This is a genomic window from Hymenobacter sp. AT01-02 (genome assembly GCF_000961955.2).
Classification (GTDB): domain Bacteria; phylum Bacteroidota; class Bacteroidia; order Cytophagales; family Hymenobacteraceae; genus Hymenobacter; species Hymenobacter mucosus.
Map to the genome: position 1 here is coordinate 172,578 of NZ_JZIR02000014.1, position 57,671 is coordinate 230,248.

Here is a 57,671-nt window from a genome sequence, read left to right on the forward strand (position 1 = left end):
CGCCGGACTGACGCCTGAGCCCACTGCTACGCCTGGGTCTGCACCAGCAACCGACTCTAGCAGCCACAACCAAGAGAGAGATGATGCGTTTCAACGCCTCCACAATTTGCAGGATGAATTGCGCACGCTACGCCATGATATTCTAGGTCTCCTACCAGTGCGCAACGAGTGGGTGAAGGTAAACCTAGGGTACGGCCCTAGTCGAGCAGGGGCCTTTACCACCGATGATGCGCAGGCAGAGGATGAAATCCAGTTGCGGATTGTCATCTAGCTACCCTGCACTCCTGTTAGCAGGGCTTTTCTTCGCACCTAAGCGGAGGGCGCTTGCTTATATTTCGCAAGCTAACGGCTACTGAAATTAGCTGTTAAGTCATTCACTAGTACTGCTACTATCGACATGCTTTGATTGTACTGTGCCCCTAGTTAGGTGCCTAAACTCCAACGTAGCTAAACGACGCCGCGTGCCTTTATGGATAAACTGGCTAAGAAAAGTCCTTCTACAGAGAGAAGCGCATAAAAAAAGGGCGTCGAACCGACGCCCCCTTTTCCACAATCAAAAAGCATAATGAAAATAAAAGACCTTACTAGCCTCTAAACAAGGTTTTTGAATTAGAGTGGTACAGAGTAGACAACAATAGTGGTACAGAGTTACCTTTGTCTGTACCCTCTATCCTCCCCCTCTTAATGGCTACTACTACGGTCTTTCTGCGCAAGGTTAACACCCGCGTCCCGGAGCAACCCTTGAATGTGCGTTTCAGGCACGGAGCCGCTGGCAAGTGTGAACTGGTCATCAGTACCGGCTATCAGATTCTCCCCGCCGAATTGAAGAACGCGAGGGTAACCGGCGAGAAATCCAGAGAGATAAATGACTTACTCCACACGATTCAATCAGACCTGATGCAGGCCTATGAGTACCTGGAGCAAAGCCAAGAGCCAATTGTGAAGACCACCATGCAGGCCGAATACCAACGGGTTAAATCTGCGAGGGAGGCTAGAGAAAAAAGCCAACGTCAAGAGGTTCTACAGGCAGATAACCAAGCTGGAAAAGCGGCCATTGACTCTCGTTTGCGGGAAGGCCAGATTCAGCAAGAGATTCAGCAGCTACAAAGCCAACTGGAAAACCAACGGGCAGAAACGAAGGCTAAAGCTGCTGCTTGGAAGGAAACCAGTCGGAAGGCCAACATTCCTGACCTCGCCGAGGAGCTAACTCCCTTGATGGTTGAAACCGGCTTAATCCAGCCAGTTCCTACCGCCCAAGATTTGTTAGTCACGTATTTCGCTAAGTACATAGAGCGCAATAAGCATGACCTTAGCACTAGCTCAGAGCGGATATACAGGAGCATAGCCCGAGTAATTCACCGCTTCAATCCTGACCTCAAAATCCAGAATGTAGACGCTGAATGCCTCTACCAGCTCCAGAATTTCATGCTCAGTGAGGGCAAGGTTAACTCTAGCGTCAAGGCCTACATGGGCAAGGTGAAGACCGTGCTCAATACCTACGCTTTTGACCTGAACCTCTCGCACAGCTACAAGCAATTCAAGGATAGGCTAGTTGACGCGAAGGATAAGATTGTCTTTCTGCATCCAAGGCAGTTACATGACCTGATGACCTATCAGAAACCTAAGGTCTATAATCCTAACCAGCCTAACCGGACCACGCCCAAAGGCTATGACCGGGCCGTTGACATCCTGCTATTCCTAGTAAGCACTGGCCTACGCTGGTCCGACGCTTTCCGCAACTTCCGGGAGCTGATTCGCACCAAGCAAGAGAACGGACAGCAGCTTCAGTACATCGAAATAATGCCGAAGAAGACGGAAAAGAAGGGTATTGTCTGTGAGATTCCCGTTACCAAGCTGATGAAACAGATTCTGGAGCGGCACAACTACCAGTTCAAGCGCATGGAAGATGACCACTTTCACGCCCTGCTACGCGAGTTCTGCCAGGACATACCCTCTTTCCAGCAGACCTACTCCAAAACCACCAAAGTAGGCCGGGAAACCCAGAAAGAAGACCTGAAGCTTTGTGACACTATCAGCTCTCACATTGGCCGGAAAACCTTCATCAGTTATCAGTTTGCCCTAGGCCACGATATACCCACCATCATTGGCCGTAGTGGGCACACAGAGGTTAACACCCTGATGATCTACGCTCAGAAAACAGAAAACATTGCTGAGCAGGTCAAAGCCTTGGATTTCTACGCTAAGCCTGACCCTATCTAAGCGGTCCTGGTATCTTCGCGGTCCCAACGCCGATAACATGAGTTCCAAGAAACAGAGCACCCCAGACGAGTTGAACGCCTACGGCGTTTACAAGGCCTACATCCGGATTTTCAAGTACTCCCCTCTCAAACAGTTTGACCACCTGATTTGCGTACACGGGGACCGGGGGCAAGGAACTACGGGCGAAGTAGCCCACCTGACAGTAAGCGAAGAGGCCTATAACGCTATTGCCGAGCGGTACCCAGTTGATCTGCGGGAAGCTGGTCTTGCCCGTAGTGACTTCTTTCAGGTCTCAGACGTACTAGGCCTAGTCCAGCCTGAACCAGCCTAAAAGAAAAAAAGGCCTCGGTTAGCGAAGACGCCTAACATACCTGTTTGCTACCGCTTATACACCGTGTCATACACGTTGACAAACGCCCCAGATATGTATTCAAAATGAGCAACTAACCTATTGCTAGTTAGCTCCTTTATCTCCATCGTACGAGTTGTGCTTGGTTGTGACTCAAGCGTGACGAGTTTACCATCTCGTTTGTATTTGTATTCGTAGTAGGTGGGGCCATAAGGCGGTCTAGAATAAAATTTTATCGACTCCTTCTCAATACCCAAATCCCCACTAAGAGTATCAGCAGTCTGAAGAGAGCCATTGGGGGTGGTAAGTTGGTAAGTACCGGACTCAAATTGCCAATGGCCTTCGAGCTGGTTTGGCTTGATACCGTCTTTGTTGCACGATAACAGTCCAACACTGATGTAAAGGAGAGCAAATGAGTATAATCTATTCATATCCTATCTTATTAGTTTTGTGCAAATATAGAGAATTGATATAACCAGCGTAAAAGCAAAAAAGTCGGTATTCAAAGTGCCGCCTTTGCCATGCCATATGATTACTATCGGTTATACACAGTGTCATATCTTTCATCTATGACACCACCTTTATATTCCGTATGGGTAACTAACCTTTCGCTGGTTAGCTCTTGTATTTTTACTGTATGGGTCATCAAGGCAGGGGCTTCAAACGTGATAGTTTTACCATCAAGCTTGTAGGTTCTCTCCATAGGCAGGCCACCACTTTTAGAAAGGAAAGTGATGGTCTCCTTACTGATACTTAAGTCACTGTTATTATCACCTGTGCCCAGAGTGACCAGAGTGCCGAAGTTGTAGGCGTTAGTCAGATAAGTACGTGATTCAAATTTCCAATAGCCTTCTAGCTGGCTGGGCTTGAAATCATCCTTATTGCAAGATGACAGTCCAAAACTGATGCAAAAGAGAGCAATTGTGTAGAGTTTATTCATATCCTATTGTATTAGTTTTGTCCAAATATAGGCACATGTATAGCACAAAAAAAGCCCAGAGCATAACCCAAGGCTTTTCAAAATCACAAATGTTACTGCTAGGCAGCAACCATAGCGCGAAGGCACGAATTTTACAGCGTTTTGGCTAGGTCCTGGAGTCCCTGAGCCATCCGGACTAATAGTCCTTAATAAGCTGCTGCTCGTTATCTACAAGACTTCTTTCGCCTTTGAGTTATAAGTGTAGGAGCTGGCGGCTAATACCTAGTTCCTCTGCCATTACCGACAGGGAGATACCAAAGTATTCAAAGGTTTCGCGCAGCTTAACAAGGTCGGGCTTATTCATGTAGATGCCTTGCCTAGATAGTAGCGAAATGCTAGAAAACCAGCTCCATTTCGGCTAATTCCTTACCGACTTGTCGTATGCCTTCAAGTATCCGCTGGGTCTGCTTAGGTCCTGCTTTCTTCGCGCCACTTACATACTGTGAGAGCAACGATTGCGTCATACCTAGACGCTTGGCTAAGGCCGCAGCATTAATGACTTTATAAGCATCAAAGAAGCTTTCCAGGTCATAGGTAATCTTAATATCGGCAAGGGTAACTGTCCGTCCGGTTTCCTCCAAGGCTAAGTTCAGTGCCTCAACCATGTTCGTTTGCAACTCAGCGAACGTGTTGGCTGCGGTATAGGCACCCTCTGATTCGCAGTAAGCGGAGTAACCAGTACTGGTCTTCTCCACAATCATTTCGAAGGTGTTCATCGTGTTTGTAGGTTAAATGTTTGTACTGCAAAGGTAGTTAATTTACTACCCACCGACAAGAAATATTTATTCAGATTTTTTGTAAAGCAAACGGGGCTATTTAAGCCCCGCCTGTTTCTTGATTTTAGCTGCCAACCCTTTACCGACTTCATCGCTCCCATGCGAGGGAAATATGATGTATCCGCTAGTTGTAGGCGCTTTTTTGGTAGCATGAGCCAGCTTTATGTGGCTACCATTTTGGCTAATGTCATACCAACCATCGGCTTGCAGCTTGCGCAGTAGTTCAGAGCTTTTCATATGCCAAAGGTAGTTATTTAACTACCTCAAAACAACCGATACTCCTTGCACTTATTCTAACATCAGTAGTACAATTACACTACCCAATGCGGCTACTCTTATCACGGCTGAAATTGTGGTGGGTTCTACATGTAGTCCACCGGCTATTCGTCTAAGCAGCTTGTCAGTGGTGGCACTGTTACCAACGGCAAATACCGGATCCAATTTAGCCCAGTTGAATACTGGGTCAAATAAGCCCAGCCGAATCGGCAAGGCCATCGGTAACAGCAAGGCATCCTGTAGATAACTAGGTTATCGCTCATGCTTTCTACATCAGCACTCTGTATTAAATAAATATTTCAAACATTAACTAAAAAAGCGCACTCCATCATGGAAGTGCGCTTTTTTAGTTAATCTATGTAGACAGCTTAATGCAAGTCTGAGTCTATGATAGAAATCAACTGGCTTTTGAAGATTTGATATTGACTCCAGTTCCCTGGTAAGTCATTAATCATATCTAGCAGTAATCTGCTTGCCCGATAATCTCCCTCCTTTACATCAATGGTGCTCCCATTTAAAAGTTCGCTCAACTGTTCATTCAGGTGTTTATACCAATCTGTAAAATGAACATTTAACCCGATTTCGTTGAGAGCAAAGTACTCTTGACTAAAGATAGCAGCCTTAAGCTTCGAAGCTTTAAAATGAAGATTTTGAATTTCTGGCAATTTGTTTGCCTCCCAATTTTCTGGAAGTTTTGTTAATGGGCTTTTCATTGGCCGATTACTTTTAAGTGAGTGGATTATTAACACAAATGGCCATTTGCATACTAAGGTAAGCTTGAGAAGTGCCTATTGTTACCTAACGTTAATTTTTTAATAAAACGACATGAAAGCATACCGATAAACCGTTAACAATTACAAGCCAGTTATTAACTAAAATATCAATATATGCAATCAAATTTATACTTTCTTTAATTACAGTTTATTGTTCTTTTAATGCATAAATCAACCCAATATTAAGCTTAAAATCGACCTTAAATCCCTGGTTATACACTCTGTATCCTGCTTTTTTAGCAATTAGAACTATATAAATATAACTCCATGTAAGTCGACCTCTTTTAAAAGTGGTACAACTAGGGCTTTTCCTCCGTATCCTGTTCTTCCCCCTCTCCCCCCTCCCCCCCGTTATATTCAGGGGACCCCATCTAAAAAATTTAACCTAATTTTTTTGCTGTCATTTTCGTCAATACCAATAGCTAACTATACTTTTCTATACTAATCTATAACCGCGTAGCTAAGGATATCCTTTTGCTCTGACAGAAAGCACGTTTTCAATATGCTGACGCAATTCGCTCACATGTATCCCTACGGTCTAATTCGCTATTCCCAAACTACCTTCTTGGAGCTAATCACGGATAACGAAGTGCACAGAATTGACTTTGTTGGTAAACTTAGCTATCGGCTACAACGTGGCACACATGGCCCAGTATCGTTCCACGATGAGCATCCAATGTTAACTACTCTACATGTTCCCCTAACTTCTCTAATGGCTCTGGCAACCATTAAGACGCTATCCGATGCTCCAGCTCTACTGGAGGCCATTCGTAAGGAACTCTATCCCCGTCAGGAAAAGTGGTTCGATTTCCATTCTAACTCCTGGACAAAGAGTGGGCTACGGCTGAGTAGCTTCAATGTTAGACCCGATCTAACGCGGACTGGTGGTATTATTCTCGACATGGTTCCCGTCCCAGTGGCACAAGATATAGCTGCAATCTGTACTCGTTACGGAGTAGAAACCTATTACCTCCCACCACTCAGACAGCTTCCTTTAGCCCCACCGACCTCACCTTTCCGATTGCTGACTATCGGACAGAACTACGTCATCGCCCGTGATTTTTGCGTTAGTACTCTGTTTTAAATTAACGCCTTAGTTCTTACTGGCTAGCTGCAAATGAAATACCTCAACTGTTTCCAATTGAGGTATTCATCAACATGCGCCTAAATGGGTAGATTGAATGGGTGCCCGATTATTCAGGGTCTGAAATCGGCTCTGGCTCTGCGTATTGCGCGTCTGGCGTTTGTTCCTCAGGTACTACTACCGGTTCCAAGTCCGGTTCGGAGGAGGATTCTGAATCGGGCATTTCATCTACCACTTGGATTGGTGCTGAATACAGATTGCCAGTTCGCGTATCCAGTATATCGTTTCTTTAATACCTAAAGCGCCCGTTGAGGGAGTTTTTATAGCCAAAAAAGGCAAGTAAGACTAGAGCTAAAAAGCACCCCAATAGAAGCAACAAAATGCTTTGTCTAAACAATCTATCTTCTACTACACGCATGTTAATTCTGCGGCTTAAAACGGACTGCTTTCCACTCCCATCCATTTGGGCCACCGCTTTTGTAGATGGTCCCAGTAGATGTATCCAATAATATGCTACCCTGGGTTGTATGGGACACCTGGTAACGCCCGTTTTGAGTCATTTGGAACGCGATGAAAACGAGAGCAAGCAGGGCCAAGGTGGCTACGACCTTGAGAAAATCATTGAGCATGAGCAGCTAGAGACTATAATGGTCGTGCTCATATTCTGCCATCACATTGCAGATGCTCATCTTAAAGGCTTTGCCATCCAAGGTGTTATACATCCTGCCCACATAGCAGTTATCCTCCATTTTGAGGTCGCACCGAGCCGTTAACTTGTCCCCAGTATACTCCTTCAGATAGAGGTTAGCGTTCTTGTCCCTGGAACCTGTGATTTTGTACACGACACCTGGGCGCTTGAGGTAGCGATAGGTTCCTGTGATTTGATCTGCTGCATTAGCCTTAAGCGTGAATTCCGCTTGCATCTTACCCACTTTAGCAGGCAGGACATATGTTTCATTTGTGCGCTCCAATGGCACTAGGCCACCCTGGGTCATGTTGGTTGTTAACAACAACAAAGTGGCTGCGGCTGGCAACAGTAGAAATTTTACCATTTATATAGGGGTTCTTGTTGACTATGCAGACAAATTTAAAGATAAAATTATATTTATAGCATTTACGGTATCACAGACATTCCCTACTTTTTAAACTCGTTGAGTGTCAGCATCTGAACATGTCGTTTGAAAACGAGAGGCCTGAATTCTCTTACCTACTCAGTAACGGTGGAGGGTGCTGGAAAGCCAGTCTGTAGGCATACTTTCCGTAGGCTCTTACCCTGAGCTAACCCCTCACATATCTGTCCGGATTTCATCTTTGTAGTGTCTTGCTATGTTTGTCTTTTCTATAAATATTCCCTTCTAGGTTCAGACATGAAAAAACCCAGCCCTTCCGAGGCTGGGTTCGGTACAAGTTCACTATCTGTGCTACTAAGAATCTTTCTTCTCACCAGCAAGTGGAGCCTGAGGTTGTGGAGGATTTGGTCTTATGTACAGGATCTTAGGTGGGGGCACTGCGTTGTGCGATTTTCCCCTTTGACTAGATTTATCAACAGGCTTTTTTTCCATGTTATTTTGTAGGCTTAGGTTGTTGCGGCCTTTGTGGCATCTTCGGTAACACTGAAGGTGCAGGTATACCTCTCACCTCATCAGGCCGAGGTTGAGGGTGATGAGGGGTCGGTTGTTTAGCCATTAGTCTTTACTGTTTCGAAGTAGTAGCACCATTGTCAGTGTTGGGTGTAGGAGCCACATTTGGTGCCGCTGGCCGCTGTGGCATGGCACGAATTGCGGCTGGAGGAGGCATACCCTTAATTAGGTCCGGCTCTTGAGCCTTATTCAGTTGCTGCCCCTGCTGAGGCTGTTCTGGTTTCTGTTCTTGTGGCATGTTGTAGAAGGCTTTGTATGCAAAAGAAATTAGTAAAGCAATGCCGATACCAATGGCATAAAGACAAATTTGATTTAAACGCTTCACCCATTTTCCGGCGGCATTCATCTGGTCATCATGTTCCTTAACAGTATCCTTATCGGCATCCTGGTCATTTTCAAAACTATCTCTGTAGTGCCTGTGTAAGCTCATCGAGCTGTCATAGCTCTCTGTAGCTTTCTTGTGAGAAAACAGGTTGAGAAATAATGTTATCCCAAATGATACCCAAGACCAGAATAGCAAAGGCAAATACTCTTTAGGAGTAATAGCTATAATGTCTTTGAAGAAACCGATGGTGAGTGCCAAACCGCCACCGGCAATGTAAACTATCTGTTTGTCAAATTCTTGACTCGAAAGTTTGTAAGATTCTGTACTAAGAGCCATGCCCTCATCAAGTCTCTTAATAATGACCTCCATCTTCCTCTTATATTCTTCAGGAGTTAACAATGGTTGTTGAGTTACCACCGGTTCTTCAACAGGTTGTACAACCGGCTGAGTCTCCTTAGCAGTCGTTATTTGGCTCTTTCTTTTGGTATTTGCCATGCTCGAAACTATTGAAAACTTAGACCGGAAGCCTCATTTTGCTCAGCAGATTTGTTAGTTCTCTTCTCATGAGCAGTTATCAGTAGATAATCTTGTACCCACTGTAGGACATCAACCTTGTTATTGTCTAAAATGATAATGGCCCAGACTCTGCTGCTAGAATCTAGGCCATTAAGAACGTTTCAGCTTTTCCGTACACGCTCCTTTTCTGTGGTCTTAGGATGCTTTTTTGCGTACTCTTCAGTCGTGATACGACCAGTCTCAGAGTCACGGTAAATTGTTTTCTTTGCGGGAGCAGGTTTTTTTGCCATTGCTTTGAAAGTTAAGCAAATACACGTTTTACTAAAAGCTAAACAAGTTAGTTTCACCTTGCTATTAATATTAGAAAACAATTATACGCCTTATAAATATAGTCACATTTCTAGATTTGCAGTATTCCACTTGATGTGGGGAGTTATTCCCCATTTGGCGTATTCCTCATAGATGGTAGCTATTACCACGTCCCGGTATTCTTCTGTGCAGTAGATAGCGTCATGTATGGGAATGAATTCTGTGATTTTGGCCCCGTAAAGGCTATTAGCAACGCCTTGGAGCATTATCTGAGACTCCAGTAGGCTCAGCTTGCTTGTGAGTAAATAAGGGTCACCTGGGGTCTCGTAGGGTTTAGCCCCTTTGGCCTGTAGTATCGCTTCTGATACACAGGGAAAATACAGGTGGAAAAGGCACCTCCAGGGATGGAACTTGATTTCCTTGGAGTAGAAGACCTTGCCGAAGAATTCCGACTTGAATGTATCCTGGGTAAACTTGAGCCTGTAGTGTACCAGGAGTCCTTTGAGGTAGTCATAGAAGGTACCGGACTCAACGAGCTGGATGAAATGCTCCATATCTGGAGTTAGGGACGAGTAGTTTTCCTTGAGGTAGAGACCGAATAGCAGCGGCTGAGAGTTGCTGATGTCTATTTCCACCATCTTCTTACCTCCTAGCGTCATAAATTGCCGAAGTATTTTGGGGAAACAGGTCAGAATGTGGTAGGCCCTACCCTCTTGGGTATCGGGGAACTCAGGCCTAACCCGGAAACGAGAGGGAGCTTGATAGCGTCCTGGAGAGCATCTACCGCAGTGATCCAGCTAGAATGTATCTCTGTATTCACGCGCCGGTCCTGATTGAGCATCCAGCCCTCCATCTTGCTCTTTACCTTGAGCCTAATCTGAAGTGCTGTATCGCAGAAATCCAGTGCAGCCCCAGCGTCAAGCCTAAGGTGTTTGAGGCTTTTCTTTATCTGCTGGTAGACACCCTGGGTAGTGTTATCCTTTGCTGGAGCCGGTAGCTTAAAGTGCAGGTTAGGTACCCATTGTTTCCAACCCATGGCCAGGACTTCATCTTTGATTTTAGCCAGAGATTTTTTCCTGACTAGGCCCTCATGTGTGGTGATGGTGTACTTGTAAAGCAGGATTTTCCACTCGTACAGGTCTTCTCTGATTTTGTCCACGAACTGGAAGCTCTTGCCCTGGAGCTTACTGTTACCCAGGGCCTTTCTGAGCTTTTTCACGTTGAGCACGACCCAGCCCTTAGGCAAGGTGGTTTCTCTGCGTTTGTGTAGGATATTGGTCAGGAAGTAATGATACTTCCAAAGGTTCTTCTTAGTGAAAACTGGGGTGTATCTGGACTCCAGAAGAGCCTTGAGGCATATACCGTTGAGCTGGTATAGGCGAGGTACTGTCGATGACAAGGGTGAGCATGTTCATATTCTTTCGGTTAGGGTGTTACCTGAGTTTCAAATCAGGTGAGACATCGTTGCGGTTTGTAACGTCAGTAGAGCCATGCTCAAAACCTACCGACTCCGGCCAGCCGTTAATGTCTGCTGGCAGGACAATTCTACATAGTGGCCTAGCTGGTTTCTGAATCGGTTTCTAGGCCACCTGAACCAAACATACCAGCGATTTCTACCCTGAGAAAACAAATCGTAACGGGGTCACGCATTTTGCCCGCCGCACTCAACACAGTTCTAACGTTTAATATTCTCTATTTCTTCTTTGTATACTCTCCTATAGTAGTTCTGTAGTATCATTCTTATACGGACATACTTTCCTGTAGAACCATCACCCTCACGTCTGTACGCCCTTCCCATTCCAATATAGTATGCTTTTGAATATAAATGCATGATAACCAGTTTTTTATACAGAATAAGAATCATTGCACATAGGATAAGCACAGACATAAAAAACCCTGACCTCCGTAGGGAAGTCAGGGCGTGAATAAAGCTGGGCGGAGTTATTTACTCCGATTTTCTGAGGACAACAAATACGTAGGAGTTATGAAGTTGTCCCAAATCATTCTCACCAGAGGAAATGGAAACCTTAACTATATAGTTTTTGCCAGTGTAGTATTCTACCACGGAAGATTCACCGTCATCTGAGGTTTCGACATCCGAGTCCGTCTGCACCATACCATAGCGCGATATTGTCGCCATGATACCCTTATAGGTCTCCAGACGCGCAGTTTGGTATCCTATAGCATACTCACAATTCTTATCCTTGACAAGGTTTACAAATGCTACTGCTCTGTCGCTCTGATTAGACAGAGCGTAGGCCCAGGTCACCGATTGAAATTCGCACCGAGAGGTGATGTCTTCGTCATGTCCCTTAAACACCCATTCACGGGGCAACAATATTCTGTTGATGGCACCTGGGCCTCCTTGCTGCATTGCCAGCAGGTTATCCAGGGTTAGAGCCGCTTGAGCGTAAGATGTTACCGTAGCAAGCGTTAACAGCACGGCAGTAATAGAGAGTACTCGTTTAAGCATAGAAATGGATAGCGGTGAAGAAAAGGCTGTAAAGATATGCCATACAAGCAATTTTGGGACATGAAAAACCCTGACCTCTATCGTGAAGCCAGGGTTATCTATGGTCAACGATTTCTGTAGGCTATTGCCAGGGCTGCTTTCCGCGGCCCGGCAGAGCGTCTAACTCTGCTGCATAATCAGCGGCTGACTTAGGAGCTGGAGGTATAGTGACTCCAACAAGTGAAGCTAATGCTTCTGCTTGCTCCATCAAATCGCTGGTAACCCCTATAATGTAGGGTTCAGCGCCCTCTATTTTGATACTGGCTAACAGCTTATGGCTCATCCATTCGCCCTTCTGCCAGCTAAAGAAGACCGCTTCTAGTTTCGAGGTCTCCAAGGCTAGGTTCGGGAATATCACATCTAAGCCCCTGCCTAATTCGCCATGTAGAGTTGTGAATGTTTCATGGCGCTTTTCAACAGTGTCAAAGGGGACATTGACCTTTGTGCCATCCAAGAGATGTATGGTGAGATTAGCCACTGCATCCTTGCCATGTCGCTCATGCCAGTGCCCCAACAGCGTACTGTAGCCAAAAGTACCCTCCTGGGGCGCATCAGTGAATTCAGTGTACACAATCTGCGACAGGGCCAGCATATTCCCGTTGGGGAGAGTGATGTACCTTTTCATAGGTATCAGGACTAGAGTGAAAAACCAAGTTACCAAGGCCTAGGACTGAAGTAATCAACAAGCCTTTAGAAGTTTTCCACAGCCTGCACTACAGCCAGCGCATACCGGCGACCAGCACCCCTACTCCCAAGGCCAACATGATTGTCCTGGCCTTGAAACCAAACTCCAGCTTGGAGCTGCTGGTAGTGCTGGAATAGGTAAAATCTCATTCTTCACCGGCTACCAGAGCACGAGAATAGTAGTATGATTTGTTGTGGCAAAAGCTAAAGGCGAGCGCAAACGCCGCCACAGTTAGCTCTATTTGAGGGAAGGTTAACTCAACGGCTGTAAAGGCTACCAGGAGCACTGTAGCGAATTCCTCGACAAAGATTAGGTACTCATTCCAGTGGAAGGCATGAGTACCCGTGAGGGACCACCAGACGCCATCCTTGAAACCACTAGCTACTGCATAGAGACAGAGGGTAAGAAATAGTAAAACCACGCCTGTAAGTAAGCTCTGGTCAGAGTTAACTGTAATTAGGTACCAGCCTGACCCTACTACGTTTAGTAATTGACTGTATCCATAATTATGAAACGACCACTGCCTCCGAATTGGAGTTTGGATTATTGGTTGCACCCTGCTACTTTTTAGGACATCCCTCTTTTAACCAACCCAGGGCCTAAGTAACATGACCTCTCTCCCATCGTCAGAAACCTTCAGCGACGTTTGCCTACGTTATCAGGACCGAGTAGCTCAACTAGATGAGCAGGGCCACGCACTACTCCGAGAAGCCCGTGAACTACTCCCTTATTATGAAGGGATGCCTTCGCATTTAACGCAACGGCAAGCACATGATGCGGCCAATCTATTGCGGATGCGAATTATTCCAGCCCTAGAATCTTCGTTCGAAGATGTGTTTAAAAGTTTCACCGCCGACGTGCCGTCAGCATACGATGAAGGCATAGAAGATGAAGACATAGAAATTGAAGGAATGACACCTGCTCAAGCTGAATATAAGTTCGAGGATGGCATCCGCAGGGCCACGGATGTTATTGCCTATAACCGTGCTATGCTCGATTCGCTACAAGCCAAGAAATCAGGTTAGGTTTACGCTCTTCTCTAATCTCAGCCAACCCTACAGTGGCATCTACAGATTTCGACAAGCTCCAGGTCATCATTAACAACGCCGAAATTAATGATGCTATACTTCAGCAGGTCCGTAAGAACATGACACAGGTCACGTTCCTACTGTATGAAGTTTCCACTCTACTGGAGTCTGGTTATAAGCCTGATAAGAAAGAGCGTAAACCACGTGTCGAACGCCCAGAGGGTGGTAAGCGTCCTGGTCGCCCTCGCAAGAACCCCAATGCTTAACAGCCTTTAAAGTCAAACCCTATACATCATAAGGCCTTGTTTCATAATTGAACGAAGGCCTTATTTTATTCTCACAATCAATTTAAGCAAATTCAAAAACAATGAAATTAATTAATAAATTATTTTATCCAAAAATTATATTCATACTAATAACCATTATATTAGCTACAATATTTATCGATTTAATTAAAATTAATTTTGAAACAATCATAACAAATATTATAGTTATTCCGTTCTTGTCAAAGGCAAAATCAACACCATTAAACGACATTTTATTTATTTTATTATTTTTATTATTATGCTTATACATTCATAGGCTAAATGTTGTTAAAAAACCTGATTATTATTTAGCAACAATACCAAGTATAGCTTTTTTATTGACATATATATATTATAGAATTTATTCTGCAACATGGAACTTCACCCCATTTGCACTCTATAATAAAATAAGGTATTTTGATATACTGCCATCTATAGCAGCATTCTATTTTCTCGCAATTCTTATTAACATTTTTTTTAAAAACATCAATACTTCCACACAAAACACCCCTAGTACAAGACCTTTAATACTCAGCAACGACGAACCATTAGCCACTTCATCTGGTGACGAATTAGGATACGGAGAATACGCCAATGTATTATCATCAGCCATCAATCAAAATAAGTTCAAAACTTCATTTGCTATAGGAATAAATGGACCGTGGGGCACAGGAAAAACCTCGTTTATAAATTTAATATCGCATAATATAGATAAAACGAATAACATTATAATAAACTTTTCACCTTGGAACAGCACAACACCAAAGGATTTAATACGAGACTTCTTTGATACAGTTCAAGAATCGCTAACCCCTTATCACAGTTCTTTGCCGTATTTACTCAGCAAATATTCTAACAAACTTGTAAATCTTCATGAAAATTCATTTACAAAAATCGCAAATAACTTGATCAAAAATGCATCTAACAACGAATCAATTAATAGCATTCATAATAATATAAACAAGTCATTATCTACTATTAACAAGAAGTTAATAATCGTTATCGACGATATGGATAGACTCGATAAAGATGAAGTCATAGAGGTTATTAGATTAATTAGAAATACCGCTAATTTCAATAATACATATTTTATTGTTGCATATGATAGAACTTATATAACAAAGGCAATTGAAAAACATAATATACATAACAAGGATTTATTTTTAAATAAAATATTTCAAATAGAAGTCAACTTACCTTATTACAAAGGCGACGCACTAATAAACAAGTTAATCAATCTCTTAAATTTAGCTTTCCCAGGGGAGGAAACATATTTCCGAGATGGAATTTATGGAAAATCACTTGTCAGAGAACCTATATTGATTCAATCATGGCTAACAAACATGAGAGATGTTACCCGTTTAGCAAACTCATTAATCATTAACCTCAATCTACTTTTGAAAGAAGTAGATTTATACGAATTTATTCTATTAGAGATATTACGCTTAAATTTCCCTGACATTTATCAGTTACTTTACAAACAGAGATTTACATTTTTAACTACTAAAGGTTTTGACAACCAGAAATACACATTAGCAACAGTCAACAGGAATAATGATGAGTTTATATTGGAAAAATATTTATCCAACAACAGTGAGTTGTTATCCATAGACGCTCAATCAATAAGCAAAGCAATGGAATTAGTAAGAGCAATATTCTTAGATTCCAATTTTAGTTTTGACAAAAAAACTAGACTGTCAATAACACGCCCTAGTAAATTTGACCGTTACTTTGCTTACAGCTTACTCAATGGGAGTCTATCTGAAATAGAATTTGACAATGCTAGGGCAAAAACACAAAAAGAATTTAACACACAAATAGACACTTGGATAGAAAACAATCTAGTTGAAGAATTAAAAAATAGATTCTCAGAAATCAGCGACTTTGATAATAAGGAAGATTACGAAAAGACAATTAGAGGAATATTTCACATGGCATCCAAAGAAAAAATTTCAAAAGAATCAGATATTTTTAGAGATGTTAAAATAATAGATTTCAATAGAGACAAGCTGGTAAACTTATTAGATAATTATGAAAATTCCATCACTAATAAATTATATAAAAACAACACATTAAACATTGAGTACAATAAATTCATTTTCTCATTATTTGATAAAGCCAGTTTTCCGTACTTATTTGAATCATTTGTTTTACACACAATCAAAGAAAGAAAACCAACGCTACCAATTAGTCCAGATGATATTAATGAATTTCTAATTGGATATTTAGAAAAATATTGTTCTGAGCCAAGAGATTTAGAAACAGCAGGTTGGCTTTACAGAAATTGTATTAATTACAAAAATGGCAAGCAGACAGATTATCCATTAGAAGCTGTCAATATTTATAAAAATTATTGTATAAATATTGCCCTTGATGACTTTATAATAGACGTAGTCTATCATTGGAGCAGCGATTACAATAAATATTTAATAGGAACATATGCAGGGAGATTTTATGGAGCTTTGATAGCCTTATAACCAACATAAAAAACAGCAAAAGCACTAAGAGGAAATTCCTGCCAGAGTTTCTACAGTTTTACGACGCATTTGCTAAAAACGAATTCAAACCGGTTGAATTTCTTTTTAATACAATCCCAATTAAGAGTATTCCATACTCAACCAAAGACGAAAACTCTACAGACTAATCTTATCCTTAAACACTTCTGCCTGCTGACGCTTGCTTGTCTAGCTTATCTACAAATATGAAGTACCTGCTTGCTTAAGCTTAAAGTTTAATAATAACAAAGGCTGAGATAGTTTTTAGTCTTTTTCACAAGACTTAAAAAAACTGAAATCCATCGGGAAGCCAGGGTTATCTATGGGCACCGGTTTCTATAAGGTGTTTCTATTGTGAATAATCCTCAGGGTTAGGCCGAGTACCATATGCTTCTCTAGCCATTTCACCGGCTGTCTTAGGTTTCTCAGGTAGGGTCATCTTGAACCAAAAAGCCAAGTCTTCTGCTTGCTTCAGCGTTTCGCTGGTCACATCTATCAAGTAAGGTTCGGCACCGGCTACCTTGATGCTGGCGACTAGCTTATATCCACCCCAGTCGTCTTTCTGCCAGCTAAAATGCACCACCTGGATGTTATGAACATTCAGGGCAAGATTAGGAAACACGGGTATCGTCTCTGTGCTCAACATGTCTTCAAGCTCTCGGAAGTGGTCACCACGGTCCTTAACCGATGTGAAAACACAGTTGATCTTTGAACCATCTAAGAGAGTCAGAGCAATGATAGCCACGGTATCAGCTCCATGTAGTTCCTTCCAGTGCTTTAGCCTTACACCGGCATCGTAGGCATCATAGCTGTCCGCATCATTAGCCTCATCAGGCATGTTGCTTGTTTTAGCCTGTGCAAGCTGAGACAGGTTGAGCATGTTCCGGTGGAGAGCTTAATAAATCCAGGCATAAGTATCCTTGTTAAGATGGAGAACCAAGTTACCTAGGCCTATGGCGGAAGCAATTAACAAGGTTTCAGAAGTTTTCCACATTCTATTCGGACATAAAAAAACCCTGACTTCAGGTAGAAGCCAGAGTTAACATTCAAAAGCTGCTTACTGCTACTCGTCTTGCTTGTGCTCCAGAATCCTTGGTAGATACACCAGAAACATCAAGTAAGAGCAAAGTGCTGCATGTATGCCGCAGAGCAAGAATATTGGTGCTGTCGTTTCGTCCAGAGACTTTTCTAAGACTTTAATCACCTTATCATGAGCCTGGGAGTCAAGGTTCGCCTCACGTAAATTTAGTATCGTTACAGTGCTAGTCATAGACGATGACAAGTTAGCTATTGCCACTATCGTCAAGAGTATGGTGCCACTTATGCTAATCCATTTTGCGACTTTCCGGAACCCCCTAGGGTGTGTATAAGCCATCCAGCCCAAAGCTGACACAATTGCCAGCGCCAAGCCGACTAGAAGTTCTGTCATCTGGCTACCGCTTAATCGTTTTGTACCCTATCTGAGCACCTTGGTACCCCTTGGCAATTTCCTCTGCCACGGTAAAGCACTGCTTACCCCAGGTCAGGTTGCTCTTGGCCCAGAACATGTGCTCAGTCATGCGATTCACGTTGTTGTAGACGATTTCTGCATCACCAGTCAAGGTGAGCAAGGTACCAGCTACTGCAGGTGAAGCCACGGCCTTGAAAACGAACGCCGTGTTATTGGTTGTGATACCGCCACCGACAATATTATGCTCTATTACCATGTAGCCTAGGTCATTGTCCAGGCTCTTTACTGAGTACCCAGCCAGCACCATTGATCGGGCAATTTCCTTCAAGGCCACATTGGCGCTATCAGTGGTCTGAATCACGATAGTATTAGTGCCCTTCATAGGCTCTGCTGTAGCTCCTACAATGCTGGTAATTGATACCGAGGCTATAGTTTGAACGTAGTCAGTGGCCGCAGAACTAGCTAAAATCAGGGATAGGAATAGTGCTTTCATAATCACAGAAACTTTAGATTGCTAAACGTTGAGCCATATAGTCGAAGTTATGATCGTCATCCGTGAAGCGAATCTTGATTTCACCTTGTAACATATCTTGTTTAGTTACTGGGTCATGATAGAAGACAGTGATTTCCAAATAGGAATCTTTACCACTCCTACTTACACGCTGATTTTGTAAGGAACCCTGTTGAGTGATATGTGGAGTGTAAGTTTTCTTGAACTGATTCAACAAGTACAGCTTGTCTGCTGGGGAATCATCTGCTGGCACATTGTACACAAAATCACGTGGAGTCTTGTACCTATCGTCTGTGAGGTTGGGCATATATTGGGAGAGTTAGTAGAGAAGATTCTATTTCCACAGGCCTGGTTCAGCCTTGAGAATGCTAACGGTGGCCGCAGCAAGATTGTCCTGGGGAACCTATCCAAAGTTTTTAGTCAATGACCATGAATATGTTATCGCAGCCATAATAGATACGCTCTTGATGAATACCTCCCACCGTATGACTTTAGCAAGGTTAAGTTCAAAGAGCTTCCAGCGAACCACAATTAAGTTAATAGTATGACAAAACCCTGACCTCCATTAGGAAGCCAGGGTTATCAATAAGCCTTAGTTCATCTAGGCTTGCTGCCTTTGCGCCTCAAGGCAGCAAGCATCGAAACAAGGGTCTTCAGGTTGGAAGTATATTGTCATTTGTGCAATCTTATGCACGACATTGCCATTGTCATCTATCTCGTTCAAGGCGATTTCTACCTGAGGGGCACCACTCGGACTCGGATTTGAGCATATGGCAAGCAAAAATCTATTTTCAATTGCTTGCTGAGGATGATAGCTCTTGAACTGAGCTATTAAGTCTATTTTTTCTGCACAGGCTATGTGAGGAGGCACATTGTAATTGTATGTTCCAGGGCCAAACGGGGTGAAGAAGTCTTGAAGGTTAGCCATTTTCGATGATTAAAGTGGATGGACACATTCAGCGACGACTATACGAAAGGTTACCACATAAGGCTGAGCTATTTTTGGTTATTTCCACAGGCCTAGTTCAGCCTTGAGGATGGTAACGGCGGCCGCAGCTAGCTTATCCTGGGCCACATGTCCGAAGTTCTTAGCCTCATAGTCTCTGAGCGTAGCCGCAGTAGCCAGCATGACGCGCTTGAATAGAGCTTCGTCCGTACCGATGAAATCCAGCACATCCTGTATCTGATTAGGCTTCAGCAAAAGCTTCTGGAGCCTCGTCATGACCTTCTGATGCTGATCGGACAAAGGAACTACTGTTGTTCTCTTAGGTGGCTTAGAAGCTGGTTTTCGACCTTTTTGACTGCCTTAGGCTTCACCTCAGTACGGGGTATAGTGAATACCACCGATATTACCTTCCGACTGGTTTTCTTTTCCTCTAGGCCAATATCCCAGCCACCGTTTTGCTTGAGTTCCTTAAGACAGGCCTGGAGCACATACCGCTTGAAATCTTTATACATGGGGTACGTCTTCCGATTCAAATAGGAGCTGGCGTATCTCATAGATACTAATTTCCTTGCGGTCCAGCGATTCCCAGGATCTCAGGTACAAATAGTGCTTATGGTGAGTTAGGGTTCTTAAATGTCAGTTAGCGTAGTCGCTCGTAAAACTACTAATTCTGCTAAGCCCAGATTATGTTTTGCTTAGTAGATAACTTCTTGGATTAGCCTAGGCAAACATGATACAGATGCGACCCACCCCCAGCGGCCGGGTTTTCGCATTTTAAGGCCCCTCTAGGTCACACAGAAATAGTTAGCTTATAGCAAATCACTATTCTATGAAACTAAGCACTTCCTTCAGTGGTGCGCTACGCACGTTTACCTACTTTATGACTAGTGGCAGCCACTACATGCTGCCGGGCATAAACTACCATGAATTGTATGGGGAAGAGCCTAGTGTATTCGAGCAGGTATACGCCATCTATGCTAACGTCATTGAAATAGACGAGAATGGCCTAGTGTTGAATGGGAAATACGCAGAAAAGCGAGCCACCGATTACCTCCGCTCTTATTGCGATGAATCATTTGAGGTAGCCCCGCCTTATGAGGATTGGGAGTTAGCATTACATTAACCCCCACCCTTGCATGACAACGACGCGCACTAAGACATATCCCAATCGTAGCGCATTGAAAAAAGTCTGATTGAGATATGTCCAGGCCACGAACGTCTGCTCAGAAGGGAATCATAAGCCGGTACCGGCGAACGTCGATTCTAGGAGGGCTATTTTTTTCTACTTGCACTACTAGAATCAACCAAATCTCTGTACCCTACCCCCTAAACTCTGTACCCTACTTCGATGATAGTGGTACAGAGCTGACGGCAATAGTGGTACAGGCCAATAGTAGACAAATGCCCCTAGAGTTCATAAACAGCCCCTATTACTTGAAAAAGGGCATAAAAAAAGGGCGACCACGAGCCGCCCCCTTTTCCACAACCAAAACACCTAAAAAACTATTCTTTCAGAACTAGGCCTTGCAACTATTGGGCCAAAAAGCTGGCCCTTAGGACCAAAGCCGTTCCAATTGAACAGTTCAAAGTGTCTACACTACTAAGAGGCGGGGTAGGCACCTAAAGGTTGCAGGGCAGATAAAAAAAATCTGTTGTTACCTCAAAATGCCACCCACTCCCGTAGTGTATAAGACAATATAAGCTATTCCCTATTTTAATCAAAGCTACAGATCAGGTTATCTGTGCCGTAACAGTATTTATGTTTTGCTGTATTGCCTGCTTTCTGGCGTCAAGAACTTGTTTGGTTGGTAATTAGGCCGAATACATAGCTACAGTTGTAGCAGAATACGAGTCCGTGACAAGGATTTTTTCAGCCTGATTTCTGAGTCCCTGGATCGAGGTCGTACTTTGCGGAGTATTTGCCCAATCTGCACTGCCCCGATTGGGCCACTTAGCTTCACTCTACCTTCTTACCCGATATGGATGCTCCTAACCCTGATTTCATGCGCGAAGCTATTCGCCTTTCTATTGACAAAATGCAAGCTGGCCATGGTGGTCCTTTTGGCGCCGTAGTGGTTAGAAACGGGGAAATAATTGCGCGGGGCTTCAATCAAGTTACCAGCACCAACGACCCGACCTGCCACGCCGAAGTCGACGCCATCCGGAAAGCGTGTGCCACGCTTGGCACTTTCCAACTAGAAGACTGCGACCTGTATACCAGCTGCGAACCGTGCCCCATGTGCTTAGGTGCCATCTATTGGGCCCGCCCCCGGCGTGTTTTCTATGGTAACACCAAGCAAGATGCAGCAGCAATAGGCTTTGATGATGAGTTCATCTACAAAGAGCTGGAAAAGCCACTAGCAGAACGACAGATTCCGATGATTGAACTTCTCCGAGACGAATCTGCAGCAGGATTCAAAGCGTGGGAGCAGCATACAGCTCGCACCAAGTACTAAAGAATAATTAATAAAATATCATATAATCAATTTAATAAAACTCGATGCTACACCTAAGTAGCATCGAGTTTTGTTTTTTTTAACTAAAAATCATTTATCTGCGTACGATGAAACTCTTTGTTACAATTTACCAGTTGAACCGTATCAGAAAGAGCAGAGGGTAATTTTTAGTATAATTCTAATATTAAGTTTTGCGGCAGCTACGTTTACTTTTGTTAGCACTTGTGTGGTTCACAAGCGCCAACTGCTTTGCACAATCTGGTGACTGGAATCCAAGTGGAGCAAATACCTCCTACCCTCGCACATTACTACGGCAGACTGATCTTGCAGCAGTAAGGGCTTCCCTAGTTGCTACGGGTAGTGCTTACACGTTGTATAGCGGGCTGTTTGCAAGCGTGAGTGGTACGCTGCCTGCTGGTAATGCAACGTCTGATGAGCGACGAGCCCGCGCCACTTTTGCAAAAAATGCAGCTTTTGTGTTGCTACTGAACCGCAAACCTGAAGGTGTAGGATCAGTAACGCCCCTCTCCGAAGCGGAGCAAACTGCACTACTTCAGCATGCTCAAACGGCGCTAGAGACGTGCAATACTGCCGTAGAGGCCTTTGCAAGCTTTTCGGGTGCTACTTACACCCAATGGCAGTGGCGCTCAAAAGAACTGTTAGATTACTTGATTGCCTACGACTTGCTCAGGGGGGCTGGAGTACCCGTAACTACTCTAGGAGCTGCTACGGGGCGGCTGCAGGAATTCGCGGGCAACCTATATGCTCAGTCGAACCGACCGTTTTTGGGTGTTGGGTTCTATGCCAACGTCAAGAACAACCACACGCTGATGACGGCAGCGGCGTTAGGTATGGCGGCTATAGTGCTCAACGATGTCGTAAGTACCGACCCCAACCGACAGCCCAGTAACTGGATCAACGCAGGTATGTATCACATCGATAACGTGCTGTGGGAGGATGCCAAACGGCAGTCGGACCCTACTACGGTGGCTGGATACGCGGAGGGCCCCTATTACTTTAAGTATGCCTTCCTGAACTGCCTACCGTTTTTCCGGGCCATGGGCAACTTTCTACCTGCCGGCTCCTTACCCTATACGTACGGAAACACTACGCGCAGCATTCCAAACCCGTACTACGACGCTCGCTATAACCGGCTGTATGAGTGGATAACCGCCATTCTGATGCCTGATGGTCGGTTTCCGGCGTTGGAAGACTCCTACATAGACATGGGAATGCCGGAGTTAGCTTTGACGGGGAACCCTCGTTACGTTCGTCCGCTAGCCCTCAGCCATCTGTCTACCTCTCAGCTGACCACACTCACCGCCCAATTGCGCGACGTGACCGTGGACATGCGGGCAGCCTACCTGGCCGCCAATGTTGTGCCTACGGCTTCGGCGGCACCAGCTCTTACAGCCTTACCCCAAAGCGGAAACCTGATTTTTCGCTCGGGGGCTGATACTCTGGCCACGTACCTGCATGTTTATGGTAAGAATGGTGCGGCACTAGAAAATTCTGGGGGACATAACCAAGGCGATGCCAGCAGCTTCATTCTGCATGCTTACGGCCAGTTACTAGCCTAGATGCTGGCTACCTGAGCTATAACCGACGCAACGAGGTAGGTAATGCCACCAACCACAACTTGCTCTTGGTAGACGGTGCGGGTCCGCTCATTGGCACTACCGGTGCGGCCAACGATGCCCCAGCGTCCATCCAGAACACTTTTCAAACGCCCCAGCTTGCATATGGCGAAGTGCAAACCACGTACCGGCAAGCTACTATCATCCGTAAGACGCTGTTTGTTCGGAACACGTATTTTCTGCTGACCGACGCTATAACGGCGCCCAGTGAGCACACGTATACCTGGCAGCTTCACGGCTACGGTCTGGAAAACGGCACGGCTGCCACGGGTACTTTCAGCGGAAACCTAGCTGCAGGAGAAGGAACATGGCTAAAGAATGGGGTGCACTTGCAGGCGCACGTCACGGCTACGGGAAACGCCACTACCTACGATACCGCCACAGGCAGCCATGAGCTGACCTACGAGACTCCTGAAAGTCATACTACCTTGCTGGCACGAAAAAGTGGAGCCAACACCACTCAATTTTTGGCTGCTCTTTACCCCTATACCACTACAGCGCCACGTATTAGCACAACCAGCACGGCCACCACAGCCGGCTTGGTTACTCAATTAGGGTTTACGGATGTGGCGTTTGCACAAGCTGATACGGTGCTTACTTCCACTACCTCGGCCCTACCAGAGTCCGTCCAAGCTGATGGCTTGGTTAATTTTTATTCAGTAGATGCGACTGGTGGTTTCGCGCAGCTCTTTTTGCAGGAAGGTACTACCCTCCTCTATGGTGCAGCTACCGTAGTGCAGGCCAGCCGCCGGGCCACTATTAGCTGGGAAAAGACGGGACTGGCTCGCTACCAGGGCTACGCCAGCAAACCTACCACGCTGCTACTTACGCTAGCGCAGCCCCCGCGCACGGTGGAGGGCGAAGGCGTCGAGCAATTTGCCTACAACACAACTAGCCACCAACTCAGTGTTACCCTAAGCCAAGCCTCTACGTTTTCAGTAGTAACCGGTGCTAGCCAGCCTTTGCCCGTTACCCTAACTCGGTTTGTGGCCCAACGGCAGCCAACTGGCAACGTTCAACTCACGTGGCGCACGGCCTCTGAGCACAGCAACTCCCACTTTCATGTGCAGCGGCAGGTAGGAGCAGAAAGCTTCCGCACACTAGACGCCATAACTGGCCGCGGCACTACCACTACTGCCACCGACTATTCCTTTCTTGATGGGGCTGCACCGGCCACGCAACTGTACTACCGTTTGCAGCAGGAAGATCAAGATGGCACCATCACCTATAGTAGCGTAGTAGCGGTGGAGCCCATGCTGGCAGACACGCGCTTGCACATAGCGCCCGTTCCCGCCCAGGACTATCTTACTATATCCTGGGCTAACCCTGCCCAAAAAGTGCGCGTGCGGCTACTCAATAACTTGGGCCAGACGGTTCTGCAACAGGCCTTTCAGCATTCTACTACCTTGAACATCAGCACCTTGCCACCAGGCATCTACTACGCGGTGTTGGTCGACGAGGCTGGGCACATGTTGACCACCAGCGAAAAGGTAGTCGTTAGCCGGTAGTTACTCGCTCTGTGCTACCTGGAAAGCAACAGGGGCTGGATTCGATCTGTCGAATCCAGCCCCTGTTAGTAAGGCACAAACTTTGAAATGCTGCTCAGATTAACGCAGAGGGCCTTTCATACCCATCATACGAGCCATTTGCTGCATGCCGCCTTTCGTCTGGCTCATTTTATTCATGGTACGCATCACTTTGCGCATGTCCTCAAATTGCTTCATCAGATTGTTTACCTGCTGAATATCGGTACCGGAGCCCTTAGCTAGACGACGACGGCGCGAGCCGTTGAGCAGTTCTGGCTGAGCCCGCTCCTTGGGAGTCATACTCTTGATGATGGCCTCAATGGGTTTGAAAGCGTCATCGTCAATTTCAACGTCTTTGAGGGCCTTGCCCATGCCGGGAATCATACCCACCAGATCCTTCAGATTGCCCATCTTCTTGATCTGATCTAACTGGGACAGGAAGTCATCGAAGTTGAACTGGTTTTTGCGGATCTTCTGGTTGATGCGCTTGGCCTCTTCCTCGTCGAACTGCTGCTGGGCGCGCTCTACCAACGAAATTACGTCGCCCATGCCCAGAATACGCTGGGCCATACGGTCGGGGTAGAACAGGTCGAGGGCCTCCATTTTCTCGCCCGTCGAGATGAACTTGATGGGCTTCTCTACCACAGCCCGGATGCTGAGTGCCGCCCCACCGCGCGAGTCACCGTCGAGCTTGGTTAGCACCACACCATCAAAGTTCAGACGGTCGTTGAAGGTCTTTGCCGTATTTACGGCGTCCTGACCCGTCATGGAGTCCACCACGAACAGGGTTTCGGCGGGGTTAATGGCCCGCTTCACCTGCTCAATTTCGGCCATCATCTGCTCATCTACAGCCAAACGGCCAGCGGTGTCAATGATGACTACCTTCTTGTTGTTTTTGCGGGCGTACTCAATGGCGCTCTGCGAAATCTGCACCGGATTCTTGTTTTCCGGCTCCGAGTACACTTCCACGTCAATTTGCTCGCCCAGCACTTTCAGCTGGTCAATAGCGGCGGGGCGGTACACGTCGCACGCCACTAGTAGCACGTTGCGGCCCTGCTTTTTCATGTGGGCCGCCAGCTTGCCGGCAAAAGTAGTCTTACCCGAACCCTGCAAACCCGACAGCAGTACTACCGCCGGCTCGCCTTTGATGACGATATCCTGCTTCTCGCCGCCCATCAGTTCGGTGAGTTCGTCATACACAATCTTGGTCATCAGCTGGCCCGGCGATACGCTAATGAGCACGTCGCGGCCCATGGCCTCGTCCTTGATTTTGTCAGTTACCTCCTTGGCTACTTTATAGTTTACGTCGGCATCCACAAGAGCCCGACGAATTTCCTTTACAGTGGCGGCAACGTTGATTTCGGTGATACTGCCTTGGCCTTTAAGGGTCTTAAAAGCGCGGTCGAGTTTGGTACTAAGGTTATCGAACATCGGTAGATGTGCTGATTAGTAATGGAATGATGTGCGACTCTGGAAGAGCGTCATAAAGAAAGCCTATCGGCAGCCCGCCCAATGTGGTTCAGACATACGACCGGTGGCACTGCGGCAAGAGCGGCTAGTTCAGCCTTCAAAAGTAACCAGAAAACCTCGAAAGGCCGCATCTGCTTACCTTCGCGCCTTGTCTGTTCTCTTCCTCTGCTACCTGTGTCTGCCGTTCGTCCGCTTCGCCTGCTTGTCATTACGTATTACTGGCCGCCATCGGGCGGGGCCGGAGTGCAGCGCAGCCTTAAGTTTGTCAAGCATCTACCTCAGGTTGGAGTAGAGCCCACCGTCATTACCGTTGATCCTCACCAGGGAGCTTATCCCGTATTAGATGAGTCGCTGGCGGCCGACGTGCCGGCCGGCGTCCGCGTAATACGCACGAGCACCTTTGAGCCCTTCGACAGCTATAAAAAACTAACGGGCAAGCAGGTGCCTTACGGAGGCTTTGTGGGTGAAAGCAAGACTAGCCTGGTTGGTCGTCTTTTCAAATTTGTGCGGGGCAACCTGTTTATACCAGATGCACGCCGGGGCTGGAACCGCTATGCGCTGCGGGCAGTAGCCCAGCTGCTAGAAGCTGGGGAACAGTTCGACGCCGTACTAACTAGCTCGCCCCCCCACTCTACCCAACTGATTGGGCTGGAATTGAAGCGCCGCTATGGCCTACGGTGGCTAGCCGACATGCGCGACCCGTGGACGGATATTTACTATTATAAGGAGCTAAACCATACGCCCGTGGCTCGCTGGCTGGATGCGCGCTACGAGCGGCACGTACTGGAACAGGCCGACGCCATCTTGGTAACGAGCCCGAACACTAAGCGCCTATTCCAGCACAAATCGGCGCAGATTGGGGCTGAAGCTATCCACGTGCTGCCAAACGGCTACGACGAAGATGACTTCCGGCTGCCCAGCCAGCCTCCGCACAACGCCTTGCTCATCACCCACACGGGCACTATCTCGGAAACCTACCACATTGAGCAGTTGCTACGCGCCTGCGCCGAGTGCCTACGTCGCCACCCCGCGGTGCCGCTGCGCCTGCGCTTCGTGGGTAAAGTGTCGGAGGGAGTGCAGCGCCAAGTGCAGGCAGCCGGGCTAGCCCAGCACACCGAGTTTGTGCCCTTCGTCCCTCACGACGAATCAGTGGGGTACCTGCTCCGCGCTACCGTACTACTCATGGCCATTCCCGACGTAGCTAACAACCTCGGCATTCTGCCAGGGAAAGTATTTGAGTACTTAGCTGCCAACAAGCCCATTCTGTGCGTAGGCCCCACCGGCTCCGACGCCGACACGCTGCTGCAAGCGTGTGGTGCCGGCCATGCCCTTCCCTACGACAACTACGACATGATGCTGACTCGCTTAGAAGCACTAGCGGTCCAGTGGCAGCACAACCCAAACCTAGACTTGCCAGCGGGCCGGGCTACTGCCTACTCCCGTCGCGCCCTAACACGGCAATTGGCCGCCCTCATAAAGCCGTAACACAGCCCGTCATTAAGGACTTGATACCAGGCAGCTTACTTGAACAACCCGCGCAGCTTGCTAGGCACCAAACTAGTAGCGCGTGCCTTCAAGTCGGTCCAAGCGGAGTGGTTTAGGTGGCTGCCGCGCCACTCCCCGATGGCCGTTGCCAGGCGCTGGGCCAAAGTCCGGTAGTGCTGGCGCTGGTAGTGGCGCAGGTTATTGGTTACGTCGGTGGGCGTGCGAATGAATTCCCGCACATCTACCACGTAGCAATTGGCCGCGGAGGCCACAAAGTCCAGTAAGGCTTGGTTGAGGAGAGCATGGCGCTGCACTGCGCCCACTTCGCCAGAACTGGGTACCTCTATTTCGGTACCGTTGAGGAAGAAAATGGGCACCTGAGCGGGCACTTGGGCGCGCAGCCATTCCAGATTTTCGAGAAAGCGGGCGGGTGGTAGCTGGCCCACTAGTTCAAACTCCCGCTGAAAACGAAGCAGGAAGGCTTCGTCCATACCCTGAAACCGGCGCTGGGCATACTTCGCAGCTTGCGCGGCCGGGTCTAGGGCCAGCAGGTTTTGGTAGCCCCCAAAGGGTACTTCGCGGCCAGTGGCTTTTTCGCAGTAGATCTCCTGCGTGTAATCCATCAGCGGGCTATACACCAGCACGTCGTACTGCCCATTCCAGAGCTTCGTATCGAAGGCTTCTTGGCCCAGAAAAGGTAGTGCCGCAGCCAAGCGCCGCTGCTCGGCTACGGGCCACTCGCGCCCAGCCCGCAGCAAAACGGTGTGCTCTAGGTGCACTGGTATCTGATGCTCGTTGTTGTAGTTGAACTCTTCTTCCACCGTCAAGTCGAAGGCTTGCAGGAAAGGCGTGAGCTGCCCAAGGTCGCAGCCGCCTTTCAGCAATACCCGCAAATGGCTGGCAATAGGACTGATGGTGGCAGGAGACTGACTTCCCCTAGCGGCAATGGTAATCCAGTCAGGCTTTTCCGTTGCGTTCAGCTCAGTGGCTACCTCACCCTGCACCGCAAGGCTAGGAAAGCCCAAATGCGCATACGTAAACTGCTCAATACCTAAGTGCAGAATACGGCAAGAAAACACAAACTGCTCCAACCGATTTTCTGCTGTCTGCACGCAGTACACCCCTACCAAACCGTAGTCGCCGAAGCGGTCCTGCACGCGCACGGTGCCCCAGCGCCGGGTGGGGTCCTCCAGACTGCGCTGCAAGGCTTCCCGCGTGACGCGCTGCTTGGTGAAGTTGAGCTGATTAGACCGATTGATTAGCTCCTCGATACGAGCTAGGTCGGGGAACACTGCCTCCGCCTCTCGGAACTCAATATGCACCTGCGCATCGCGCAGGAAGGCCAAGTTATCATCGTACTGGGTGCGCGCCTGCTGTTGGCGCTCCAGCAGCTTGTACTGCTCTAAGCGCGAAAAGCCCGGATCAGGTTTGCCACTGGCGCGCAGTTGAGGAGCAAGCTGAGGCAGGTCGGCCGGGTCGGCTACTTGTAGCGTGGGGTTGTAGTAGTGCGCCTCGGCTCGGTTGGCGGGGTTATCATCCAGAAATAGCGCGTTGGGTGCCCGCAACTGCATTTGCTCTAGCAGCTGCTTGATAATAGGTCCCTTCGGCTGCCAACTTATTTGGGGAAACACGAATAAGTCGCGAATGCCCAGTTCTACGAGCTTGGCTTCGGCGGGAGCAAAGTCGTTTTTACTTACAATGGTGTGCACGATGCCCCGAGCTGCCGTATCGCGCACTAGCTGTAGATTTTCTTCCAGCGCCTCCACGGCCCCTTCCGAGAGCGTGCCACGCCAGAAAGTATCATCTAAGTCCCAAATAATGACTTTTATGGGCGAATCGGCTGCTAGTTCCATCGAGTGCAGAGTGTATAGTGTCGGCGGCCAGCAAGCCATTGTCAAAGCGTTTCATTACCTGAATGAATAACCGACAACCGGAAACTGGCCACTGAACACAGGCAAAGCTACGGAAGCTCCCGCCGGAATGCCTACTTTTGCTGCCCTTACTCCGGCCGGCATAGTTGCTGGCTTTGTTTCTGCATCATGGCCCTCGACCTCAATCATAAATCCATTCTGGTAACTGGTGGTACCGGTTCGTTCGGTAAGCAGTTCGTGCAAACCGTCTTCGAAAAATTTCCGCAGGTAAAGCGCTTGGTTGTGTATTCGCGCGATGAACTGAAGCAGTTCGAGATGTCGCAGATATTTCCGCACTCCAAGTATCCCGCTATTCGCTATTTCATTGGCGACGTACGCGACCCCGAGCGCATGAAGCGCGCCTGCGAGGGCGTTGATATCATTGTACACGCTGCGGCCCTTAAGCAAGTGCCCGCCGCCGAGTACAATCCTATGGAATGCATTAAAACTAACATCTTTGGGGCCGAAAACGTTATCAACGCGGCCCTCGATTGCGGGGTGCAGGACGTAGTAGCCCTAAGCACTGATAAGGCGGCAGCACCCATCAATCTGTATGGTGCTACCAAGCTATGCTCGGATAAGCTGTTTGTGGCGGCTAACAACATGAAAGGCGCCCGCGACCTGCGTTTCTCGGTGGTGCGGTATGGCAACGTAATTGGCTCCCGGGGCTCAGTAGTTCCCTTCTTCCTGCAGCGGCGGGAGTCAGGGGTGCTACCCATTACTCACCCCGACATGACGCGCTTCAACATCTCCCTGGAAGAAGGCGTTGACCTAGTACTATATGCCCTGGAGCATAGTTGGGGCGGCGAAATCTTCGTTCCTAAGATTCCGAGCTACAAAATTACGGAAGTAGCCAAAGCCATTGGTCCCGAATGCCGCCAGGAAATTGTAGGTATTCGACCAGGTGAGAAGCTGCACGAAGAAATGATTACCGAAACGGATGCGCTCAGCACCGTGGAGTTGGACAAGTACTACGTTATCCTGCCCTTCACTCCGCGCTGGGACGTAGACGAGTTTGTGCGCCATTTCCACGGTCGTCGTGTGGAGCCAGGCTTCTACTACGATTCGGCTAATAACACGGAATGGCTGTCGGCCGAGCAGATTCGGGAGGAGATTCGCCTGCACGTAGATCCGAGCTTCACTGCTTAGTCTATTATTCTACAACTCCAACGGCCCGCTGCTCTAGTAGAGCGGCGGCCGTTGGAGTTTTTGGCCGTAAGCGAAGCCTAGCGCGCTACCTGCACCCACCCCCGGTAGAGCTGTCCGGTAGTGGCATTTTTGAGCATGTAGTAATAAACGCCATCTGGGTGACCATCAGCGTTCCAGCCATTGTCGTAGCTAGTGGTTTCGTACACCTGACGGCCCCAACGGTTGTAGACAACCAAGCTCCATGCCTTCGGATTCAGGCCTTTCAGCACGAAGGTTTCGTTGTTCTGGTCCTTATTGGGGGTGATGATGTTGGGGATTTCAAAAGGACACTCGGCTGCCATTACTACGCGCTCGTCGCGGCTTACGCACCCATTCGCCGAGGTCACTTCCACGGAGTACGTGCCACCCACAGTAGCGGAGTAGGTGGCAGCGGTAGAGCCATCTTGCCAGCGGTATGTGCTACCGACCGGCTGGTGGCCTACCGTCAGCACCAAAGGCTGCTGCAAGCATAAGGTGGTATCTTGGCCTAGATTTACGGTTGGCAGGGGTACTGCCTCTACTTGCGTGCTGGCTTGTGCCGTGCAGCCCGGGGGCAGCGTCACGACCACGGAGTACGTGCCGGAAGTACGCACAACAAACGTGGCGCCGGTGGAGCCATCTTGCCAGCGGTAGGTAGCTCCCGCTGGCTGCACCCCGGCCGACAGCGTTAGGGTTTGTCCTTGGCACAGGCGTTGCAGGGCTGGGCCCAAGGTAAGCACTGGTGGTGCTACTACTTGTACGGTGGCACTGCCACGAGTAGTGCAACCTTGGGCATTAGTCACATCTACGTAGTACTGGCCAGATGTAGTAGCGGTAAAGCTTGCGTTGGTAGAGCCATCCTGCCACCGGAAAGTGGTACCCGTTGGCTGCGAACCCGCCGTAAGCGTCACGGGTTGCCCCTGGCACACTTGCTGCACCGATGGGCCTAGATTTACAGTTGGCACTGGCGACACCGTTACTGTGCTGCTAACTGTGATGGGCGCAGCCATACCCGGCTCTGTTACGGATAGGGTCACAGTGTACGTACCTGGCGCAGAAAACGTATGCGTTGGCGTAAGGCCTGTTGCTGTGTTGGCAGTGCCTGATGTGGCATCCCCAAAGTTCCACGTAGCTACGGCCACGCCACTTCCTCCTCCAATAGTTGCCGCAAACGGTGTAGCTGTCCCAAAACAAACCGTGTTACTGGTGAATGCAGCCGTGAGAGGACGCACAGGTAAACTACGGTTGTTCGGTAGTCCAATTTGGCAGACCCGGTTACCAAGATTAACCCCTGAGGACTGAAAGTCACAAGCGCTACCGAGTCTATCCGGTTCATTAATGACACCCACAAAGTTCGACTCATATTGAGCAACGTAGATTTTACCATTTGGCCCTAGCTGTAAGGCACCAGCGTAGCCAGACGTATAGCCTACTATCATGCCTGAGGCCGCAATAGCGGCACTAGAACCTGCTTGCAGGTTGAATTGCATCAAGCTGTTCCCGTCCAGATTGGTACCGTATAGCTTAGTACCATCGGGCGAAAATTCTACACCGTAGCTGCGGTAAAATTGCCGCAGTGGCACGTAATTACTAAGCCGGCCAGTAAAATTATTGAAGTCGAACAACTCAAAACTACCATCTCGAATACCAACGGCTAACTTATTCCCGGCTGGGGAAGCTTTCATATAGCTACTGCATTGGCATTTTGATAGTTCCCCCCGCCTCCTGTGTGCACTGACCCAACGCTTGAAATGATTGGTGTCGTGGTCAATCCATTGCGCGTTAGCAAGTACGCTAGAAACTGATTGGACTGCCACTGGTGGACAAGAATCCAACTATCCGTACCGTTAGCATGCGGTACTACTGTCAGCTTTTCTGTCACGCTGCCACTGGCTACTTGCACAGCTTTATTTACCACAGCACCTAGTCCACTTTGCTGCGTCATATCTATCAGTGAATACTTCAGCCCACCCTGCAGGTAGTTGTCACATCCATCCACCACAAACAGGTAGTACTGATTACTATTAGCTGGACTTTGCACAATAGCAGCCCCCTGGCTTGCCGATTCATGCCCACCTAGCACCTGACCATTTTGCATAAGCGCGTGGTTCCGATTCCACACATTGACGCTATTAGTATAAAACAGCAAGTTCCCAGCACCATCCGATACTGAGGCACATGCTTCATACGTGCTCATGGCGCTAGTTGTCAACGCTACCGGAGTTGCTCCTGCGAAGCTTATACCAGCATTGCGTCCAAATAGCCAGTTATTATTTTCCTTCTGCGCAAACAGGCAATGCTGAGTGGCAAGAAGTATTATCAGCGTAAATATTTTTTTCATGTAGCTCAGTCACATTTCAATTACATTGCTCTAGCACTCAATATGTTAAAGTGATAATCCGCCTTAATACTTAGTGAAGTAGCTCCACAAAGCTAGAAAACACTCTGTGGATCCTGAATGTATCTGCGCCATTAATTTTCCCACACTCAGACCTTCCTATTCGTACAGGACAGCCTACCGTACCTACCACACAAATACCACATGGAAAAGGTGGGCACGTATCTTTGTTCAAAGAGCTAACCAAACCTGCTCTTATAAGCTTGTTTCTGCGCTTCCACCAGTTAGTACTGGCTCATTTATCCTTTCCAATGTCATTTCAGCCCGGTCAGCCTATTCCTTACGGTCGCCAGCACATCACATCTGAAGATGTACAAGCCGTAACCGAAACCTTGTATTCTGACTATCTTACTCAAGGTCCTAAAGTAGCAGAGTTCGAAGCGAAGTTTGCCACCTATATAGGAGCCAGATATGCAGTGGCCGTTAGCAATGGTACGGCTGCTCTCCACCTATGCGCCCTAGCCTTAGGCGTTCAACCAGGGCAGCGTGTTATTACCACGCCCATCACTTTTTCGGCCTCCGCTAACTGTGTGCGCTATTGCGGCGGAGAGGTTTACTTTGCAGATATTGATCCAGGAACAGGTTTACTGGATTTACATGCCGTACGACGCCTGTTAGAAAGCCACCCCAAGGGATATTTTCAAGGGTTAATTCCAGTAGATTTTGCTGGCCTAGCAATAAACCTAGAAGCTGCCCGTCTGCTAGCCGATGAGTTCGGCTTGTGGATCATTGAAGATGCGTGCCACGCTCCTGGCGGGTTCTTTACTGATTCTACTGGAAAGGTGCAACGCTGCGGCAATGGCGCCTTTGCCGATCTGGCTATTTTCAGCTTTCATCCTGTGAAACATATTGCCACTGGTGAAGGCGGTATGATTACTACCAATAATCCTGCGCTTTACGAGCATCTACTCCGCCTGCGCACTCATGGCATTACAAAAGATCCTATTCAAATGGAGCGTCATGATGGTGGCTGGTACATGGAGATGCAGGAATTAGGCTACAATTACCGAATGCCTGACATGCTATGTGCTCTAGGTATCAGCCAACTCACTCGTGCTGAAGAAGGCCTAGCTCGTCGTCACATGCTAGCCACGCGTTATGACGCAGCTTTTGCATCTGTACTAGCCGTGCAGCCGCTAGCTGGAGCAGCGGGCCATGCCTATCATCTGTACGTTATTAAAGTACCTGATCGTAAAGGGTTGTATGACTTTCTGCGGGACCGACATGTCTTTGCCCAAGTGCATTACATTCCGGTTCACACAATGCCATATTATCAAAGTCTTGGCTGGCAAACTGGAGATTTTCCTCTGGCTGAAGAGTATTATGCACATTGCCTTAGCATTCCGTTGTACCCAAGCCTTACCGATGCTGAACAAGACTATGTAATAGAGTCCATAAAAGAGTACGTAAACAAATGAAGATTTCTCCTCCCAACCCGTCAGGCGTCGGTATTGTGTCGCAAGCACGTATGGGCAGTACCCGTTTACCGGGCAAGATATTGCGTACAGCACGCGGGATTTCTATGCTGGAGTTTCATGTACGCCGCCTACAGGCTAGTGGCCTGCCCATATACATTGCCACGACTACATTACCAGAAGATGATGTTACTGAACTGCATGCTCGCCAGTTAGGTATTCCATGTTTTCGGGGTAGCTCCGATGATGTACTTAGCCGGTATCATGCGCCGCCACTGAATTCGGACTTGACACTATTGTTCGTGTTACTTCTGATTGCCCACTTATTGATGGAGTACTGGTTCGACAAGGAGTAGAACAGTATCAAATGGCCGCTAATCCTCATCTCTATTTATCAAACGGCATTATTCGCACTTTTCCTAGGGGGTTTGATTTTGAAGTATTTTCTGCTGGCCTACTTGCCGAAGCCCAGCGTCTTGCTACGAGCGACTCTGACCGGGAGCATGTTACTCCTTACATCCATCAAAACCGCTCGGGCAACGTTGCTTATGCTCACATTACCCGGGAGGCCGACGCTAGCCGCTTGCGTGTAACTTTAGATACACCCGAAGATTTTGACTTGCTGCACACCTTACTAGCGCAATACCACGCCGATGACTTGTCAGGTGAAGCGTTGATTGCATTGTTGGAAGCACACCCCGAACTAGTGGCTCTGAATGCGGAAATCGAGCAAAAGAAATATGATTTCACGCGGTAATGTCTTCTACTCTATTTTGGAGAGCTAATTAATGCGCCTTGTATTTCGCGCCGATGGCAATGCCACCATCGGGTTAGGTCATATCGTCCGATCACTAGCCCTAGCAAGCATGGTAAGGGCAGGGGAAAATGACTACGTGTTAGCTCGTAATCCGTCGGGTGTAGTTAAAAACTTAGTTCAGGACGCAGGACTACGGCTGGTAGAACTACCAGAATGTGCGCTACAAACAGAAGCTGATTATTTAAGCGCCCAATTTCTCAATGCCACTGATATAGTTGTCCTAGACGGTTATGCATTTGACTATGACTATCAACAACGCATCAAGAGCAGTGGGTGTCGGCTGGTATGCATAGACGACTTGCATCAGGGACAGTTTGTAGCAGATTTGGTCATAAATCACTCGCCAGGAATAACGGCAGACATGTATCATGGGCTCCCAACAACCCGCTTTTGCTTAGGACCCGCATATTCCTTGCTACGTCCACCATTTCTGCAACACAGTCAGTTACCACGTGCTACAGCTCCTATTCATAGCATACTGCTATGCTTCGGTGGCGCCGACCCCCTACAGTTAACTGATCGTTGTGCCGCAATGCTCCTTTCTGCATATCCCTCTATCCGACGCCTCGGAGTTGTTATGGGTGGGGCTGCTGCAACTTCCTCAGCAATAACAGCCCTACAAGGTGCTTACCCTGCTACAGAAATAGAAGAGTTTAGAGGACTCTCAGCTGCTGCCATGGTGCAGGTATTAGCGAACTACGATGCCATTATTTGTCCCGCTAGCACTATTCTCATCGAAGCCTTAGTATTGGGGGTTCCCGCTATAACGGGATATTATGTTGATAATCAGCATTCATTGGCTGACTATGTTCAGCAAAATTATCATGCTTATTCGGTCGGTAATTTTGTTTCCTTAACTGATTCCGAACTCCACGATGCCCTGCAGCAAGGACTTGAGTGGCTTACGCACGCGTCTCGGCAACCGTACGTCGGCAATTTATCCCCAGAGCAGTTGCAGTACGAGTTTCGGTTATTACAATCAACTCATTAACTGTTTTTTTTCTACTCCCCTTTACTTTCCTAACACTGTCTTATGAAAGATTCTGATCTGATCAAACTTAACCGCCCATACGAATCAGAACATTTGTTACTCCGTAGCCTCAGACCCACTGACGTGAATGAGGATTTCTTGAGTTGGTTCCAGGACGATGGCCTGATGCGTTTCTATACGAATTCACGCCAGACTCACACTCGTGAGTCTTTGCTGGGCAACATTGAGCAGGGTATTGCTACTGGCACTACTTATGTCTTTGCTATTGTAGACAAAGAAACTCAAGCCTGCATTGGCACTATCAAGCTCGGGCCAATTAACCACGACCACAAAATAGCAGACCTCGTAGTACTCATCGGTGACCGACGGTTTCATGGACGGGGGCTGGCAGTGGAGGCCATCCGGCTAGGCAATGCAATTGCATTTCAAGAGTTTAATATCCGAAAGCTGTTTGGTGGGATGTTTGAAACCAACCAAAGCTCTTTTAAAGCCTACACCCGTGCTGGCTGGGTGGAAGAAGGCAGATTGAAGGCTCACTACCTTGTAGATGGGCATCCGGTAGACCGCATTTTAGTAGCTTGCTTTAATCCAGAAGTATTTCCGGAATTATCATAGGCTGTTTTCTGATATAACTTTCATATTAGACTATCAGTAGTACCTGTGATAAGCTTTAGCACCGGATTGTCTTGCTTGATGCCGATGTGATGACTACTGCTTCGTATTTTTGCCAAATGCAGATTTCTCTTGGCTCTCGTCTTGTTGGTCCTAATCAACCGCCCCTAATTATTGCTGAACTTAGCGGCAATCATAATCAGGACTTAAATCGTGGTCTGGCCATTGTGGACGCAATGGCTGCTGCTGGTGCTCATGCCATCAAGCTTCAGACCTACACGGCCGATACAATGACATTGCCAGGTGTGCATCGTATTGAAGATCCTCATTCACTTTGGTACGGGCGAGAGTTGCATGATCTTTACCAAGAGGCCCATACTCCGTGGGAATGGCATAAGCCTTGTTTGACCGCGCGCGCGCGCATGGCATGTTAGCCTTCAGTTCGCCTTTCGATGAGACAGCTGTCGATTTTCTAGAGACGCTCGATGTACCAGCATACAAAATTGCTTCCTTCGAAAATACTGACTGGCCTTTGTTACGGCGGGTAGCGGCAACAGGTAAACCAGTTATTATGAGTACTGGAGCTAGTCAGCTTTCGGAAATAGCAGAAGCAGTGCAAATACTGCGCGAGGCTGGTTGCAAAGACCTGATACTACTAAAGTGTACTAGCACATACCCCGCAACGCCGGAAAATACAAATCTGCGTACGCTACCTCACTTTCAGCAACTGTTTCCAGATTGCCTGGTAGGTCTTTCTGATCATACAATGGGTGTAGGAGCAGCGGTAGCTGCCGTGGCCTTGGGGGCATGCGCTGTGGAAAAGCACGTGACATTACGCCGGGCTGATGGTGGAGTAGACTCTGCATTTTCCTTAGAGCCTGCGGAGGTAGCTCAACTTGTTACGGAAACAGAGCGCGCTTGGCAATCTTTAGGACAAGTACAATATGGAGTGCAGCGCGCTGAACAGAACAGCCGCCTCTACAAACGCTCTCTGTATGTAGCTCAGGATATTAAAGCAGGGGATCTTTTTACAAAGGAAAACCTGCGTGTTGTGCGGCCTGGTGATGGTTTACCTCCTCGTTATTACGACCAAGTGCTTGGAAAACCTGCTCGTCAAGACTTAAAGGCTAGCACCCCTCTGACCTGGGAAGCCTTATAGCCACCTGTGGCTTTTGTTTTTCATGCTTACTTCTGCCGCTACTCGGTTGCGGGATATTCTGCAACTGCGATTTACTGATCTATTTGCCTCGCTTCCAGTCCATATGTTGGAAGCCATTTCTCCGGCTAGTCCGTGGAAGCGGCTTCTCAAGGTGGCGGGGTATGCCGGTGCGCGGCTGATAGGCAATGTGTTTCGGCCGATTCGTAACCCGGAGGATTTGCGGGGTAAGGTTTGGCTATACGTAGTAAGCCAAAATAACTATGAGGCGCTTTCTTTTCTCCGCGAGGCTCGCCCCGATGCCGTGTTGGTGGCTGGGCAAAGCAAACAGATTGGCCGCTATACTAAGCAGGTAAACCGGTTATCGTTGCGACGCAAGTTGCTGTATTATGGGCAATTACCTACTGCTTACGCCGGGCTACGGCAACTGGTAGGACGCCGAGCCTGGCGCTTTTTCGACCTGATCTTCAATGCCGTTGGCTATTACGAAGTATACTGCCGGGCGTTGCGCCATTACCAGCCCCGGGCCATTGTATTCGCCAACGACCACAACGACGACGCCCGCGCCCTGCTGCTGGCCGCTCGGGCCTGTGGAGTGCCCACGGCCTACGTACAACATGCCAGTGTGAGCACCAACTTTCCCCCGCTCGGTTTTGATTTGAACCTGCTGGAAGGCCAAGACGCGCTGGATAAGTACCGGCAGTGTGGCCCCATTGCAGGCCGAACTGAACTGGTAGGCATGCCCAAGGCCGATGCTTTTCTAGCTACCAAAAACCAGAATCCCACTGTGCGCGGGGTGGCCGTGGCTATCAACATGCTGGATAACATGCAGGCCATAGCCACAACGTTGGCTCATGTGCTAACTACATTCCCAGCCCTCACCTTTACCCTACGCCCTCACCCCGGCGACGCGCGCGACTTCTCCTTCCTGCGCGCTCAGCATCCCCAACTGCACTTTTCAGATGCTCGCCAGGAAAATGTGTTTGCGTTTCTGCTACGTCATGATGCCTTACTTGCGGGGGATACGAGTACGCATCTGGAGGCCACCCTACTCAACTTAGCCAGTATATACTTCCGCTTCGGTGACCATGGTGTAGCAGAGGACTACTACGGATACGTGGCACATGGCCTTATTGGGCGGGCGCACACCCTAGCCGAGCTTACCGAGCAGTTGCAGCAGTACTCCCAGCATAAGCCTGCCGATTTGTACCGCCGGGCAGCTTACTATAACGCTACGCTGGGTACTCCCGATGAAGGCCACAGCCAGGAGCGGGCAGTCCGGCTGCTTCAGGAATGGCTGGGATACTAGCCGATCAGAATAGTACGGCCAGCAGCTACGAACTAGGCTTGCGATAAACGCGGAAGTGTGCTTTAGAACTTACTTTGCCGCTATGACTGCCCCGCCGTTTCCTTGTTATCCCATGCCGGTTTCCCCCGAAATACGGTTGACCTACGTACTACAGCACTTCTGGCAGGCCTACGAGACGGTGCCGCCAGTTTCTATTGGCTACCCTAGTCACCAGCCTCAGATTGAAGTAGCCGAGGCATCAGGCCCTTTCTTTGAGCAGCAGCACCCCTATCCTCCCGCCCCAACGTGGCGGCAGTGGCAAGGCCGTACTATTCCCTTCTTTTTCGATTCCGCGCCGGACAATCCATTGATTGAGTGGCGCCCCAATGGCCAGGCCATTATTTATGCCGACATTATTTCTGCCGCGTTCTATTTGCTCAGCGGCTGGCAAGAGTACTTCTCGGAAGAGCGGGACCAGCACGGCCGCTTTCCTTACTCGGCTAGCGTGCAGCACCGCTACAATTTCGTAACTATTCCGGTTGTCAACTACTATTTCGACGTGCTGAAGACTGCCGTAGAGCACGCCATCGGCCAGCCGCTACGGCTGCGCCGTTGGGCTGGCAAGGCTACCTGGGCGTGTTGTATCACCCACGATATTGACAACCTGTACAGCGCCTGGAAAGCGCCTGCTAAAGCCGCCCTGCGGCAGGGCAACCTGCGGCACTTTGGCCGGCAGCTATGGCAGCACTTTACTACCCATGATACCTGGGACAACCTAAGCCAAGTACAGCAAAAGGTAGCTGAATACGGGGCCAAAAGCACTTTCTTCTTTCTACCAGAATATCGCAAGGCCGCCAACGGTACGCCCAATGCTGACTACAACATTCAGAAAGTGTGGGCCCACGCGGCAACGGCCATTGGCAGTGCCGAAGTTGGCCTACATGCCAGTGTGGGTACAAACACACAGGGTGGACAGCTAAAAGAGGAAGGCCACCGGCTGCAACGTCTTAGAAACGGCGTGAAGGCCGATGGCATCAGGTTTCACTACTTGAGTTGGGAGCCACGTATCACCCCTGGCCTGCTCGATGAGTTGTTGTACACGTATGACTCTACCCTCGGGTTTGCCGAGCATTTCGGGTTTCGCAACAGCTACTGCCTGCCCTTTCATCCGTTCAATTTTCAGCAAAGGAACGCCTTCCTATTCCTCGAGATTCCGCTCAACGTGATGGATGCAACCCTTCATCACCCACGCTACCTACAGCTAGCCCCTGAGGAAATAGCGCCGGCTCTGACGCCCATGCTCCAGGAGATTGAGCGGTTTGGGGGCGTGTGCACGGTACTGTGGCACAATGAAAACTTTGACCCCGCCAACACCCACAACGGCCCGCAAGAGTTCCATACCCTTATGCAGTACCTTTGCAGCCGTAATCCGGCCTTTCTTCACGGCCAAGATATTGTTTTGCACCTGGAGGCGGAGAAGTAACTATCCCGCTTCAGCCTGCGCTACTTCTCACTTTTCATTTTTCCAGATTGGGTATTGTTCAGCGGCAAGGGCTACGTAACACTATTATTTCCTACATCGGGCTGGCGCTGGGCTTTATAAACACGGCTCTAGTGCTGCCCAAATTCTTGGAGCCACAGCAGCTTGGCCTCACGGGCACACTAGCATCCATTGCTACCATCTATGCTCAGGTAGCCGCCTTTGGTTTCGCCAGCGTGGGCATTCGCTTCTTTCCGTACTTCCGCAACCGGGAGGCCGGCCACCACGGATTTTTACCGCTGCTGCTTGGCATTCCGCTGCTAGGTTTTTTGGTGGTAACGGCTCTTTACTTTGCCGGCGAGCCACTGATGCTGCACTGGTACGCTAAGGATGCCAACGCGCTAGCCCCTTACTACGCTTGGGGAGCGGTGCTGGCCTTGTTCACGCTGCTGTACTCTATCCAAGATGCTTACCTCAAGGCCTTGTATCACACGGCTTTTTCTTCCTTCGTGCAAGATATTCTCTTGCGGCTACTGATAGTCGGGGGGGCACTACTATACGCCCAAGGATACCTCTCGTTTCATGGATACGTACTGTGGTTTGTGGAGGTAAACAGCGGAATTGCTCTGCTCTTGGCGGGCTACGTTGCTGCTATTGGCGAACTACATATGCGGCCCACACGGGCTGTGCTGGCCGTACGCCCCCTGCGAGAACTCCTGAGCGTTGGGGGGTTTACGTTGTTGAGCAGCCTATCCGGAGCCATCATCATGTATATTGATACGCTCATGGTCGGCGCCCAGGTAAACCTAGCGGCCGCAGGTATTTACCAAGTAGCATTCAACATTAGCACGGCGCTGGCCATTCCGGCCCGCTCCCTCAACAAGATTGCTTTTCCCCTGCTAGCCGATTATTGGAAGCAGCAAGATTTGGATCGAATGGCTGACTTCTACCGTCGCACCACCCGGCTCAACACGTTGCTGGGCTGCTTTCTGGCGCTGGGCATTGGCCTCAACCTCGACTTCATTTATTCGCTCATGAAAGCTCGCTACGCAGAAGGCACCATAGTTGTGCTCCTGCTACTAGGTAGCCGGCTGTTTGATGGCATTACGGGGGTCAACGGGCTGATTGTGGTTACCTCTCCGCGCTACCGCTACGACCTGATTTTCAATACGTCCTTAGCCGTACTTACTATCATGCTGAATACGCTTTTGATTCCGCGGATGGGCATTTCGGGTGCGGCGGTGGCGGCGGCAGTAGCGCAGGTCAGTATCAACTTGGCGCGTACCTGGTTTGTGTGGCACAGCTATGGCATGCAACCCTTCACTTGGCGTATTCCACTTATTCTACTCATTGCCGCCCTAGCCGCAGCCACAGCATGGCTGGTGCCCACGTTTCCATCTTTGCTGGTTACTACGCTGGTGCGCTCTGTGATGCTTACTGCCGTCTATGGAGGACTCACCCTGCTTACCGGCACGGCCCCCGAAGCCACGCAACTGCTACGCACCCTTCTAGCTCGCTTAGCCCGGCGTTGACATAGCATCGTTTTTCTTTGAAAAATTCAATCCAATAGCCATTAGTGGTTAGCAGCTACTTTAGTTACTGAATGGCTAATCTGAGCTTTATACAGTAAGAAAACAACCCTTATTTAGGACAGTTGTCTTTCTCAATCACCAGACATACAACTAAATACCTGCTTGTAACAAACCAGATTAAAAATTATTATCGAACGATAGTTTTCATATAAGTAAGTGATAATGCCAAAATCCTGTTTTCAGGATTTTGCTTTTTTGGACAAATACTTCTTGCCAAAAGAAAATTTGGAACTATTCAAGCTCCGTTCCTATTTTTGCGGTACCAATTCTTTACCACCAAAGGATTGTTTTTATACAGAGGCGTGGAGAGACAGGCTCTACGAAACGCCGGCAACCCTCAGAGTATCTGAAACGGTGCCAAGTCCTGACCATATAAAAACAACAAGCCGTGAACTTCTTCAACTGCACCCTCGCCGCATCTACTACTCGCATTGCTGTACAGCATGGATGTTGTAGCATGATGGAAATGGCCGTCTGTACCGAGCGGGCCATGCAGTGCTGTTGTTAGTATCTCACGCGTAGTTCCTTTTTGGTTTGCGTGCTGCTTGAAACACTTAGGCCCCTTTATTGGTCACTAGGTTTCTTTCCTACACGCGCCGCCGTTTTGCCCGGTAGTAGTTCAGCTGGTCACGCATAGCGCCTCGCTTCAACACCAGGGCAATTTCCGGCCGGACCCTTGCCCCGACCGGCAAGTTTTTCTCCTAGAACACGTCTATTTATGTCCGCAGCTTCTACTGCGCAGGCCGTTCCGAACTTGGACGCCTTGCGCTTACCGCTGACGCAAGCTTCTGCCCTTGAGCGCCTCCGCTTAGTAGCAGAGCATTTTCCCGGCACAGCGGTTTTTTCTACTTCGTTTGGTTTAGAAGATCAAATCATAAGTCATTTGATCTTCAGCAACGACCTTCCTATTCGGGTGTTTACGCTGGATACCGGCCGTAACTTCCAGGAGACCTATTCTACTTGGAACAAAACCCTGATCAAGTATCAGAAGCCCATTGAGGTATTCTTTCCCCGCCAGGAAAGCGTGCAGGAGCTTATGCTTGCCAAAGGGCCCAACAGCTTCTACGAAAGCGTTGACAACCGCAAGGAGTGCTGCTTTATCCGCAAAGTAGAGCCCTTGAACCGGGCGCTAGCGGGGCAGCAAGCCTGGGTAACGGGTATCCGGGCTGAGCAGTCGCAAAACCGCCAAACCATGGACCCGGTGGAGTGGGATGCAGCGCACCAGCTCACGAAGGTGCACCCTCTGTTCGACTGGACGTGGGAGCAAGCGGTGGAGTTTGCCCGCGCAAACAGCATTCCCGTAAACCCGCTGCACCAGCAGGGTTTTGTGAGCATTGGGTGCGCGCCGTGCACCCGTGCCATTCGTCCCGGCGAGGACTTCCGCGCTGGCCGGTGGTGGTGGGAGGACCTGTCCGCTAAGGAATGCGGCTTGCACACCACGGCCCACCACGATGGCCCCGACCCCGTGGTAGAGCCCGTACCCTCCCCTTCCCATTAGTAACCTTCTACGGCCAGTCGGCCCTCTTTGTAGCCGACCTACACGCCCAACTAAATATGAGTACCCCCCAATTTGATTACCTCGACCGGCTGGAAGCCGAAGCTATCCACATCCTGCGGGAAGTAGCGGGCCAGTTTGAACGCCCCGCGCTGCTGTTCTCAGGTGGCAAAGACTCTATTGTACTGACGCGCTTGGCAGAAAAGGCGTTTCGTCCGGGTCGGTTTCCTTTTCCACTGGTGCATGTAGATACGGGCCACAACTTCCCCGAGGTGCTGGCTTACCGCGACGAGTTGGCGGCCCGTTTGGGCGAGAAGCTAATTGTGCGTAAGGTGGAAGACACCATTAAGCGGCAGCGTCTGCGGGAGCCGGGCGGTAAGTTTCCGAGCCGTAACCCCTTGCAGACGTACACTCTGCTAGAAGTAATTGAGGAGTTTGAGTTTGACGCTTGCATTGGCGGGGCCCGCCGCGACGAGGAGAAGGCCCGGGCCAAGGAGCGCATCTTCTCGGTGCGGGACGAGTTTGGCCAGTGGGACCCCAAACGCCAGCGCCCCGAGCTGTGGAACGTGTACAACGGCCGTATTCAGAAAGGCGAGAACGTGCGCGTGTTCCCCATTTCCAACTGGACGGAGCTGGACGTGTGGCGCTACATTCAGCGCGAGAATATTCAGCTTCCCGATATCTACTTCGGCCACGAGCGCACCTGCGTAGTGCTGCCTTCCGGCCAACTTCTGGGCCTTTCGGAGCACCTGCGCCTTGATGACGACGATGAGATTGTGACCCGACAGGTGCGCTTCCGCACCGTGGGCGACTCTACCTGCACAGCGGCGGTAGAAAGTGATGCCGCCACGGTGGAGGACATCATTCAGGACTTGCTACTAGCCAAAGTAAGCGAACGGGGTGCCACCCGCCTCGACGATAATATCTCGGAGGCGGGCATGGAAGACCGTAAGCGCAACGGCTATTTCTAAGCGGTGAAATTGTGAGCGGGAGGCGACAAGCAAGCAAAGCCGACCGCCTCTTCTCAACAAAAAGCACCATTTCACCACTGTACAATTTCACCTCATGGACCTTCTCCGTTTTATTACCTGCGGCAGCGTCGACGATGGCAAGAGCACGCTCATCGGCCGCCTTTTATATGATTCCGAATCGGTTTCGCTTGACGTGCTGGCAGCCCTGGAAAAGCGCCAAGCTTCCAATGGTACCGTTGACCTAGCCCTCCTCACTGACGGCCTGCGGGCCGAGCGGGAACAGGGCATTACCATCGACGTAGCCTACAAGTACTTCACTACCCCGCGCCGTAAGTTCATCATTACCGATGCACCAGGCCACGTGCAGTACACCCGCAACATGGTGACGGGCGCCTCCAATGCCGACCTAGCCATTGTGCTGGTCGATGCGCGCCAGGGAGTAATTGAGCAAACCCGCCGCCATACCTTGATTGCCGCTCTCTTGGGCATCCGTCACTTTGTACTGGCCGTGAACAAGATGGACTTAGTTGGGTACGATCAGGCGGTATTCGATCAGATTGCAACCGACTACGCCGACCTGACCAACCACTTCCACTTGCCAGCGGCCGTGGCCATTCCGCTCAGCGCGCTGCAAGGCGACAACGTGGTGACGCCCTCCACGCACATGCCATGGTACACCGGCACCAACCTGCTGGCGCACTTGGAAAGCGTGCCGGGCTCGGAGGAAAAAGCAGCCGATCCTCGCTTCCAGGTGCAATACGTTATCCGGCCTCAGACACCCGAGCTACCCGACTACCGGGGCTACGCCGGTCAGATCCAGAGTGGTCAGTATCGGCGGGGCGACCGGATATTGGTGCTGCCCTCGGGCCTGGAGTCGGAGATTGAAGCCCTTGAGGTCAATCAGCAGGAAGTAGAGTCCGCTTCGGCCCCGCAGGCCGTTGTTATTCGCCTGCGCGATGACGTAGATGTGAGCCGTGGTGACACCATTGTACCCGTGGCGCATCAGCCTACGAGCACGCGTGAACTGGAAGCTACCCTGTGCTGGATGAGCGAGCAGCCGCTGGCTCCTGGTCGTAAGCTGCTGCTCCAACACCACACGGCCCTCGTGAAAGCGGCGGTTCCTACTATCCTCTACAAGGTGAACGTGCAGACGTTTGAGCACATCGCCGCCGACACGGCTCAACTTAACGACATCGTCCGGGTGCGCATCAAAACCGCCCTGCCTCTGGCTGTTGACAACTACCAGGACAACCGGGCTACCGGTTCCTTTATTCTGGTAGATGAAGTCAGCGGCGATACGGTAGCTGCCGGCCTGGTAGAAGCTGCCAACTCCGAGTACTTCACGGCACCCATAGCGCCGCCGGTGGTCTTTTCTATCTAGCCAGAAGGCGCCGGCTGCTTCGCCCTCACTGCTTCGGCAATGCGCTGGAGCCCCCTACGCTGCTTTCCGCTCCCTTTTCCACTATGCCAATCACCATCACTCCCCGTCTTACGGTGCTAGGCGCCGGCCCCGGCGACCCGGAACTGCTCACGCTGAAAGGGGCGCGGGTGCTGGGTGAAGCTGATGTCATCTTATATGATGCATTGGCCAACAACGACCTGCTGCAGCACGCCCGCCCAGAAGCCCTCAAGGTATTTGTGGGCAAGCGCCGGGGTCTACGCAGCTACTCTCAGGACGAAATCAATGGGCTCATTGTTGAGCACGCTCTGCAGTACGGGCACGTGGTGCGTCTTAAGGGGGGCGACCCGTTCGTTTTTGGGCGGGGTCGGGAGGAAATGTTGTATGCCGAGCAGCACGGCCTGCTTACTGACTACGTGCCGGGCATTAGCAGTGCCGTGGCAGCGGCGGGTAGCGTAGGCATCCCCGTTACGCACCGCGGCGCCAGCGAAGGCTTCCAGGTGATTACGGCCACTACTGCTACGGGTGAGCTATCGGGCAGTGTGGCCGAGGCGGCTGGCTCCCGCACCACCACCGTTATTCTAATGGGCCTGGGCGAGTTAGAGCGCATTGTAGAGGTGTTCAGCCTGCATGGGCAAGCCAACACGCCGGCAGCCATTATCCAGAATGGAACCCTATCGACCGCTCGCCTCGTGACTGGCTCCGTAGCCGAGCTACCCGCTCGGGCAGTAGCTGCTGGTATGGGCGCCCCGGCCATTATTGTAATAGGCGAAGTAACACGGCTTGCTACCCCTGAGGCCTTGTTAATGGCTTTGCCAACTGCCGCATTTACAGCGCCTGCTTCTTACGCTAAAGTAGCCTAGTGCTGCTCCCTCTCTTCTCTGCCAGAACCGAATCGTTACATGTCTTCACCTTCTTTCACTCCTCCCGGCGGCCTTACGGAAGCCAACCTTGAACAGCTGGCTACGGGGCTTTCTAGCCAACAGCTGGTTTGGTTGAGCGGCTACTTCTACGGCCGGGCCGCCGGTACTCCGGCGGTGGCGCCTCAGCCGGCGGGCGCTGTTGCAGCAGCCCCCGCCGCGGCCCCCAAGCTCACCATTCTCTACGGCTCTCAAACTGGCAACAGCAAAAAGGCAGCCGGTATTGCGGCCGAAATAGCTCGGCAACAAGGGCTGCACCCCACGGTGCGGGACATGAACGACTACCCCACCAAGGACCTCAAAACCGAGCAGCAATTACTGGTCGTTGTCAGCACCCAGGGAGAAGGCGACCCACCCATTGCGGCAGAAGAACTGCACCAGTTTTTACTGAGCAGCCGCGCCCCCAAGCTACCTAGCCTTCAGTACGCCGTGCTGGCCTTGGGCGACAAAAGCTACCTTCAGTTCTGCCAGACGGGTTTCGAGTTCGACCAGCGCCTAGCCGAACTTGGGGCCCAGCGCCTGACCGAGCGCGTAGATTGCGACGTGGAGTTTGAAGCTGAAACCCGCCAGTGGGCAGAGCAAGTGCTACGCCTGGTCGCCCAGCCTGCTACCGCTTCAGTGCCAGCTAGCGTATCCGTGGGGCAGCCTGCCTTGCAGCCCGCTGGTACCAACTGGGATACTACTACCCTGCCGGAGCCGGAGATATACACCAGCCGCAACCCCTTCGCGGCGCCATTGCTCGATAAAATTCAGCTCAACGGGCGAGGCTCTACTAAGGAGACTTATCATCTGGAGTTTTCTCTGGAAGCCTCTGGTATTCAGTACGAAGCCGGTGACGCCCTAATGGTGCAACCGGTGAACCGGCCGGCACTAGTAGAAGATGTGTTGGCGGCTGCCCGCTTGGAGCCTACGGCGGCGGTGCAGGTAGACAGCGCCTCTCTCCAGCTAGATACGGCCCTCACCGAGCGCTTGGAGTTATCGGTGCTGACGCGCGACGTATTGGAGCGCTATGCGGCCCTGGTTCCGCAGCACGCACGACTGCGGGAGATTTTGGACGACAAACCTCAGTTGCCCACGTACCTATATGGCCGCGACGTGGCCGACGTACTCACTGAGTTTCCCACTCAGCTGACGGCCTCGCAGCTTGTGGAAGTATTGCGCCCCCTACCCGCACGTGCCTACTCTATTGCTAGCAGTTTGCTGGCTCACCCGGAAGAAGTGCACCTAACGGTGGGCGCCGTTCGGTACGAAACCTATGGCCGCCACAAGCACGGTGCCTGCTCCGTGTACCAGGCTGACCACTTAGCCGTTGGCGACACGGCCCGCGTGTGGGTTGACCGCAACGAGTATTTCAAGCTTCCTAAGGACAACACCACCGACATTATTATGGTAGGTGCTGGCACCGGAGTAGCACCATTCCGCGCTTTCGTGGAAGAGCGCGCCGAGCTGGGCGCTACCGGCCGCAACTGGTTGGTGTTTGGTAACCCCCACTTCACCACCGACTTCCTTTACCAGACGGAGTGGCAGCAGCACCTGAAAAACGGCACCCTGGACCGGCTGGACGTGGCCTTCTCGCGTGACCAGGAAACCAAGCTCTACATTCAGCACCGCCTGTTAGAGCAGAGCAGCCGCGTGTACGAGCAGTTACAGAACGGCGCCCACTTTTACGTGTGCGGCGACAAAAATCGCATGGCTGCCGACGTGCAACGGGCCCTCATCACTATCATCAGCCAGGAAAGCGGCCAGGATGAAGAGTATGCCGCTGACTACCTCAAGCAATTAAAGAAAACCCGTCGCTACCTCGAGGACGTGTACTAAGCTCCAGGAGCCGTCGTGCGCTGCCCTGGTTGCACGACGCTCCGGCCTGCTCCCCCTCTTACTTTCCTTTTGCTTCTCCATGCGCGTATTTCAGAACCGATGTTGTAGCTGGTGACGGCCGCTGTGCACTGCACCCAGGCGGCCAACTAGCTTGCTTACTGCCAATGCACGGGTAGCTCAGCCCATGGCCTTGTCCGGGCCGCTGTAGCTCGCTCCTTTATCTTCCTTCTGAAAGTCAACTCCCTATGAAGCACGCGTATGCTTCTCTCCTACTGCCAGCAGCCTTGCTGGTTAGTACTTCCCTCCACGCCCAAGATGCCCTGATTTCCATCAGCGGCACCGTGCGCGAGAAAGGCACCCAACAGCCCCTGCCCGGCGTGAGCGTCAGCGTGAAGGGTAGCTCTACCGGCACACTTAGCGACGGTGAAGGCAAGTTTGCCCTGAAAGCCCGTTTGCGGTTTCCGTTCACGCTGGTATTCAATATCATTGGCTACGATGCCCGGGAATTAGAAATTGCCAGCGGCAGCCAGCCCATTGCGGTTCAGTTGGAATCTAAGGCTATTGCCGTAAACGAAGTTGTCATATCGGCTTCGCGGGTAGAAGAAAGCAGGCTGAAGTCGCCGGTAGCCATTGAGAAGCTCGACATCCGGGCCATTAAGGAAACTCCCGCGCCAAGCTTCTACGACGCCCTGGAAAACGTGAAGGGCGTGCAGATGACCACCTCCAGCCTTACGTTTAAAGTGCCCAATACCCGCGGCTTTAACATCCCCAACAACTTCCGCTTTATGCAGCTGGTAGACGGGGTGGATATGCAGGCGGCGACCCTGGGCGTGCCCCTGGGCAATGCCATCGGCCCCACGGAGCTTGATGTGGCCAGCGTGGAAATTACGCCTGGTGCCGCCTCAGCCCTCTACGGCATGAACGCCATCAATGGCATGGCGAACCTTACCACGAAAAGCCCCTTTGCATATCCAGGCCTAAGCGTATACCAGAAGGTAGGCGTAAACCACGTGGATGGCAAGGATCGGGACCCGAGCGTGCTTACCGAAACGGCCGTGCGCTGGGCTCAAGTACTGGGCAATTCGCAGCGCTGGGCCTATAAAGTAAATGGCAGCTTCCTGCGCGGCACCGATTGGCTATCAGACACACAAAACGACCAGAACCCGCAGAATCTGTCGTCGGCTAACCCCCGCTTTCCGGAGCTGAGCGGCGCCAACAACCCGGCCGCCGACCTCTGGAACCGCTACGGCGATGACAATGCTGGCAACGTGTCCATTCCCATCACCTACAACGGCCGCACCGAAACGTTTAACGTGCGCCGCACGGGGTACTACGAGCGCGACTTGGTGAACCCCATTGTTCGCAACATCAAGGCTGACGCCAGCCTGCACTACAAGCTTTCCGACAAGCTGGAACTAAGCTACGGCTACCGGTTTGGCCTGATGGACGGCGTATTTCAGCGCGGCAACAAGATTCAGCTGGACGGCGTGACGGTGCAAAACCACAAAGTAGAGTTGAAAGGACAGGACTTTACGGCCCGCGCCTATATGCTGGTGGAAAACACTGGCGACTCTTATAACCTGAATCCTCTGGCCCTGAACCTCGACCTACAAAACGGGGCTACGGCTCTCACTGCAGGTAGCGGCCCCAAAACCAGCTGGGGCGACAAGTTTCAGGCGGCACTCCAAAGCCAGGTCAATCAAGGAGTGGGGCTGGCCGCGGCTATGCAGCAAGCCCGTGCCGTGGCCGATGCGGGGCGTGCCGTACCCGGAACTCCGGCCTTCGATGCCCTTAAAAACCAGATTGTGCACACCAACAACTGGGACAGCGGCGTCAATGTAAAAGGCGCGCCCATTCCCGGCGGAGCGGCCCTCACCCAGCGCAGCCATACCTACCATGCCGATGCCGTGTGGAACCTGGGCCAGCGCGTGAAGTTTGCCGACGTGATAGTGGGCGCAGACGCTCGCGTGTACGAAGTGCTCCCCGACGGCAACAACTTTGTGGATTTCAGCCGCCCACTAGCCGAGCGTACCCAGCCGGGAGGCGCAAATCAGTACTACAAGAAAATAGGAGGCTTTGTGCAGGCCACCCGTTTGCTGCTCGACAACCGCCTCAAGCTCACCGCTTCGTTGCGCGCCGATTACAACCCAGAATTCAACCCGAAGCTCAACCCGCGGATAGCGGGCGTATATACACTGGCCGAGAAGCACAATTTCCGCGCTTCCTACCAGAACGGGTGGCGCTTCCCTTCCCTCTTTGAGGCTCTCTCCTTTGTGAACAACGGCAACGTGCGCCGCGTGGGCGGCTTGGCTCGCGTAAATGAAGGCTTAAACTACCTCGACAACTCGTACACGCTGGCTTCTATCTCAACTTTTAATGCCGCGGTGAATGCTTACGTGTCGGCCAACGGCGGCACGGCTTCCCAGGCGGCCTTGCGTCCGGAGATTCGGGGGCTACTAACGGTAGGAAACCTCCCCACCGAGCAGCCCGAGCAGATAAACGCCTTCGAGGTAGGCTACCGCAGTGTGCTGTTTGACAACCGCCTATCCATTGACGCCGACGCGTACTACAACATCTACTCCGGCTTCTTGGGCCAGGTAGAAGTAAGCGTACCAAAAAATGCCACCGGCCAGCAGGTTACCGTAGGATCGGATGAGGCCGTACTGGCGGCCCTGAACTCTAACCGCTCGGCTCGCCAGGACCGCTACCGAGTTTATACGAATGCGCTCAACTCGTACCGCAGCTACGGCTCTACCCTGGGCCTGACTTACAACTTCTACCAGAAGTTCACTGTGGGCGGCAACGTGAACTACAACGCGCTGTCATCTAATAACCAAGCCGACATCTTCGTAACGGGCTTTAATACCCCGCACTGGGTGACGAACGTGAACTTCGGCAACCGCGAAATTGTGCGCAACGTGGGCTTTAACGTGGTGTGGCGCCGCCAGAGCACTTTCTACTGGGAAAGCCCCTTAGCCAACGGCCGCGTACCCGCCTACCAGACGATGGATGCCCAGGTGAACGTGCGTATTCCGGCGGCCAAGACTACCATCAAGGTAGGCGGCGCCAACCTCTTCAATAACCGCTACTACCAGTACGCCGCCGGCCCTACTATTGGGGGGCTGTACTACGTAGCCCTCACGTTTGATAACACGGTACTGCGCTAACGGCTTTAAGCGATGAAACGACTTCTTCCTTTCGGCACATCCTTGCTTCTAGGCTTGCCCGCCCTGGCGCAAAAGCAGTACGTACGCGAGCAGCAAACGTGGGTGGGAGTGTTCAACCAGACCCGCTTCTCTCAACGCTGGGGCTCTTGGACCGATTTGCACCTACGCCTCCACGACCGATACGTGCAGGACCTGTTTCAGGGCGTAGCACGGGTAGGGCTCACCTACTATCTAACCGACGATGTGCGCCTGACTGGGGCTACGCCTACGTGCATCACTTCCCCGATGGCGCCCGCACTGTGAGCCAGGCCGAACACCGTCCTTGGCAGCAGGTGCAGTGGTTTGCTAAGTTTCCCAAGGCCCGCCTAATGCAGTGGGTGCGGCTGGAAGAACGATTCCGACGCACCATTCAAGGCAATGAGCGCACGGATGACTTCAATTTTAATTATCGAACCCGGTACAACGCAGCGCTGTTTCTGCCGCTAACCAAGAAAGGGTTTAATCCCGGAGGACTACAGGCAGTACTCAACAACGAGGTAATGATGAATTTCGGCAAGGAAATTCGCTATAACTACTTCGACCAGAATCGGTTGTTTGCCGGCGTGGTATACCAGCTCAACCCCCACGCCCAGCTACAGGCGGGCTACATGCACTTGTTTCAGCAGTTGCCTGCGGGCAGCACCTACCGAAACCAGCACACCCTACGGGTGTTTTACTTTCACAACTTTGACTTGCGGCCTACGCCAGTGGCTGCCCCTACTCCTGCTCCATAATTTCCATGATTGATACTAAGAAGCTTTCTGAGGTCGAACACGTCAAGACTGCCAGCAACTACCTGCGGGGCACCTTGGCGGAGAGCATCGTGAATCCCCTCACGGGTGCGCTCAACCCCGATGATACCCACCTAATCAAGTTTCACGGCTCCTACCAGCAAACCGACCGTGACCTGGATAGTGAACGGAAGCGCCAGAAGCTGGAACCCCTTTACTCCCTCATGATTCGGGTGCGCGTGCCCGGCGGCATTGCCACCTCCGACCAGTGGCAGCGCATGGATGAGCTAGCTGATCAGTACGGCAACGGCACGCTCAAGCTTACCACTCGCCAAGCCTTCCAACTCCACGGAGTGCTTAAGCGCAACCTCAAAAAGACCATTCAGGGCTTCAACGATGTGCTGCTAGACAGCATTGCGGGCTGCGGTGATGTGAACCGCAACGTGATGCTTAACCCCAACCCCTACCAAAGCCCCGTGCACGCCCAAGTGTACGAAATCTCGAAGGCTATCAGCGCCCACCTCACCCCACGCACGTCGGGCTACTGGGAGCTGTGGCTGAATGGCGAATCAAAGCACAACAGCTTGCTTAGCACGGGCGGGGAAGATGAGGAGCCCATCTACGGCAAAACCTACCTGCCTCGCAAGTTCAAGATTGCGCTGGCCATTCCGCCTCACAACGATACCGACATCTTCGCCAATGACTTAGGCTTAATTGCCATTGAGGAAAATGGCGAGCTGCTGGGCTTCAACGTGGCGGTGGGCGGTGGCATGGGCATGACCTTCGGCATGGCCGATACCTATCCCCGTCTCGGCGACCTGATTGGCTATATCCCCGCTGACCAGGTAGTAGACTTGTGCGAGAAGGTAGTAACCATTCAGCGCGACTGGGGCAACCGCGAAAACCGCAAGTTCTCCCGCCTAAAGTACACCCTAGACCGCGTGGGCCTGGACACCTTTAAGCAGGAGCTAGACCTGCGCCTGGGTTTTGCGCTGGAGGCTCCTCGCCCCTACGAGTTTCGCTCCTCGGGCGACGCCTTCGGCTGGACTACCAGCCCCGACGGGCAGTCGCACCTGACGCTGTTTGTGGAAGGTGGCCGCGTGGCCGACCGTCCGGGGTATGCCCTGAAGACGGCGCTACGCGAAATTGCCCGCTTCCACACCGGCGACTTCCGCCTCACCGGCAACCAAAACCTGATTATAGCCAACGTGGCCCCGGAGCACCGCCTTTCGGTACAAGCTCTGCTGCAAGAGCATGGCATCGTCCTTGACGCCAACGATGTGCACTCGGCGCTCCGGCGTGGGGCTCTGGCTTGCGTAGCCCTCAATACTTGCTCATTGGCGTTTGCGGAGGCCGAGCGCTACCTACCCCAGCTCATGGACCGGCTAGAAATTATTATCCGGGAGCAAGGACTGGGAAATGAAGGGATTCTGCTTCGCATGACGGGCTGCCCCAACGGCTGCGCCCGCCCTTACTTGGGCGAAATTGGCCTAGTAGGTCGCTCCGTAGGTCGCTACAACCTGTACTTGGGAGCAGCTTTCAACGGAGAGCGGATGAACAAGCTTTATAAAGAAATGCTGGATGAGGACGGTATTGTAGCGGAGCTCACCCCACTACTGGCTGCCTACGCTCAGAATCGCCAACCACAAGAACGCTTCGGCGACTTTGTTATTCGTCAGGGTTACGTGAAGGCGACTACTCACGGGCTGGATTTCCATCAGTAACCCACTTGCTTCGGCCAAGCCAGAGTAACCAGAATACGTGCGCGGGGGCTTTTTAGCCCTTCTAACGCACTTTTGGCACGCGTAGCTTGGCCGAGGAAGTGTATCTTACCCTCGTTACTAGCTCCTACCCCCAACCATCATGCCTTCTTCCAACGAATTGCTACCCCAACCGGAACCGCCGCCGTCTGCCCCGAACGGGGCAAACCGCTTGTTTCCGGTTTTCCTCAAGCTGGAGCAGCTGCACGTGCTGCTAGTGGGGGGCGGGGTCGTAGGTTTCGAGAAACTTTCGGCTATGCTGGCTAATAGTCCGGCCACTGCCGTGACGGTGGTAGCCACCTACTTCTCGCCAGAGCTGAAAGTCCTGGCCGAGCGCCACCCGGCCGTGCAGCTCCGCGAGCAGGCCTACCAAACCACTGACTTAGTGGGCCACGATATTGTGGTGGTAGCTACCAACGACAAGGAACTCAATCTTCGCATCAGGACTGATGCTACGCGCCAGCGCCTGCTCTGCAACGTGGCCGATACGCCCGAAGCCTGCGACTTTTACCTGGGCTCCATTGTGCAGAAAGGCGACTTGAAAATTGCCATCAGCACCAATGGCAAGTCGCCGACTATCTCTAAGCGCCTGCGCGAGATGCTGACCATTGCCCTTCCCAACGAGTTGCATGATGTACTACAGCGCATGTCTATTATTCGGGAGCAAGTGGGGGGTGATTTTGCGCATAAGGTAAAATCCCTCAACGCCGTGACGGCTGAGCTAGCGGGAGGGCCAGCCTATGAGTCGCCGGCGGCGGCGCGGTGGCGCCGCCGGGCTACGGCGGCCCTGGTGGCCTTTGCCGCAATGCTGGTGCTTAATATTCTTTCCTTCTACTTTACCTGGCAGCAGGTGTGGCACGCGGCATCCAATGCTGAAATGTTTTGGATTTTCGTGGCCATCGGCTTTGGTGCCCAGATTGTGGATGGGCTCTTGGGCATGGGATACGGGGTAGTCACGGCCATCAGCCTCATGAGCCTGAACATCACCCCCGCCGCCGTGAGTGCCAGCATTCACACGGCTGAAATGTTTGCCAGCGGGGCCTCGGGCTATCATCATTACCGCTTCGGCAACGTGAATAAGCGCTTGTTTAAAGTGCTACTTATTCCGGGGATTCTAGGAGCCGTTACGGGGGCTTTCCTGCTTTCCAAGTTTGGCGAAACCTACGCTGGCTACGTGAAACCCTTCCTAGCCGTGTACCTGCTGCTGCTGGGTATTCGCATTATTTCAAAGGCTTTCTCAAAGCCTGCACCGCGCAAAAAGCACAAGAAGCTGGGGCTGCTGGCTGCGGTTGGTGGCTTCCTCGACTCCTTCGGTGGGGGTGGCTGGGGCCCGCTAGTAACCAGCACGCTCATTGCGGGCGGACGCACTCCGCAGTACGTAATCGGCTCCGTTAGCGTCACTGAGTTCTTCGTAACCTTTGCCAGTGCCGTTACCTTTTTCGCTACTCTGGGCATCTCGCACTGGCAAATTATCCTGGGGCTGATTGTGGGAGGCGTGGCCGCTTCTCCCCTAGCTGCCCGCCTAGCTGGGCGTATTCCTGTGCGCTGGATGTTTGTGGGCGTTGGCTCCATGGTGATTATTTGGAGCTTGTGGGCGCTTCGAAAGGTGGTCATGACTTACCTGCTGTAGTAGCACCTATACAAGGCAAAAAAGCCCCGAAAAAGTGTTTTTTCGGGCTTTTTTGGCTATAACCTCATACCGCCCTAGAACGGTCATTATAGGTAGTTGGAGACAGTGCTATTGGTGGCGTAAGGGGCGCCTGTGGCTCCTCGTCAGTAGTCAGTGGGGTAGTAGTCTGCTGCACCCGCCGTAGAATAAGTATGAGTACGAATCCGCTCAGCAATACGAGGCCTGCGTACGCGAAAGGCCACTTAAGCAGCATAGCTTCTGGGGAGTCAGTGCTCTTTCCATCTTCGGTAAGCATAGACCCGAAAGCTACTAGGTTGTTGAGCGCATGCACCGTCATGCACAGCCATAAGGAACGGGTGCGGTAATAAAGCCAGCCTAACAGCATCCCGATAAGAGCGGCATTGATGCTCTGCGCTGGGTTGAAGTGGATTATCCCAAATAGCAACGCCGACTGTCCAATGGCTATCCAGGGCTTATAGGCGCGGAGCAGGCCTTGTAGTATCACGCCTCGAAACACCAATTCCTCTAGCACGGGCGCAATAACGACACCCAGCAGAAAGGCAACTACGGGCGTCCGAACCAATTCCTTGAAGTAGTTACTAGCCAAATCTGGAAGCCCTAGTAGCTGCACAACTGACAGCACGCCGAGCATAGCAAGGACCAGCACTGGAAGCAATGCATACAACCATACTTGCTCGCGGCCGGCAAACTGCAAGGGGCGCCACCGTTTGCCTGCTTTCCAGCGTAGTAAGCCCAGAAAAGCCAGGTTTGTAGCCAAGGTCATGACCATGCCAACTACGGGCTTTGAAGCATGCGCCACGTTCTGAGCAAGAAGCATTACGGGGAGGCCCACCGCTCCGATGGCTAACAAGAACCACCCCAGAGCACCCCAGCTTTCCTTCAATGTGGGGTAGGCGCGCACTGGCGTTGCCAGCGGGCTAGCGGAGGCTTCCAACAAATTATTTTCCACGTATAATGGCGAGAAGTAAGAATACCTAATGCACCAAATCTAGCCAAACAACGGCATAAAAAACAGCCAGCCGAAGCAGTAGCGTCGGCTGGCTGTGGTACTAAATATAGTAGGTTGAAGCTGAAGGGCTACCCAACCTGGCGCTGAGCTTGCTGCCGGCCCAGTTTACTGTGCTTACGACCGTAGCCGAAG

52 protein-coding genes, 2 pseudogenes and 1 riboswitch (2 of these 55 cut by a window edge) are annotated in these 57,671 nt (G+C 50.7%); of the genes and pseudogenes, 30 read left to right on the forward strand and 24 right to left on the reverse strand.

Features of this window, described 5'->3' with window-relative positions; translation table 11 throughout:
• The 3 genes from VI25_RS05655 to VI25_RS05665 all read left to right on the forward strand — a co-directional run.
• Window positions 1-271 carry the 3' portion of a hypothetical protein gene (locus tag VI25_RS05655; protein WP_045689059.1) on the forward strand. It extends 167 nt beyond the left edge of the window, so only the last 271 of its 438 coding nucleotides appear in the window; the start codon falls outside the window, past its left edge; it ends in the stop codon at window positions 269-271.
• A 413-nt stretch (window positions 272-684) separates the two neighbouring features.
• Window positions 685-2,220 carry a phage integrase SAM-like domain-containing protein gene (locus tag VI25_RS05660; RefSeq protein ID WP_045689058.1) on the forward strand — a complete coding sequence of 512 codons (1,536 nt, stop codon included), beginning with the start codon at window positions 685-687 and terminating at the stop codon, window positions 2,218-2,220.
• A gap of 37 nt (window positions 2,221-2,257) precedes the next feature.
• Window positions 2,258-2,551 (forward strand): hypothetical protein, encoded by a 294-nt coding sequence (locus VI25_RS05665; protein ID WP_045689057.1) that lies wholly within the window; start codon window positions 2,258-2,260, stop codon window positions 2,549-2,551.
• Window positions 2,552-2,598: 47 nt separating this feature from the next.
• On the opposite strand, the gene VI25_RS28825 is transcribed toward VI25_RS05665, so the two are convergent.
• The 12 genes from VI25_RS28825 to VI25_RS05735 form a co-directional block, all read right to left on the reverse strand.
• Complete coding sequence (locus VI25_RS28825; protein ID WP_045689056.1) at window positions 2,599-3,000, reverse strand: lipocalin family protein; 402 nt, start codon at window positions 2,998-3,000, stop codon at window positions 2,599-2,601.
• Between the two features lie 104 nt (window positions 3,001-3,104).
• On the reverse strand, window positions 3,105-3,509 hold the full coding sequence (locus tag VI25_RS05675; protein ID WP_045689055.1) for a hypothetical protein: 405 nt from the start codon (window positions 3,507-3,509) through the stop codon (window positions 3,105-3,107).
• A gap of 374 nt (window positions 3,510-3,883) precedes the next feature.
• Window positions 3,884-4,264, reverse strand: a complete 381-nt coding sequence (locus VI25_RS05680; protein ID WP_045689054.1) for a hypothetical protein — start codon at window positions 4,262-4,264, stop codon at window positions 3,884-3,886.
• A gap of 96 nt (window positions 4,265-4,360) precedes the next feature.
• Window positions 4,361-4,561: a type II toxin-antitoxin system HicA family toxin gene (locus VI25_RS05685; protein ID WP_045689053.1), complete on the reverse strand. Its 201-nt coding sequence runs from the start codon at window positions 4,559-4,561 to the stop codon at window positions 4,361-4,363.
• A 407-nt stretch (window positions 4,562-4,968) separates the two neighbouring features.
• Window positions 4,969-5,313, reverse strand: a complete 345-nt coding sequence (locus VI25_RS05690) for a hypothetical protein (RefSeq protein ID WP_055562344.1) — start codon at window positions 5,311-5,313, stop codon at window positions 4,969-4,971.
• A gap of 1,779 nt (window positions 5,314-7,092) precedes the next feature.
• Window positions 7,093-7,509, reverse strand: coding sequence for a hypothetical protein (locus VI25_RS05705; protein WP_045688154.1), 417 nt, complete (start codon window positions 7,507-7,509; stop codon window positions 7,093-7,095).
• A 155-nt stretch (window positions 7,510-7,664) separates the two neighbouring features.
• A complete protein-coding gene (locus tag VI25_RS28830) occupies window positions 7,665-7,766 on the reverse strand; it encodes a hypothetical protein (RefSeq protein WP_410503427.1) in 102 nt (33 codons plus the stop codon).
• 383 nt (window positions 7,767-8,149) lie between these two features.
• Entirely contained in the window at window positions 8,150-8,917 is a 768-nt protein-coding gene (locus tag VI25_RS05710) for a hypothetical protein (protein ID WP_045688155.1), read from the reverse strand.
• A 413-nt stretch (window positions 8,918-9,330) separates the two neighbouring features.
• On the reverse strand, window positions 9,331-9,906 hold the full coding sequence (locus VI25_RS05715) for a hypothetical protein (RefSeq protein ID WP_045688156.1): 576 nt from the start codon (window positions 9,904-9,906) through the stop codon (window positions 9,331-9,333).
• A gap of 29 nt (window positions 9,907-9,935) precedes the next feature.
• Window positions 9,936-10,646 carry a hypothetical protein gene (locus tag VI25_RS05720; protein WP_045688157.1) on the reverse strand — a complete coding sequence of 237 codons (711 nt, stop codon included), beginning with the start codon at window positions 10,644-10,646 and terminating at the stop codon, window positions 9,936-9,938.
• 546 nt (window positions 10,647-11,192) lie between these two features.
• Window positions 11,193-11,720 (reverse strand): hypothetical protein, encoded by a 528-nt coding sequence (locus VI25_RS05730; RefSeq protein ID WP_045688158.1) that lies wholly within the window; start codon window positions 11,718-11,720, stop codon window positions 11,193-11,195.
• A 121-nt stretch (window positions 11,721-11,841) separates the two neighbouring features.
• Complete coding sequence (locus VI25_RS05735) at window positions 11,842-12,351, reverse strand: hypothetical protein (RefSeq protein ID WP_152981506.1); 510 nt, start codon at window positions 12,349-12,351, stop codon at window positions 11,842-11,844.
• A 701-nt stretch (window positions 12,352-13,052) separates the two neighbouring features.
• Between VI25_RS05735 and VI25_RS24610 the strand changes: the two genes are divergently transcribed.
• The 3 genes from VI25_RS24610 (at window position 13,053) to VI25_RS05760 (ending at window position 16,254) form a co-directional block, all read left to right on the forward strand.
• On the forward strand, window positions 13,053-13,469 hold the full coding sequence (locus VI25_RS24610; protein ID WP_152981507.1) for a hypothetical protein: 417 nt from the start codon (window positions 13,053-13,055) through the stop codon (window positions 13,467-13,469).
• A gap of 35 nt (window positions 13,470-13,504) precedes the next feature.
• A complete protein-coding gene (locus VI25_RS25040; protein WP_045688162.1) occupies window positions 13,505-13,738 on the forward strand; it encodes a hypothetical protein in 234 nt (77 codons plus the stop codon).
• Between the two features lie 101 nt (window positions 13,739-13,839).
• On the forward strand, window positions 13,840-16,254 hold the full coding sequence (locus tag VI25_RS05760; protein WP_072144757.1) for a P-loop NTPase fold protein: 2,415 nt from the start codon (window positions 13,840-13,842) through the stop codon (window positions 16,252-16,254).
• A gap of 367 nt (window positions 16,255-16,621) precedes the next feature.
• On the opposite strand, the gene VI25_RS05765 is transcribed toward VI25_RS05760, so the two are convergent.
• From VI25_RS05765 to VI25_RS28835, 6 genes are all read right to left on the reverse strand, one after another.
• Window positions 16,622-17,152 carry a hypothetical protein gene (locus VI25_RS05765; protein ID WP_045688165.1) on the reverse strand — a complete coding sequence of 177 codons (531 nt, stop codon included), beginning with the start codon at window positions 17,150-17,152 and terminating at the stop codon, window positions 16,622-16,624.
• Window positions 17,153-17,705: 553 nt separating this feature from the next.
• A complete protein-coding gene (locus tag VI25_RS05775; protein ID WP_152981508.1) occupies window positions 17,706-18,104 on the reverse strand; it encodes a hypothetical protein in 399 nt (132 codons plus the stop codon).
• A gap of 124 nt (window positions 18,105-18,228) precedes the next feature.
• Complete coding sequence (locus VI25_RS05780) at window positions 18,229-18,540, reverse strand: hypothetical protein (protein WP_045688168.1); 312 nt, start codon at window positions 18,538-18,540, stop codon at window positions 18,229-18,231.
• A gap of 294 nt (window positions 18,541-18,834) precedes the next feature.
• Window positions 18,835-19,161 (reverse strand): hypothetical protein, encoded by a 327-nt coding sequence (locus VI25_RS05785; protein ID WP_045688169.1) that lies wholly within the window; start codon window positions 19,159-19,161, stop codon window positions 18,835-18,837.
• Window positions 19,162-19,239: 78 nt separating this feature from the next.
• Window positions 19,240-19,479 carry a hypothetical protein gene (locus tag VI25_RS05790; protein ID WP_045688170.1) on the reverse strand — a complete coding sequence of 80 codons (240 nt, stop codon included), beginning with the start codon at window positions 19,477-19,479 and terminating at the stop codon, window positions 19,240-19,242.
• A 5-nt stretch (window positions 19,480-19,484) separates the two neighbouring features.
• The gene (locus tag VI25_RS28835) at window positions 19,485-19,733 is read right to left on the reverse strand and encodes a replication initiation protein (RefSeq protein WP_045688171.1); all 249 of its coding nucleotides are present in this window, start codon (window positions 19,731-19,733) and stop codon (window positions 19,485-19,487) included.
• Between the two features lie 275 nt (window positions 19,734-20,008).
• Between VI25_RS28835 and VI25_RS05800 the strand changes: the two genes are divergently transcribed.
• The 4 genes from VI25_RS05800 (at window position 20,009) to VI25_RS05815 (ending at window position 24,780) form a co-directional block, all read left to right on the forward strand.
• Window positions 20,009-20,302 (forward strand): hypothetical protein, encoded by a 294-nt coding sequence (locus VI25_RS05800; protein ID WP_045688172.1) that lies wholly within the window; start codon window positions 20,009-20,011, stop codon window positions 20,300-20,302.
• Window positions 20,303-21,158: 856 nt separating this feature from the next.
• Window positions 21,159-21,635 carry a nucleoside deaminase gene (locus VI25_RS05805; protein WP_045688173.1) on the forward strand — a complete coding sequence of 159 codons (477 nt, stop codon included), beginning with the start codon at window positions 21,159-21,161 and terminating at the stop codon, window positions 21,633-21,635.
• Between the two features lie 395 nt (window positions 21,636-22,030).
• Window positions 22,031-23,215, forward strand: a complete 1,185-nt coding sequence (locus tag VI25_RS05810; RefSeq protein WP_152981509.1) for a hypothetical protein — start codon at window positions 22,031-22,033, stop codon at window positions 23,213-23,215.
• A 65-nt stretch (window positions 23,216-23,280) separates the two neighbouring features.
• Window positions 23,281-24,780 (forward strand): T9SS type A sorting domain-containing protein, encoded by a 1,500-nt coding sequence (locus VI25_RS05815; protein WP_052695145.1) that lies wholly within the window; start codon window positions 23,281-23,283, stop codon window positions 24,778-24,780.
• 99 nt (window positions 24,781-24,879) lie between these two features.
• Here the strand turns inward: VI25_RS05815 and ffh are convergent, their stop codons facing one another.
• Window positions 24,880-26,229, reverse strand: a complete 1,350-nt coding sequence (gene ffh / locus VI25_RS05820) for a signal recognition particle protein (RefSeq protein WP_045688175.1) — start codon at window positions 26,227-26,229, stop codon at window positions 24,880-24,882.
• 213 nt (window positions 26,230-26,442) lie between these two features.
• Here ffh and VI25_RS05825 point away from each other — a divergent pair, with 213 nt between their 5' ends.
• The gene (locus VI25_RS05825) at window positions 26,443-27,753 is read left to right on the forward strand and encodes a glycosyltransferase family 4 protein (RefSeq protein ID WP_236704906.1); all 1,311 of its coding nucleotides are present in this window, start codon (window positions 26,443-26,445) and stop codon (window positions 27,751-27,753) included.
• Between the two features lie 35 nt (window positions 27,754-27,788).
• Here VI25_RS05825 and VI25_RS05830 read toward each other — a convergent pair whose 3' ends face one another.
• Window positions 27,789-29,606, reverse strand: a complete 1,818-nt coding sequence (locus VI25_RS05830; protein ID WP_052695146.1) for a hypothetical protein — start codon at window positions 29,604-29,606, stop codon at window positions 27,789-27,791.
• Window positions 29,607-29,792: 186 nt separating this feature from the next.
• Between VI25_RS05830 and pseB the strand changes: the two genes are divergently transcribed.
• Window positions 29,793-30,812, forward strand: a complete 1,020-nt coding sequence (gene pseB / locus VI25_RS05835; protein ID WP_045688176.1) for a UDP-N-acetylglucosamine 4,6-dehydratase (inverting) — start codon at window positions 29,793-29,795, stop codon at window positions 30,810-30,812.
• A 77-nt stretch (window positions 30,813-30,889) separates the two neighbouring features.
• Here the strand turns inward: pseB and VI25_RS05840 are convergent, their stop codons facing one another.
• Window positions 30,890-32,515: a gliding motility-associated C-terminal domain-containing protein gene (locus VI25_RS05840; RefSeq protein WP_045688177.1), complete on the reverse strand. Its 1,626-nt coding sequence runs from the start codon at window positions 32,513-32,515 to the stop codon at window positions 30,890-30,892.
• Window positions 32,512-33,171, reverse strand: a complete 660-nt coding sequence (locus VI25_RS05845; RefSeq protein ID WP_055562346.1) for a hypothetical protein — start codon at window positions 33,169-33,171, stop codon at window positions 32,512-32,514. Before VI25_RS05845 ends, VI25_RS05840 begins: the two co-directional genes overlap by 4 nt.
• A gap of 308 nt (window positions 33,172-33,479) precedes the next feature.
• On the opposite strand from VI25_RS05845, the gene pseC reads away from it, so the two are divergent.
• The 18 genes and pseudogenes from pseC (at window position 33,480) to VI25_RS05935 (ending at window position 56,509) form a co-directional block, all read left to right on the forward strand.
• Complete coding sequence (gene pseC, locus VI25_RS05850; RefSeq protein ID WP_045688179.1) at window positions 33,480-34,646, forward strand: UDP-4-amino-4,6-dideoxy-N-acetyl-beta-L-altrosamine transaminase; 1,167 nt, start codon at window positions 33,480-33,482, stop codon at window positions 34,644-34,646.
• 50 nt (window positions 34,647-34,696) lie between these two features.
• Window positions 34,697-34,999, forward strand: a complete 303-nt coding sequence (locus VI25_RS26555) for a cytidylyltransferase domain-containing protein (RefSeq protein WP_236704908.1) — start codon at window positions 34,697-34,699, stop codon at window positions 34,997-34,999.
• An 11-nt stretch (window positions 35,000-35,010) separates the two neighbouring features.
• Complete coding sequence (locus VI25_RS26560) at window positions 35,011-35,400, forward strand: hypothetical protein (RefSeq protein ID WP_236704909.1); 390 nt, start codon at window positions 35,011-35,013, stop codon at window positions 35,398-35,400.
• 31 nt (window positions 35,401-35,431) lie between these two features.
• Window positions 35,432-36,451 carry a UDP-2,4-diacetamido-2,4,6-trideoxy-beta-L-altropyranose hydrolase gene (gene pseG, locus VI25_RS05860; RefSeq protein ID WP_055562347.1) on the forward strand — a complete coding sequence of 340 codons (1,020 nt, stop codon included), beginning with the start codon at window positions 35,432-35,434 and terminating at the stop codon, window positions 36,449-36,451.
• Between the two features lie 42 nt (window positions 36,452-36,493).
• The gene (locus VI25_RS05865; RefSeq protein ID WP_045688181.1) at window positions 36,494-37,066 is read left to right on the forward strand and encodes a GNAT family N-acetyltransferase; all 573 of its coding nucleotides are present in this window, start codon (window positions 36,494-36,496) and stop codon (window positions 37,064-37,066) included.
• A gap of 116 nt (window positions 37,067-37,182) precedes the next feature.
• Window positions 37,183-38,222 (forward strand): annotated as a pseudogene (pseI, locus tag VI25_RS05870) (pseudaminic acid synthase).
• Window positions 38,223-38,244: 22 nt separating this feature from the next.
• Window positions 38,245-39,528 (forward strand): hypothetical protein, encoded by a 1,284-nt coding sequence (locus VI25_RS05875; protein WP_236704911.1) that lies wholly within the window; start codon window positions 38,245-38,247, stop codon window positions 39,526-39,528.
• A 112-nt stretch (window positions 39,529-39,640) separates the two neighbouring features.
• Complete coding sequence (locus VI25_RS05880) at window positions 39,641-40,990, forward strand: DUF7033 domain-containing protein (protein WP_045688182.1); 1,350 nt, start codon at window positions 39,641-39,643, stop codon at window positions 40,988-40,990.
• Between the two features lie 47 nt (window positions 40,991-41,037).
• On the forward strand, window positions 41,038-42,519 hold the full coding sequence (locus tag VI25_RS05885) for a lipopolysaccharide biosynthesis protein (RefSeq protein ID WP_052695147.1): 1,482 nt from the start codon (window positions 41,038-41,040) through the stop codon (window positions 42,517-42,519).
• 347 nt (window positions 42,520-42,866) lie between these two features.
• Window positions 42,867-42,958, forward strand: a riboswitch (SAM riboswitch).
• Window positions 42,959-43,297: 339 nt separating this feature from the next.
• Window positions 43,298-44,077 carry a phosphoadenylyl-sulfate reductase gene (locus VI25_RS05890; protein WP_045688183.1) on the forward strand — a complete coding sequence of 260 codons (780 nt, stop codon included), beginning with the start codon at window positions 43,298-43,300 and terminating at the stop codon, window positions 44,075-44,077.
• Between the two features lie 56 nt (window positions 44,078-44,133).
• Window positions 44,134-45,045 (forward strand): sulfate adenylyltransferase subunit CysD, encoded by a 912-nt coding sequence (gene cysD, locus VI25_RS05895; protein WP_045688184.1) that lies wholly within the window; start codon window positions 44,134-44,136, stop codon window positions 45,043-45,045.
• A gap of 94 nt (window positions 45,046-45,139) precedes the next feature.
• Window positions 45,140-46,426, forward strand: coding sequence for a sulfate adenylyltransferase subunit 1 (locus VI25_RS05900; RefSeq protein ID WP_045688185.1), 1,287 nt, complete (start codon window positions 45,140-45,142; stop codon window positions 46,424-46,426).
• An 83-nt stretch (window positions 46,427-46,509) separates the two neighbouring features.
• The gene (gene cobA, locus VI25_RS05905; protein ID WP_045688186.1) at window positions 46,510-47,307 is read left to right on the forward strand and encodes a uroporphyrinogen-III C-methyltransferase; all 798 of its coding nucleotides are present in this window, start codon (window positions 46,510-46,512) and stop codon (window positions 47,305-47,307) included.
• Between the two features lie 39 nt (window positions 47,308-47,346).
• The gene (locus VI25_RS05910; protein ID WP_055562348.1) at window positions 47,347-49,182 is read left to right on the forward strand and encodes an assimilatory sulfite reductase (NADPH) flavoprotein subunit; all 1,836 of its coding nucleotides are present in this window, start codon (window positions 47,347-47,349) and stop codon (window positions 49,180-49,182) included.
• Window positions 49,183-49,427: 245 nt separating this feature from the next.
• Window positions 49,428-52,349 carry a TonB-dependent receptor gene (locus VI25_RS05915; protein WP_045688187.1) on the forward strand — a complete coding sequence of 974 codons (2,922 nt, stop codon included), beginning with the start codon at window positions 49,428-49,430 and terminating at the stop codon, window positions 52,347-52,349.
• A 12-nt stretch (window positions 52,350-52,361) separates the two neighbouring features.
• A pseudogene (locus tag VI25_RS05925) lies at window positions 52,362-53,122 on the forward strand (DUF2490 domain-containing protein).
• A gap of 5 nt (window positions 53,123-53,127) precedes the next feature.
• A complete protein-coding gene (locus VI25_RS05930) occupies window positions 53,128-54,843 on the forward strand; it encodes an NADPH-dependent assimilatory sulfite reductase hemoprotein subunit (protein ID WP_045688188.1) in 1,716 nt (571 codons plus the stop codon).
• A gap of 139 nt (window positions 54,844-54,982) precedes the next feature.
• A complete protein-coding gene (locus VI25_RS05935) occupies window positions 54,983-56,509 on the forward strand; it encodes a TSUP family transporter (protein ID WP_045688189.1) in 1,527 nt (508 codons plus the stop codon).
• 64 nt (window positions 56,510-56,573) lie between these two features.
• On the opposite strand, the gene VI25_RS05940 is transcribed toward VI25_RS05935, so the two are convergent.
• Both VI25_RS05940 and VI25_RS28310 read right to left on the reverse strand, forming a co-directional pair.
• Window positions 56,574-57,479 (reverse strand): CPBP family intramembrane glutamic endopeptidase, encoded by a 906-nt coding sequence (locus VI25_RS05940; RefSeq protein WP_045688190.1) that lies wholly within the window; start codon window positions 57,477-57,479, stop codon window positions 56,574-56,576.
• Window positions 57,480-57,607: 128 nt separating this feature from the next.
• Window positions 57,608-57,671 carry the 3' end of an amino acid permease C-terminal domain-containing protein gene (locus VI25_RS28310; RefSeq protein ID WP_316934265.1) on the reverse strand. It continues 71 nt past the right edge of the window, so 64 of the gene's 135 nt are visible here — the last part of the coding sequence; its start codon lies beyond the right edge, outside the window; the stop codon is at window positions 57,608-57,610.

What these genes read in the sequence shown, in the direction of transcription:
- VI25_RS05660 (WP_045689058.1), top strand. Translation starts at nt 685, where the DNA reads ATGGCTACTACTACGGTCTTTCTGCGCAAGGTTAACACCCGCGTCCCG.
- VI25_RS05665 (WP_045689057.1), top strand. Translation starts at nt 2,258, where the DNA reads ATGAGTTCCAAGAAACAGAGCACCCCAGACGAGTTGAACGCCTACGGC.
- VI25_RS28825 (WP_045689056.1), bottom strand. Translation starts at nt 3,000, where the DNA reads ATGAATAGATTATACTCATTTGCTCTCCTTTACATCAGTGTTGGACTG.
- VI25_RS05675 (WP_045689055.1), bottom strand. Translation starts at nt 3,509, where the DNA reads ATGAATAAACTCTACACAATTGCTCTCTTTTGCATCAGTTTTGGACTG.
- VI25_RS05680 (WP_045689054.1), bottom strand. Translation starts at nt 4,264, where the DNA reads ATGAACACCTTCGAAATGATTGTGGAGAAGACCAGTACTGGTTACTCC.
- VI25_RS05685 (WP_045689053.1), bottom strand. Translation starts at nt 4,561, where the DNA reads ATGAAAAGCTCTGAACTACTGCGCAAGCTGCAAGCCGATGGTTGGTAT.
- VI25_RS05690 (WP_055562344.1), bottom strand. Translation starts at nt 5,313, where the DNA reads ATGAAAAGCCCATTAACAAAACTTCCAGAAAATTGGGAGGCAAACAAA.
- VI25_RS05705 (WP_045688154.1), bottom strand. Translation starts at nt 7,509, where the DNA reads ATGGTAAAATTTCTACTGTTGCCAGCCGCAGCCACTTTGTTGTTGTTA.
- VI25_RS28830 (WP_410503427.1), bottom strand. Translation starts at nt 7,766, where the DNA reads ATGAAATCCGGACAGATATGTGAGGGGTTAGCTCAGGGTAAGAGCCTA.
- VI25_RS05710 (WP_045688155.1), bottom strand. Translation starts at nt 8,917, where the DNA reads ATGGCAAATACCAAAAGAAAGAGCCAAATAACGACTGCTAAGGAGACT.
- VI25_RS05715 (WP_045688156.1), bottom strand. Translation starts at nt 9,906, where the DNA reads ATGACGCTAGGAGGTAAGAAGATGGTGGAAATAGACATCAGCAACTCT.
- VI25_RS05730 (WP_045688158.1), bottom strand. Translation starts at nt 11,720, where the DNA reads ATGCTTAAACGAGTACTCTCTATTACTGCCGTGCTGTTAACGCTTGCT.
- VI25_RS05735 (WP_152981506.1), bottom strand. Translation starts at nt 12,351, where the DNA reads ATGCTGGCCCTGTCGCAGATTGTGTACACTGAATTCACTGATGCGCCC.
- VI25_RS24610 (WP_152981507.1), top strand. Translation starts at nt 13,053, where the DNA reads ATGACCTCTCTCCCATCGTCAGAAACCTTCAGCGACGTTTGCCTACGT.
- VI25_RS05760 (WP_072144757.1), top strand. Translation starts at nt 13,840, where the DNA reads ATGAAATTAATTAATAAATTATTTTATCCAAAAATTATATTCATACTA.
- VI25_RS05765 (WP_045688165.1), bottom strand. Translation starts at nt 17,152, where the DNA reads ATGCTCAACCTGTCTCAGCTTGCACAGGCTAAAACAAGCAACATGCCT.
- VI25_RS05775 (WP_152981508.1), bottom strand. Translation starts at nt 18,104, where the DNA reads ATGAAGGGCACTAATACTATCGTGATTCAGACCACTGATAGCGCCAAT.
- VI25_RS05780 (WP_045688168.1), bottom strand. Translation starts at nt 18,540, where the DNA reads ATGCCCAACCTCACAGACGATAGGTACAAGACTCCACGTGATTTTGTG.
- VI25_RS05785 (WP_045688169.1), bottom strand. Translation starts at nt 19,161, where the DNA reads ATGGCTAACCTTCAAGACTTCTTCACCCCGTTTGGCCCTGGAACATAC.
- VI25_RS28835 (WP_045688171.1), bottom strand. Translation starts at nt 19,733, where the DNA reads ATGAGATACGCCAGCTCCTATTTGAATCGGAAGACGTACCCCATGTAT.
- VI25_RS05800 (WP_045688172.1), top strand. Translation starts at nt 20,009, where the DNA reads ATGAAACTAAGCACTTCCTTCAGTGGTGCGCTACGCACGTTTACCTAC.
- VI25_RS05805 (WP_045688173.1), top strand. Translation starts at nt 21,159, where the DNA reads ATGGATGCTCCTAACCCTGATTTCATGCGCGAAGCTATTCGCCTTTCT.
- ffh (WP_045688175.1), bottom strand. Translation starts at nt 26,229, where the DNA reads ATGTTCGATAACCTTAGTACCAAACTCGACCGCGCTTTTAAGACCCTT.
- VI25_RS05830 (WP_052695146.1), bottom strand. Translation starts at nt 29,606, where the DNA reads ATGGAACTAGCAGCCGATTCGCCCATAAAAGTCATTATTTGGGACTTA.
- pseB (WP_045688176.1), top strand. Translation starts at nt 29,793, where the DNA reads ATGGCCCTCGACCTCAATCATAAATCCATTCTGGTAACTGGTGGTACC.
- VI25_RS05840 (WP_045688177.1), bottom strand. Translation starts at nt 32,515, where the DNA reads ATGAAAGCTTCCCCAGCCGGGAATAAGTTAGCCGTTGGTATTCGAGAT.
- VI25_RS05845 (WP_055562346.1), bottom strand. Translation starts at nt 33,171, where the DNA reads ATGAAAAAAATATTTACGCTGATAATACTTCTTGCCACTCAGCATTGC.
- pseC (WP_045688179.1), top strand. Translation starts at nt 33,480, where the DNA reads ATGTCATTTCAGCCCGGTCAGCCTATTCCTTACGGTCGCCAGCACATC.
- VI25_RS26555 (WP_236704908.1), top strand. Translation starts at nt 34,697, where the DNA reads ATGGGCAGTACCCGTTTACCGGGCAAGATATTGCGTACAGCACGCGGG.
- VI25_RS26560 (WP_236704909.1), top strand. Translation starts at nt 35,011, where the DNA reads ATGGCCGCTAATCCTCATCTCTATTTATCAAACGGCATTATTCGCACT.
- pseG (WP_055562347.1), top strand. Translation starts at nt 35,432, where the DNA reads ATGCGCCTTGTATTTCGCGCCGATGGCAATGCCACCATCGGGTTAGGT.
- VI25_RS05865 (WP_045688181.1), top strand. Translation starts at nt 36,494, where the DNA reads ATGAAAGATTCTGATCTGATCAAACTTAACCGCCCATACGAATCAGAA.
- VI25_RS05875 (WP_236704911.1), top strand. Translation starts at nt 38,245, where the DNA reads ATGCTTACTTCTGCCGCTACTCGGTTGCGGGATATTCTGCAACTGCGA.
- VI25_RS05880 (WP_045688182.1), top strand. Translation starts at nt 39,641, where the DNA reads ATGCCGGTTTCCCCCGAAATACGGTTGACCTACGTACTACAGCACTTC.
- VI25_RS05890 (WP_045688183.1), top strand. Translation starts at nt 43,298, where the DNA reads ATGTCCGCAGCTTCTACTGCGCAGGCCGTTCCGAACTTGGACGCCTTG.
- cysD (WP_045688184.1), top strand. Translation starts at nt 44,134, where the DNA reads ATGAGTACCCCCCAATTTGATTACCTCGACCGGCTGGAAGCCGAAGCT.
- VI25_RS05900 (WP_045688185.1), top strand. Translation starts at nt 45,140, where the DNA reads ATGGACCTTCTCCGTTTTATTACCTGCGGCAGCGTCGACGATGGCAAG.
- cobA (WP_045688186.1), top strand. Translation starts at nt 46,510, where the DNA reads ATGCCAATCACCATCACTCCCCGTCTTACGGTGCTAGGCGCCGGCCCC.
- VI25_RS05910 (WP_055562348.1), top strand. Translation starts at nt 47,347, where the DNA reads ATGTCTTCACCTTCTTTCACTCCTCCCGGCGGCCTTACGGAAGCCAAC.
- VI25_RS05915 (WP_045688187.1), top strand. Translation starts at nt 49,428, where the DNA reads ATGAAGCACGCGTATGCTTCTCTCCTACTGCCAGCAGCCTTGCTGGTT.
- VI25_RS05930 (WP_045688188.1), top strand. Translation starts at nt 53,128, where the DNA reads ATGATTGATACTAAGAAGCTTTCTGAGGTCGAACACGTCAAGACTGCC.
- VI25_RS05935 (WP_045688189.1), top strand. Translation starts at nt 54,983, where the DNA reads ATGCCTTCTTCCAACGAATTGCTACCCCAACCGGAACCGCCGCCGTCT.